Raw genomic sequence first — 57,671 nt, 5'->3', positions numbered from 1 at the left:
CACGTGGAACCAGCTAACTGTTTTTTCTCACGCGATCATTTACCGCTAGTATCATCCTGATTGGTGATCTTGATCCGGTTAGAATCAGTTTCCTTATGATTCAGTTCCGGCGCATCTGTGCGGTAGAGGCCTTGAGTCGACTTGTCACCGTCTCTAGAGAAGATACTGGTTGACTTGAGGCCCAGTGATTTTTCGAGCTTCTCGGCCTTGGTGAGGCCGTTAGCGTAGTTGTAATCGGACGGGTCCACAGCTTTGAAGCCCTTGGGATCGTAGAACCGTAAGAGATTCTTTTGATTCAAAGAGTCGGAATCAGACAGACCTTGGTTAACCCGATCCTGTATTTTTTCCAATTTTTTCTGGAGTTTTCCGGTTGGATGAATCTCCTGTTGGGTCTTGTTGCTGTAGATTGTACCGTCAATCGATGTGTAATCTGGGCTGACCCAGTCACGATTACGGAAGGCGACGACCTGGTTGTGTTGCTTCGAGAAAAGGTCGGTCCCAAACTGCAGGTATTTCTTTGAATTCATTCCCATCAAGTGAAGCAGGGTGGGCAAGACATCGACTTCACCGCCATAGGTGTGTTCCACCTTTCCGTGCTTATAGCCCGGCATGTTAAACATGAGTGGCACGCGTTGGAGCTGGGCATTGTCGTAGTCGTCCCAGTCGTCTGGATTAACGTCTAGGACCTTGGCCAAACTTTTATTCGACGAGTTAGAAATTCCGTAATGGTCTCCGTAAATCATTACCAGAGAGTTCTTGGCTAAGCCCGACTTGTTCAAGTAGGCGTAGAATTCCTTGATGGATTGGTCGAGATAGTTGGCGGTCTTGAAGTAGTTATCCACCGTCTTATCCCCAGTGTCCGGCGTCTTGAAGGATGAATCTTCACTATCCAAGGTGAAGGGGAAGTGATTGCTGACGGTCAGGTACTTCACGTAGAATGGTTGTTGCAGGTGTTCGAGGTATTTGACCGAGTCGTTGAAGAGAAGCTTATCCTTCAAGCCATAGCCCAGGGACTTATCGCCGGAAGTGTCATAGTAGCTAGCGTCGAAGAAGTATTGATAACCTAAGTTTTTATACGTGTTATTCCGGTTCCAGAAGCTCCCCACATTACCATGGAAGACGGCTGTTGCGTAACCAGCCTGATCGAAGATGGCTGGAGCTGCCTGGAATGTATTGTCGTTCCCCAATTGGGTGAACAGTGACCCTTGTGGCAGGCCGTAGGTTCCAGTTTCTAGCATTGTTTCGGCGTCAGAGGTTTTCCCTTGACCGACTTCGTGGAAGAAGTTGTCAAAGGCATAGGTGGACTTGCTCTTGTAGAGCTTGTTTAAAAATGGCGTGACTTCTTGGCCGTTAACCTTCTTGTTAATTAGGAATTGTTGGAAACTTTCCAAGTGAATGATAATGACGTTTTTCTTCTTGGCTACCCCGTAGAGTTGCTTATTGGGTGCCGCATAATTTTTATGGATGTATTTGAGAATGCCATCAAGTTCGGATTTCTTGGCGTTTGCCCGCATCTCACTGGTATGTCCGGACTTGATACCATCATAAACAGTGAAGGCGTCCAGCCCGAGGTATTTGACGACGTACGTCCGATCGAAGGTTCGCGTCAGAAGTTGTGGTCGATCCATTTCACCCAGTGATAGGTTCACCGTGAAGGCCAGAAAGGCCACTGAAGTGACGGCTAGACCGACACGCTTGTTGACCGGTCGGGGGTCGATGCGAATGCGACGGACGGCAAGAAGAATCAGGACAACGACCAGATCTAACCAGTACAGAACGTCGTGCGGAGAGGTCAGAGCTAGCGAACTGCCGGAGAGGCCTTGGTCAACCTTGGAGTAACCCAGCATGGTACTGACAGTCATGAAGTCCGTGAATTCACGAAAGTAGATGACATTGATGTAGAGTAACAGGGTGTTGAGAATATCGATCAAAAAGAGAAACGGGTAGAAGAAACGGGCCCGTTTAAAATAAAGGGCGAGACCAAACAACAGAATAGTCGTCGCGATAGGATTGAGGAGCACAATTAAAAATTGAAACGGGTCGCTCAAGTTTAACTTAAAGTCAACGAAGTAGGCGATCAGCGTTTTTAACCAAAAAAGGATGACCATCAGGCTGACAAAGCCCATACGGGTCCCCGTTTTGGTCCATAGTTGTTTGAGACGTTCCAAAATATTTCGCTCCTTCGTGTCTAAATAAAGTAGTTCCAGTTTACCATAGATGAGTCGCGGTGCGATTACTAGGGTCCGGTGTTCATCCTAGCAAAGAATTCGATAAAAGTGGGTGGGAACCAGCAACTTTAGGAAAAGTTTAAGGCCGCTTAAAATGCTTATCGCGGGCGACCACATCTTTGGTAGAATAGAGCTAAGAACGGAAGTAACTGATGTGATGAAAGGTGTGAAGGCGTTATGAATAAGGAAGTCACGCTCTACGTGGTTCGCCACGGCCAGACCTATTTTAACATTTATAATAAACTGCAAGGGTGGAGTAATTCACCTTTGACGGACAATGGGATTGCGGATGCCAAGGCCGCAGGGGAGCGGTTAGCCGACGTGCCCTTTGTGGCCGCCTACTGCAGTGACACCACGCGAGCAGAACAGACGGCTGGCATGATCTTAGCAGCTAACCAGTCACAACCGGTGGCTCACCTGACCGCGCTACCTGAATTTCGTGAAGAGTTTTACGGGTATTACGAGGGGACGGACATGGCACAGGCCTGGTACGTTGCTGGTGCGCCACATGGTACGCCAACCTTTAAGGCAATTGAAGAAAAGTATTCGATTGGCAAGGCCAAGGACTTTCTGAAGGCCGCCGATCCCTTTCATCAGGCGGAAGACAATCAGGAATACTGGACTAGAGTAGACCGAGGATTTGAGACGATCTTAGCTAACCCGGCCGTCCATGATGGTGACAAGGTGCTTCTGATTAGCCACGGAAATACATTGTTGAGCCTGATGGAACGTTACGGCGAAGGTCGCTACGACCTGAGTGTTCGGCCGGCTAACGGGAGTCTGACCAAGTTACGTCTGACCGCGGATGGCATCACGGTACTCAGTTACAACGAAAAAGATGAGAAATGAGGGTGGCTTAATGGAATGTAAACATGCTTGGGGAGTGACAACACCCTGCTACGATGATGCGCTAGGAATCCGAGAAGCAGTCTTTATCGATGAACAGGGAATTGACCCCGAACTCGAGTTAGATGGTGCTGACGAAGATAAGATGCACTATGTCGGTTACGTTGAAGGCCAGCCTGTAACGACGGCCAGAATTGATATGCTGGCGGGTAACCGCGTGAAGATTCAGCGGGTCGCAACAGTTAAGACCGCACGGCATCACGGTTACGCAGGAACCTTAATTAAGCAGATCATCGCTGATGCCCAGCGCTCTGAAGTTCGGGGCGTGGAGCTCGATGCCCAGGAAACAGCGATTGCTTTTTACAAAGAACTTGGCTTTGAACCAGTCGGCACAACTTTTCAGGAGGCTGGTATTACGCATCAGACCATGCGCTACGGCGCATAAGGGTAATTTCAATCGGACGTCTCACAAACCGGTAATCGGAAGTGGGGCGCTTTTTTAGTGGATCAGAAAAGCGGCACCGTAAGCCAAATGCTTACCGGTGTCGCTTCATTTTTAACGTTCAGTTATTCATGAGGAAAGTTGAACCTAGTCAGTCGTCACACGAGCATAACCAACAGCGTGCCACCATGGAGCGTGAACAGCTTCGCGAACAACACCACGGTTTTGTGCATCAATCATCTTACCCTTACCAATGTACATGCCGACGTGAGAGATAGATCCCTTACTCCAACCGAAGAAGACTAAGTCACCCTTCTTAATGTTTTTGTAGCTCACGTGCTTGTAGTGGTTATATTGGGCTTGGGCAGTCCGTGGAAGCGTGGTCTGAGCACCCTTCTTGTAGATGTAGCTGGTAAACCCAGAGCAATCAAATGCGGAAGGACCAGTAGCACCGTAAACATAACGGGCACCTAAGTGAGACTTGGCAACTTTGTAAACTTGGTTGTATGACTTGTTTGAAGCAGCAGAAGCGGTAGTGGAGGTGGACACGGTCAGTGCGAAGAAACCAACAACCAGTAAGGCTAATGCGGCAATCGTTTTGACAACTTTCTTCATTCCTATAAACAACTCCTCATGAATTATTACAACTACAAGACTACCAATGTAATGTGACAAACGTGTAACAAGAAAGTTGCAAGCCCGTTAAATGTCTTAAACAATTCATTACTTTTGCTGAAATCTTGTAAAATAACGCGTAATATTGGTAAAATCTAACATGAATGGTAACTAAGTTGACAGGAGAGGTCGAGATCTAGATGGCAGAATTTACGAAACAAGTCCGAGAGACGTTCGATTTTTCTCGGTTGGTCTTCCGAATTGGGGAATTAGGAACGATGACCGGGGTTTCAGCACGACAACTCCGATACTGGGAGAAGAAGGGATTCATTACTTCGCAGGAACGGACTGACGGGCAACAGGCCCGGGTCTACACGTTCAAAACCCTGATCAAGGTGTCAATGATGAAACATTTCTTGGACCTGGGCTTTACGCTGACTGCTGCGGAGAAACAGGCCACGGCGCGTGAACAACGGGTTAAATACATTCACCGGTTTATTTCAACGGGGTTGCAGGGATTGACCGATATCGATGGTCAGATGGCACTGAATCTGGGAGCATTTGACGAGCAACAGACGCTGATGGCAATGGTTCCGGACGATGGCCCCGTGACCTACCGGTTATTACCGAATGCCGAGGCACAACGATTAACGGATGAGACCGTAGAGTAGAAGTGAACGTGGGCGACGTGAAGTCGTCTTTTTTTATGGTAGTTTTATCTTGAATGTATCGGGGCGATACATTATAATGAAAAATCGAAAGTCGAGGTGGCGTCAGCATGTATCAGCTTTTTGTCTTGGGACAACTCATGGATCACGCGATGACGGGGTATCAACTTCGTAAGGCGTTGGCTGCTGTGGTTGGTCCCGAGCAAACCATGAGTTATGGGGTGCTTTATCCGCTACTCGAACGGTTAGCCGCCGCGGGTGATCTGACCCTGACGGCGGTTACTGTTGGTCAACGATCCAAGCGGTTGGCTACGATCACCACGCAGGGACGAGCGCGATTCCACCAGTTAGTGGTAATGCCGGTTGCTCGTAATAAGCAGACGCAACTCTGGTTTCAAATTAAGATGGTCAGTCGACACCTGTTACATTCAGATGAGCAACGCTTAGTGTTGACGGACTTCTTAGGCTTCACCCAGGATCAACTGGCGCACTGGCAGCATGTCCACGACTATTTCACAGGCCGGCCGAACATGGTTCCCGGGGATGTGAGTGATGGTTTACAAATGAATTGGCTTCAACAGCAGCGGACACAAGTCCAAGTGGATTGGATTCAGCGACAGTTGGCCAGTCTAGATAAGGGAGAATGAGTATGGCAATGAAAAACTTTGCGGCAGACCCGAAAATTCAAAAGCACCGGTGGTGGATTCTCATCGCGGTTTGCCTCTTTACATTTATGTCGACATTAGACGGGAGTATCGTGAATATTGCGCTCCCAGTCATGAGCCAAGATTTGAAGATTCCGATGAATCAAGCGGAGTGGGTCGTGTCCGTTTACTTGATCGCAATCTGTGCGTTATTGCTATTATTTGGAAAATTGGGAGATACCCGTGGCAAGATTCGGATTTTTAAAATTGGATCTGTGTTATTTACCATTGGATCATTACTCTGCGGGTTCAGTGTTGGGTTGCCCTTTCTGCTGATTGCCCGCGCCATTCAGGCCATTGGAGCTGCGATGACGATGGCAACAAACAGTGGCATTATCACCGAAGTCTTTCCGTTTAATGAACGGGGACGTGCCTTGGGAATGATCGGGTCTTTTGTGGCGCTGGGCAGTATCGCCGGTCCCGGGGTTGGCGGTATTATTCTGGCACACCTCAGTTGGGGTTATATCTTCTGGATTAACGTCCCTATTGGGATTGTGGCGTTGTTAATCGGACAACGAATCTTGCCACGAGATATTACCGTCAGCAAAGCGGCTATTGACGGTCGAGGAGCAGGATTATTCGCACTGATTATGGTGAGCATCTTTGCGGGGGTCTTTATTGGTCAAGAGATTGGCTTCAATCAGCCGGCCATCTTGGGGCTCTTCGCCATCGGTTTGGTGGCTATTGTGGTGTTTGTCCGTTGGGAACTCAAGACTGACGATCCGATCTTGGCATTAAAACTCTTTAAGAACAAACGTTTTACCATCAGTATTCTCTGTGCGTTCCTAATCTTTGTGGCCAATTTCTTCTTCAACGTGATCGCACCATTCTACCTGGAGAACGCTCGGGGGATGGCGGCCAACTACGCCGGCTATGCCCTGATGACTTTCCCAATTGTGCAGGTCGTGGTAGCACCGATTGCCGGGGCCGTTTCCGACCGTATTGGACCGGAACTGCTGACCTTTGTCGGACTCGTCCTCATCTCGATTAGCCAAGTTGGCTACATGTTTGCTGGACTAGCGACACCGTTGTGGATCTTCATGGGCTTCATTGGCCTAGTTGGTTTCGGTAACGGCATCTTCATGGCACCTAACAATACAATTGTGATGAGTTCAGTGCCGGTCAAGGACCTGGGAGTTGCCGGGGGCATCAACGCGTTGGCCAGAGAGCTGGGAATGATTATCGGAATTTCCGTCGCCACGACCGTTCTTTTCTCCGCTATGGGACATTATGCCGGGCATCGTGTTACAGCTTATCTGCCTAAGCAACCACAAGTCTTCATTGATGGGATGCACGTCGCATTTATGGTTTCACTGGCTATCTGTCTGGTCGCTACCGTAATTACCGGTTGGCGCCTGTTCCATCGTCAAGGGCGGGTTAAGCCTGCCGCTTAACTTAAATGAATGTAAAAGAAATCCCCATAACCAGGCTATCTGGTTATGGGGATTTTTTAAGTCGTCATACGTTTACTTATTATCTTCGTGGTCTTCTGGAACTGGTCGGTCAGCCCGCTTTTTGTGGCGGAACTGAATTGGTTTCTGCCCAGGGATAATGACGGACAGCTTCCCGAAGGAGGAGGCCATCAATGGTAAGGCCAGGTTGAAGATGATGGCCGTGAAGATGGTAATCAGGGCCACGGCGGTTAACGTCTGTGATTCTGCGGCTAAGAGCCCCAGGACACCAGCAATGACGATGAACAGCGAGTGACGCATGGTTTGACCCACTTCATGGATACCTGGGAGCAACCAATCTAACAGAGGCGCATCATTGAGCCGGTAACTCAGTGCGAGTTGCGTAAGCTCAACGACGGCCAATACTGTCAGCGGAACGAAACTCAACAGTGGAACTTGCCAGTTGAATTCATTGTTTCCGGTTAACCACTTCATCAGGAGTTGCGTCAGTTGGTAGCCAGCCGCGGTCGAGGCGATAAACGTCAGGAACCAGTAGCTGGATTGCAGAACGGAACGGCTGAAGAGAATTAAGAGTAACAGGGTGATTCCCGCGATCAGCAGGAGAACACGTGGTAGGTCGTGTTGATATTGGGCTTGAATGGTGCTAGCGACGACCGGTTGACCACTAAAGGTTAACGTGGCTTTAGAGAGTGACGTGCCACGAAGTTGACTCTGAGCGACTTGTTTCAATTGTTTGAGCGTCTTCGTTGTCGTCTTCGCATTTGGTTCTTGCTTCAAGGTGATGGTCAGATACGTACTCTTAACCTTAGCATCGGTGTAGTTGACCAGGGACTGTTGGAAATCGCCACTGGAAATCTGAGCTGGTGATAGGTAGAGGGCCTTCGCTGCTTCGGATGTTTGTAAGCCGCCGAGGTAGAGGTAAATCTGATTCAATGACTTTTGCATTGAAGCGACTTGCTTCTTCGACGTCTTCAAGCTCTTGTTAACAGCCTTGAGGGAAGCAGCATAGTTACTGAGGTTACTGTGAGCTGTCGTGACGTCAGTGTTAGTGGTGCTGACTGCTGAAGACAAGCTATTTAAGGAACTCAGTGCACTGTTTAATTCGGAATTAACCTGGTTTAACTGGTTAATGTATTGGGTGATTCGAGCAGAAGTCTTGCTGCTCCCAGAGGCGTTTGAACGATTCAATGCGGCTTGTAGGGAGGTTTGCAGAGAGCTACTATCACTCATCAACGTTGATGTTTGACCGGATAACGAGTTTAAGCGTTTAACTTCGGCATTCAACGTCTTTTGCTTCAAGTTGGACTGGTCAGATTGCAAGTCATTGCGAACTGTGCCCAATTGCCCAACGATCCCCGTGAGGTTTTCACTCAAGGAAGTCAGTTGGTTAGAGACGTAATATTGGGTGATAGGTTGACCACCAGGTTGAGTTACTGAGGTAACAGAAGCAACACCCGGTTGTGCCTTGAGTTTCTTGGTTAAATTGTCCAATTGGAATAATTGGTTCTGATTGTCTAAGCGCTGGTTCGATTGGATGTAGAGCGTCACCGGAGTGGCTTGTCCTTGACCGAAATGCGCGCTTAAGACCCGAGCACCCTGCACGGCTTGGTTATTGGGAATATCCTGAGTATTGTTGTAGTTGAGTTGTTGGTGACCAACCGTCAACGGCACGATCAAGTAGAGCACGGCAGCAACGGCAATCCAAGGTTGCCAGAGACCGAACTTAGCCAAGTGTCCCCAGAGACGGTGATCCTTGAGTTGTGGCCGCGTCTTCTTAGGCCAGAAGAGACTTCCGCCGAGCATCCCTGTGAAGATAGGCGTCAGGCTCAGACTCGCGATTCCGGTGATGGCAAAGCCAATCCCAAGAATCCCAAGGGCCCGAACGGATGAGAAGTCAAAGAACATGAGGCTGCCAAAGGCAATCGTCAGACTCAGGGTACTAATTAAGACACGGTAGCCTAAGTTATAGATGACGGTTGAGGTGGCTTCTTGACTCTCCATCCCATCATCGACTAACTGGCGTAACTCTCTGTAGAACCAAAAACTGGTCAGCAGGGTGAAGAGACTAATCCCCATTAACAAGAAGATTGGTGTGTATTCGGAGTACGCGAAGTTCCAGTGATAGGCCAAGTTGGTGGCAAGTGAGAGCGTCGTAACATAACTGATTAAAATGGCAAGGAACGTAATAATCGGCGCGATCACTGAGGCAAAGAGAATGCCCATCGCAACTAAGGCGATCAGCAATGTCATCAGAATAACGATGAGGGTAAATGAAGAGATATGTTCATTAGCCGCATCGCTGACGATTTCAGGACTTGTCACGTAGGTCGTAAGGCCAACAGTGGAAATCGCTGACTTCAGCTGACCCGCCATCTGGCGAACCGTACCCTGATTCCGACTCACAATCAGTTGCACAATCTCCGTGGATTTATCCTTGGAAAAAAGTTGTGGCTTACTGGTTGGGGTGTTGGTCATCGTGGTAATCTTCTTGATTCCGTAGTAGCTCGACTTTTGTTGTAGACTAGAAACGGTCTTGTTGACCGAGGCCAGTTGTTTGTTTGTCAGAACACCATCGGGATTGTTGAAGACCGCGTTAACGGTGTAGGTCCCATCTAAGTTGCGTCCCCAATTATTTTTAATCTGGGATGCCTTTACGGGCTGACTCGTATTTGCTAATTGTGGTTGGCCGTCATACTGAATGATGGTCTTGATATTTGGCAGGGTAACAATTGCCGCAAAGACCACGATTAGCCAGAATACGAGTGCAAAAATCCGGTTGTGGTGAAGCTTTCTTATCCGTTCTTGCATATGTAATCTGAGTCCTCTCTATGTAATCAATTTCCCGCCGTGCAAGCAGGGTGCAGTTCAATGTTAATTTTACCATATCGGCAGACGATCGGGCCGATTTCCTGGTTATTTAAGAAAGTTTAAAAAAGATATAAGGATGTCTTTCATTGACTCTAGCCATAAAGCGGGTAAAGTAAAAGATCTGATTCTAATACTTAAGAAGGAAAGTGACCGTTAATGGCTAAACATCGTCGTCCCTATCAAAGTCCCTTTGCACCACTCCTAACCGCCGATCGCTATGCGTTTGCGACACAATTGGCAACGCGTTATGACAAGGACCAGAGTGAGATTCTCTTCGCCTACCTACAGATTACGGCCGCGACTCAGGCCCTTGGTTTAGCCGAAGGACCTCGGCAACGAGAGATTGATCGCCGGTTTCAAGCCTTTTTGGCCGCCGAACAACCGCAATAAGACAATTGATTGAATCAGTTCAAATTTTCACGTAAACTGAATTAACGATCTAAATTAATTATTCGGAGAGGGTGTTCGGTATGTGTACTAGTATTTTACAGTTAACACGCGATGGCCGTCATATTCTGGCGCGAACCATGGATTGGCACCGTTTGGCAGTCCAACCGGTCTTCGTGCCCCGAAATTTTCGATGGCAGAGTGTGTTTGACAATCGCTGGCACACCAGTCGTTACGCCATGATTGGCGGCGGTGGCGCATATCATCATGAGATTGATGTGTCCGACGGGGTCAACGAACGGGGATTGAGTGTCCAGAAACTGACATTCGCCAATGGGTCCCATCTTGTTGATCACCCAACCCCGGGTAAAGTTCACTTGGCACCTTATGAATTTTCCTATTATCTGTTAGCTAACTTTGGATCGGTGGCCGAAATTGAAGCTCATTTGGCCGAAATTGAACTGATGAGTCGTCAATTTGCGGTCAACCCGATCGGAAATGCGGAACTCCATTTTGCTGTGGTCGACCGAACGGGGCGGGCCGTGGTGATTGAGCCCACACATTTTCCGATGAAGATTCGGGAGAATCCCTTAGGTATCGTCACCAATAGTAAGGACTTCGAGGTTCAGTTGTCGCGATTGGGACAGTATGTCACCTACACTGATGATTTTTTGGCAGGCACCGTGCCGCTGAACACGCCTCGAGTGACAACCGGTAAATTTTCTGGTAAACCCGTTCCCAGTGGGTCTTTTACCCCTGGTGGGCGATTTGTGCGTGCCGCTTATTATAAAGAACGTGTGGATTTCCCGGAAGATGAGTCGGCGGGGATTATCAGTGCTTGGCATCTGCTAAATAGCGTGACCGTGCCCCAGAGTCATCAGTATCGTCCGACGTATTCCGTGTATCGGGCTGCGACGAGTTGTGAGTCTCTGATCTACTATTATCAGCCCTATAATCGTTTGGACGTGGTGAAATTACAATTAACGCCAGCGATGATGATGGCAACCAAAGTGAGGTTTTATCCCGTGACTAATGCCTTACAGGTCACGTCACTAAATGAGCAACCAGATCAGGTTAGCCACCAGTAAGACCAGGGCTACCAGCCAGTGGTAGCGCCAGTCACTCACTAGAATCGCCATGAACTCGCGGGCAAAGCCGATGGGAATATAATCCAAAGGCGTTGGTGCGGGCACACTACCGATGCTAAGACACAAGCGACTGGCCAGTCGCCGCGTTCGAAATAAATGATAGCCGTTGGTGATGAGGACAACTCGACCACCGTGGTTGGGCAGATGTTGCCAAATTGCGAGGCTATTGGCGAGGTTGGCTTGTGTATTGGTCGCGGCCGTTTCCAGGTAAATGGCAGTTGCCGGAAAGTGATGACTTTGCAAGTAAGTTGCCATTGCCGCGGCTTCTGTCAGGTCTTCATCGGGGCCTTGACCACCACTAACAATGATGGTGACGGGATGATCCTGTTGACGGGCGACGCGCAGTGCTGTGTCGAGCCTTGCGGCCAGTACGCGGCCAATATGGTGGCCGTCGATGAGTCCGGCTCCCAGGACCACGAGTGTGTCGGAGCGATGGGATTGCCAGATGACGACGCGCAGGTACCCCGCGACACTAGCCGCGAAGAGCAGGCCGAGATAGGCACTCAGTGCGGGGATAAACGTTAACCAGGGCCAGAGGGTACCAGAGAAATGACCAGTACTTAACGCCCAGATCCAGCCAGCCGTCAGTAGCAACCAGATCCAGATGCTCAGACTCATTTCCAAGGTGAGGCGTTCTCTTTTGCGAACGATGCGCTGGGGGCGTGTCGCGATTAGCAAGAGCGTCAGGAGGCCCCATAAGCCAATAAAACCAATGCCAACTGTGCCGATACCGGCAATTAGACTTGAGACCCAAGTGTGAGCACGATAGGCCATTCCTGTGATGAGGCCGCCACCAATGACAGTGAGAGTGGCACTGAATAGTCCCTGTGGCTGCCACCAGGTAGATAGGACAACGATCCCAATAATGAAGATGATTAGGTAACCGAACATAAGCCACCCCTTTCAAAGCTTAAGTTTTTTTGAGAGTTCGTAAATTTTAACGTTTTAACAGGAAAGATCGTTATAATTGAGACCATTATAACTGAGATTGGAGGGACGAGGGTGCCTAAACAACGAAGAAGACGACGAAAGAAGACGGCGAGTCCGGCAACGGCCACTTGGATCTTTGTCATGGTCCTCTTGGTTCTAGGTGGCGGATTACTAGTTCGCGGCAAGATCAAGACGGACATGCAGAATCAAGCGACGACCCAAACTGAGACGGGGGCAAGTTCCAATGAGTCGGCGAGCCAACAAAAATTTATTAAGGAAATGGCGAAGCCAGCGGTGCACGTTTATCGTCAAAACGGACAAGTCTTGCCCAGTATCGTGATTGCTCAGGCGATTCTTGAATCTAGTTGGGGCACCTCGGCCCTCTTTCTGCAGGCGAATAATCCGTTCGGGGTGAAGGGAAGCTACGAAGGGCGGACCAAGAGTTTTCCCACCACGGAATACGTGAATAACAAAAAAATTTCGATCAACGCGAATTTTCGAGACTACCCGACCTTGACGGCGGCCATCTTAGACCACGATGCGTTACTCAAGCGCGACTACTTCAAGCAAACGGTGACGGATTATCCGACGGCGGCAAAGCTACTCCAGCGAAATGGTTATGCAACGGATCCCAAGTATGCTAAGAAGCTAACGAATTTGATTGCGACTTATAATTTAAATGACTATGATACGTAATTTAAAGCGAGTGGATAAAGGCGGTTAGTCAACACCGCCTTTTTTTCATGGTTTGGTAACATAGGTTTGGAGACAAAAAACGGCTGGGACTTTTTGTCCCAGCCGTTTTTGTCATTTCAGACTAGTTTTCGTTGTAGTAACGCGCCACATCGTAGAGATTTTGCGCCAAATCGTCAATTGAGCGAGTTGGTCGTTGGTTGGCAAAGAGGACGACGCCTTGACGGTTGCCTTCTGTTGCATAGAGGATCGCTTCGTAGCCACTGCCGCTCAGCACGCCTCGCACTCGCTTAATGCTCCCGGTCAGGTGGTAAAGGCCCCCAGCATAGGAATACTGGTAGTCGTTCATCAAGTCGTAATACTGGTTCTTGGTTAGAATTTTCCCGTTACGAATTCCCTTTTGGATGGCATAGTAGTCTTCTGGGGTGGTGTAGTAGTTCCCAGCACCCAACAAGGATGACATCATCTTCGTGGAAACGGCGCCCGGTTGGTTGGCCTTTCCATTATTATACTGGTAACCAATGGTAACTTGGCCATTACTTGGGAGTTGGTTCCAGGCATAAGTGTGTTTCAAACCCAGTGGTTTCACGATGCGTTGGGAAACCAGGGTGTTGTAGTCTTTACCGGTAACCTTGGAGGCAATACCAGCCAATAAGACATAGTTGGCATTGGTGTAGTTATAATTATTGTTCCCAGCAACCTTCATTTGGTCGAGGGTGTAGTTAATTTCGGAATTTTGTGACGTCAGCACCTTATTAGGGGTCGTTTCATCCATATCGATTCCAGAACGGTGATTCAAGAGTTGCCGAATTGTAATGTTTTTACTGTTATTAACTGACGGATAGTAGGCATTCAACTTGGTGTTCATGGAGAGTTTGCCACTGGCAGCCAGTTGCTCGATGATGGCCCCGGTCATGACCTTTTGTAGGGACGCCGTGGGGTAGAGTGAATTCGTCGAGTTGAGTATTTTCTTGTTGGCATTGGCGTAGCCGACGCTGACATGGCTAGCCCCTTTTGTGAAGTTGTTGAAAACCATGGCACTCCCTTGAAAGTTAGCGTGATTCAAGAAAGTTTGGATTTTCTGGGACCGACTGTATTTTTGGAGGGCCTTGACATCCACCCAACCAATTGTTTTACCATACCAAGAGAACTTGGCAAATTGTGCGCCGTTTGACAAAGTCACGGTCTGGCTAACCCGGACGAAGCGATGTTGCCAGTTTTTACCACTGGCATCCCGAGTTTTGGCGGAATGCTGTGTGTAATAGGGACCATAGTAGTAAATCCCATCATTACGTGCCTTTTGATTAACGAAACGTGCATTATAATCGGTATTCTTTGTCTTGGTAATGGTCAAATAGCTTTTGGCATGAGCGACTTCAACAGGTGCCACCGCACCAACCAGTAGAGACAGTCCAGCGACAATCCACAAATACTTTTTCAAATTTATCATCCATTTCCCTTAAATTACCTCCCATACTAACGCGTTTTCATTGCTATTGTGTAACAGGCTCGTCGCAATTTGGTAAAGTTTTAAACGTTTTAAGTTATGAATAAATTATTTTTGCTTATTAAATCGCTTATTAATGGCGGGCCCTAAGCAATGAATCTCGTGCAAGTCATGGGGGTGTATGTTACACTAGCCAAAAATAAATATGTTAATTAAGGAGCTGAACCAAGCGTTGTTACATTTTCTTGGTCAATTATATGGGCCATTCTTTTCTGTTCACAATTGGGAAACCGTGATCACCTCTGGGGATGACTGGTTAATCATTTTTTCACTAGTTTTAATTGAATGTTTGTTATCAGTAGATAACGCAGTGGTTCTAGCCGCCCAGACGCAGTCGTTACCGACGCAAAAGCAACGGGAAGAATCCTTATTCTATGGAATCTGGGGAGCTTACATTTTCCGATTCATCATCATTGGATTAGGAACCTATTTGATTAATTTTTGGGAAATTAAGGTGGTTGGGGCGTTGTACCTCGCCTTTCTGGTCTTCCAATTTTTCAGCAAGACGCGAGTCACCCATACGCGAAAACTGGTGAGTGAGAAGAAACGGCGAATTTTACCGTTGTTCTGGTCCGTTGTGATGCAGATTGAAATGATGGATATTATTTTTTCCATCGATTCTGTCCTAGCTTCGCTGGCTATCTCCAGTAACCCCGTGATTGTGTTGATCGGGGGGCTGATCGGAATTCTGGCTATGCGAGGGGTGGCCGAGGTTATCATGAAGCTTATGCAACGGATTCCGGAGCTGGAACCCATGGCTTACATCCTAATTGGCCTGATTGCGGTGAAGCTCTTCATTTCGATTCCTGCAATTGACATCGAAATCCCAGCGGCTTTGTTTGGCATGATCGTCGTCGGAGCCATTGTGCTAACTTTGCTGATTCATGTTGTGCGTAAGCATCGCCATGCTAAAGATGACAAGTCCGTAACTGAAAATGAAAAGTAACACGCTTAGTTTCACACAATAAAATTAAAAACAAATCAAGGGATCCGTGAACGAATGACGGCGCCCTTTTTTACTGGGCGTCCACCGCTTACTGCCTGCCGCTCGTGGTATGATAGACCTAAGTTATGAAGGAGGCACCGCTTATGCAAATTGGATTTATCGGAACCGGTGTAATGGGCACCGGAATTGTGATGAACTTGTTAAAGGCTGGTCAATCGGTGGTTGTTTACAACCGAACGAAGGCCCATGCGCAGACTGTGTTGGATGCTGGGGCTACCTGGGCAGATTCACCACAGGTGGTGGCGGAACAGACCAAACTGATTATGTCGATGGTTGGCTATCCTCGCGATGTCGAGGAGGTTTATACCGGACAGCATGGGGTCTTTGCCGGGATTCAAGCCGGGAGTACAGTGGTGGACATGACAACCAGTACCCCAGCATTAGCCGTCAAGCTGGCCCAGATCGCTCATGAACATGATGTCTTGGCCTTGGATGCGCCGGTCTCTGGTGGCGATGTAGGTGCCAAGAATGCGACGTTGACAGTGATGGTTGGCGGTGACAGGGCTGCCTATGATCAAGTGTTACCAGTGTTCAATCAGGTGGGTCAACGTGTGGCGTACTTTGGTGAGGCTGGTAAGGGTCAGCATACTAAGATGGCCAATCAGATTATGATTGCCGGAACAATGACCGGCATGACGGAAATGTTAGTTTACGCGAAGGCTGCCGGCTTGGATCTGCCGGCTGTCTTGGAAACATTAGCAAGTGGTAGTGCTGATAACTGGAGCATGGATAACTATGCACCACGAATTCTAAAGGGTGATTATACGCCAGGGTTCTTTGCCAAGCATTTTCTGAAGGATCTCCGGATCGCCTTACAAGAAGCCGATCGCATGAATTTAGATCTGCCAGCGACCAAGCAGGCAAAATTGCTGTACGAGGCCATGGTCGATGATGATAATCTTGGCAATGATGGCACGCAGGGGTTAATCAAGACCTATAAAAAATAGAATTTAAAAATGATTAGTCAATAAGTAGGACCAATATTATGCTGGCCCTGGTTTGCGGTTAAGTAGAGGTGGGAATAATTAAGATGACAAGAGTCTATTTAAAAGGATTTATTCCATTTGTTTTGGTCTTGGCCATTAGTACGTTTAATTTGAGGGCCGGGCAGTTTGAGTTCAAGCTATCGTGGTGGCTGGTCTATCTGATTCTGAGTTATCTGATCATTTTTCCCTGGACCTATCGCCGTCTATCGCACAATTTCAAGCAGACGCCTGATTTTGCCAACCGATTAACCCGTTCACAAGAAGATTCGGAACAGAAGGCCTTGCGGATGGGATCAAATTATGCCAACACGGGACAGATGGGTGTTGGCCGAATTGGGGACGCTTCAGGCCATGAGAGTTGGCTGACCCGATGGGGAACGGATGTTGTATTACGGCTATTCCTGATTCTTGCTGGTGTGTTTCCAGCTGTCTATTGGTGGGTTAAAGATCGTCAAACGAAATAAAAAGGAACCCACTGGGTTCCTTTTTAGATCGATTAAAAAGTCTTGTGAAGCACTACAACGGGGGCACCATCTTCATCGTATGGCCCGTCACTAACGGTGTAACCACAGTGTTCATAGAATTTTTGTGCCGTGACCTCGCCGTGAATCAAGCCCTTGCGGTAACCGTGTTGGCGTGACCAATCTTCGGCAGCCGTCATGAGTTGGCGACCCAAGCCATGACCGCGTAAGTCTTGACGGGTGCAGACCCGACCAAAACGCATTTCACTTGGCGTTTGCGGTTCCAAACGTAGTGTGGCAACTGGATGACTTGCATCCTGGTAGAGCACGACGTAAAGGCGTTCAGGTGTGTCGCGATCATCGAATTCAATCTCACGAGGAATACCGCGTTCGGTGACGAAAACCGATTGACGTAGTGAGAGCGCCGCGGCACGGTTAAAGGGGGCATTTGAGATGACGATTTCCATAAGTCAGCATCTCCTATTCGATATCAGCAAAGAAGCTGTAGAGTTTTTCGGTGGTTAAGGCCGCCTTGTCCTCGCCGGAGACGTCAAAGGTAACTTGACCATGATGAAGGACAATCAGACGATTACCATAAGTTAAGGCATCTTCGAGGTGATGCGTGATCATCAGGCAGGTTAGTTTTTCTTCTTGAACGCGCTGGTTGGTGAGGTGCATGAGATCCTGGCTGGTTTGGGGATCAAGGGCCGCAGTGTGTTCATCGAGCAGTAGGATCTCCGGACGCTTGAGGGTGGCCATCAGAAAGCTCAGGGCCTGACGTTGACCACCAGAGAGATTGCCGGTTGCCGTCGTGAGACGTTGGTCCAGACCGTTATGCATGGTGGCCGTGATCTTTTCGTAGCGCTCGAGTTGTTTATTGAGCCGCCGAGGTGCTAAGCGGCGGCGCTGACCACGTCGTTCGGCTAGCAATAGATTTTCAGCGACGTTCATACGTGGAGCGGTTCCCAACTTTGGATCTTGAAAGACCCGAGCGAGAAAACGGGTGCGCTTTTCCACAGATTCATGGGAGATGTCCTTGCCCTTTAAGAGAATCTGACCGGAGTCGATAGTCAGGTCGCCCCCGATGGCATTGAATAACGTCGACTTTCCGGCACCGTTGGATCCAAGTAGGGTAATGAAGTCACCATCGTTAACGGTTAGGTTGAGATGATTTAGGATTGTAATTTCTTCAGGCGTGTGGCGATTGACTTTGAGCACGACGTCCTTTAGTTCGAGTAATGGTTTAGTCATTGGTATCTAACCCCCGTTTCACTATGTGCTTAAAGTTCAAGACATTCTTGAAGACAGGAAGCATCATGCAAATGGCCAAGATGATCGCTGAGATAAGGTTAAGGTCGTTGGCCTGGAAGCCTAGTTTAAGGACAATTAGCAAGACAAAACGATAGAGAATACTGCCAAGAGTCACCGCTATCAGTCGTTGATTTAACGTTAAGTCACCGAAGGCCACCTCACCGATAATGATAGAGGCCAAGGCAATCACGATGATTCCAATCCCCATGTTGACATCGGCAAACCCATTGTTCTGGGCTACCAGAGCGCCCCCAAAGGCGATCAGACCATTGGAAACCATGAGACCCATGATCTTCATGTTGTCGGTATTAATCCCGAGAGATCGGGCCATGGTTTGGTTGTCACCGGTCGCGATGAAGCCTTGACCCAATTCCGTTTGTAGAAAGTAGATGACAACAGTTGTGATGATGACCATGACTGTCGTCCCCAGGACAACACTATCGAAGTATTGGGGGAGACTGGCCAGAAAATGGTTTTTAAACAAGGTGTTTTTCCCAAGCAAGGAGACGTTGGCTCTGCCCATGATCCGCAAATTAACGGAGTAGCAGGCTGTCATTACAAGAATCCCAGCTAACAGGATGGGAATGTGTCCTTTGGTGTAGAGCAACCCAGTGATGAGTCCGGCTAAGGCGCCCACGGCAAAGGCCAGTAGAGTAGCCAGCAAAGGATCCATGCCATGGCTAATTGCCATGACCGCAGTGGCCGCGCCGAGAGGGAAGGTACCCTCAACGGTCATGTCGGCAAAGTCTAAGATTCTAAAGGTCAGAAAGAGTCCGACCCCGAGGACGGCCCAGAGCAGGCCTTGTCCAATAGAAGAGACGATTAAACTCATTTGAAAACCTCCCCGTGTTTTTGGGCTTCTTGAATAACAGAATCAGGTAACGTGATGCCGAGTTTCTTGGCTTGGGTTAAGTTAATGGTCATTTCACCCTGCCGTTCGAAATGAATAGGCGTGTTGGCCGGGTCCTTACCCTTAAGAATGGCGGCAGTCATCTTGCCCGTCTCAACGCCCAACTTGTATTGGTTGATGCTGAGGGTGGCAAGTCCACCAGCCTTGACCATGGTGTCGACGGCTGGAAAGACGGGAACCCTCTTAGCGTTGGCCGTTGAAACCAATGTCTGCATGGCACTGGCGACGGTGTTGTCGGTTGGAACATAGATTGCATCGACCTGACTGACCATCTGTTGAGCGACCTGGTTGAGGTCATTGGTGCTGGCAATCGTGTAGGCTTTGAGCCTAACGTGTTCCTGCTTGCAAAGTGCCGCAAACTGATGGTACTGAGCGGTCGCCGAGTCATCGGAGGACGTGTAAATGATCCCTAATGTCTGCATTTTTGGCATAATCTTTTGAATCAGCTTCAGTTGGGATTTGAGGGGCGCCTGGTCGGAAACCCCTGTAACGTTGTTTCCAGGATGGTTGTTGCTCTGAACCAGGTCAGCTCCCTTGGGATCCGTGATGGCCCCAAGAACAACGGGGATGTTGGAACTAGCATTGGCCAGCGCCTGTGCAGACGGCGTCGCGATGCCGATCATGGCATCAGCCTTCTCGTCAACGAACCGGGCACTCATGGTTTTCAGATTACTCTGATCGTTCTGAGCATTCTGGAAGTCAATTTTAACGTTCTTGTTGACGTGATAGCCTTCCTCAGCCAAGCCGTGAATAATCCCTTTATGAATGGCATCCAGGGCGGGGTGGGATAATAGTTGAAGAATTCCTACCGTGGGGACGGGTTTCTTAGTGGCGGAGTCTGGTCGACTCTCCTGAACGAAGGCAAATCCCAGGAAGACCACTAGAATTGCGATTAAACCGTATAGACGTTTCATATTTTTACCTCACTTTAATTCAATGGTTGATGATGTTAGCCGTATAGAAAAAGAGCACCCAGACCGGCTGGGTGCCCAATAAAAAGGCCCGCAAAACCGGAGAAGAAGACATCCGTGCGGGCTATTGCATCAGAAAGTTAGCCGGCGCAGATGCGAAAATCGCTCTGGGAGCTCAAGTCGCATCTACTCGATGACGACTTGATTACCGGCTTTGCCAACGTCCATTTAACTGAATACCAGACAGTTGCATAAACTTTCCTTCTTTCCGAATTTGATTAAGACTAGTTTACGGCATCGCTGAAAAACCGTCAACCATCTTTTCACCTTTTTTGTTATACTAGAAGCCAATAGCAACGATGAGAAGGGTGGTACTAATCATGAAAATTGCAGTGATGACGGACACGTCGTCGGGAATTTCGTTCGACGAAGCAGCACAACGCCACATAACACTCTTACCAGCACCCATCATGTTCGGTAACCGGCAGTACCACGAGTACTTGGACTTATCCACGGCAGATTATTACCGTTTAATGCGACTTGCGAAGACAAAGAAGGTTGTTCCAACGGCCCCACAATTGTCGATGAAGACGATTCAGGCTACCTGTCAGAAGCTAGCCGGTGAGGGCTACACCGATGTCATTGTGATTGGGCCATCATTAGGAATCTCGGGATTCGTGAATACCTTGGCCGCTTATGTGGAAAACGTGACGGTCCTGCACGTCCGACCATGGGATTCTCGTGGAGTGTTGACCGTCATGGGTGATCAAGTACGATTGGCAGCTGCGATGGTCCAACAGGGCGCAACGATCACCGAGATCTTTGCACAGTTGACGGCCCTACGCCAGACAATTCACAGTGCGTTTGTTGTAGCTTCCATGAAGCCGCTACTGCGAACGGGTGAGGTTAATCCTAGTCATGCACCAGGTAGCAACCCCCTTTATGCTGGGAAGCCGATGTTGACATTTGAACCCTCGGGGAAGATGCGTTATGCCGGGAGTGTCCTACGTTCTAAGGGCGCGCTCAGCGACTTCTTGGATAGTTTGGCGGTGGATCTGTCAGGGAAACAACCGGTTAAGGCCACCATTCTTAACGCTGACCAACCGGAGGCCACACAACAGTGGGTGGCGATTGCACGCGATCGGTTCCCCATGGCGACCTTTGATGTCGCGCCGATTGGTCCCAGCTTTGGGGTCCACGTCGGTGATGGGGCCATGGGGTTGGCTTGGTCGCAAGACTATCACAGCCTGATTCCAAATGATGAGAAATAAATGAGGATTTGGGGTTGACAGTCTCATTTTTTAATGGTTAACTGGTATTTGTAAATTGAAAAATGAAAGGAACTTCACTCATGAAGCCAAATAACCTCACTCATTTAAATAACCAATTTGCCTTTAGCTTTTTCTTTAGATAGCGTTTGTATTCATACGTTGGATACGAACGCGCCGCTCAATTGCGTTTGTATCTATCGATTAGCTAAAGTTTTTCAACATGACTTAAGCGCCAGATAGATACGGGTATAATCTATCTGGAGAAAATATATCGGGGCCCGATAACACCAGGTAGATTCTACTCAGAATCTATCTGGTGTTTTTTTGTTTTTAGCGTGTGAGCCAAGGCAGTTAGGGTTAAGCGAAACTCTCCGCCTTGAGGAACGCCGCTCAGAAGTAGCCAGGCTGGCACCATGGACGCATCGTGTTAGCTGCACTTCTACTTAAACAAAGCCAAGTCAGTTGAAAGGCCGGTGAGCCAAATGGCACCAGATTTATCAGTCAATAAAAACAACGAAACGGGCCGATACTATTGGTCACAGCAAATTCTGGAGGGAAATAATGATGAAAAAGGGATTATTAACAAGTATTGCGTTATTAGGATTGGGATTGACGTTAGCCGGGTGCTCAAACAAAACGGACGCCAGTAGCAAGAACACCTTGCATGTTGGCATTCTACAAGTCGTCCAACACGGATCACTCGATGAAGCCAGACAAGGGTTCAAGGCTGGCTTGAAACAGGAATTAAAGGATCATCACAAGTCCGTTAAGGTAACCTACCATTACCTCAACGCGCAGGGCGACCAGGCCAATCTAAACACGATGAGTCAACAACTGAGTCAACAAAAGAATGACTTATTGTTGGGAATTGCCACACCAGCTGCGCAGGCTTTGGCCAAGAAGACCAAGACGACGCCAACGCTGGTAACCGCAGTGACTGATTTGAAGGCAGCTGGGTTGGTGAAGACCAACAATAAGCCACAAACCAACGTCAGTGGGACCAGCGATTTGACGCCGGTTGGCTTGCAATTAAAGCTTTTAGCTAGCATGACCAAGGGCAACAAACCCTTAGGCATCATGTACAACTCCTCCGAAGAGAACTCGGTCTTACAGGTGAAGTTAGCCAAGGCATATGCCAAGAAGCATGACTTGAAACTCAAGGTGGTCAGTGCAACCAGCACTAACGATGTTGCTAGCGTGCTTGCAGGCTTACAAGGTAAAATTTCTGGATTGTACCTGCCAACTGATAACCTGATGGCCAGTGCCATGAAGACCATTGGTCAGAAGGCTAAGGCTGCCAAGTTACCCGTTGTGACGGGGTCGATCGAAATGGCCCAAGATGGTGGAACCGCAACTTACGGGATTGACTACTATGACCTCGGTAAGCAAACCGGGAAGATGGCTTACAGCGTGCTAGAGAACGGCAAAAAGTCTCAGAATATGGCGGTTGAAACCTCTAAGCATCTACACCTTTACATCAACAAGGCCAACACCAAGGCCATTGGCATGCAACCCAAGCAGATTAAGCAACCCTAAGTTTAGAAAGGATGATCAGTAATGTTAATCACGAGTATCGGTCAAGGCCTTCTGTGGGCACCCCTGGTCATTGGGGTTTTCCTGACATTTCGTATTTTAGATATTCCTGACTTGACCACCGAAGGGAGCTTCCCACTAGGAGCCGCGGTGACCGTCAGCGCCATGATTCACGGACAATCAGCTATTGTGGCTAGCCTATTAGGGTTCTTAGCCGGCTGCCTGGCTGGTTGGGTGACGGGAATGTTGGACACTAAACTAAAAATGCCTTCCTTATTGGCGGGGATTCTCACGATGACGGGACTGTACTCCGTTAACATGCACGTGATGGGGAAGTCTAACGTGCCGCTTCTCGATCAACAGGTTTTGACCAGTTATCTACCGGCAACCTGGTCGCTGGATTTTCAGACCATTGTCGTGGGTCTAGGCGTGACAGCCCTGGTCATGGCGAGTCTCATCTGGTTGTTCCGGACCCGACTCGGACTTTCGCTAATGGCTACTGGGAATAATGCCGCTATGAGTGCCGCTAACGGGATTTATACCGACCGGATGGTGATTCTGGGATATATGGTTTCTAACGGTTGTATCGCCCTTTCTGGGGCTCTGATTGCCCAGAGTAATGGGTTCGCCGACATTGGCATGGGGATTGGGACGATCGTGATTGGCCTGGCCTCCGTTCTGGTTGGCGAGATCTTCTTACGAGGACGCCAGATTTGGTTACGTTTGACCGCAATGGTCTTGGGAGCCGTGATTTATCGTTACCTCCTGACCGTTGCCATGGGTCTGGGTTTCCCAGTCGACGACCTCAAGATTCTCTCAGCAGGGATCCTAGTGATCGTGATTTGCTTGCCATTATTACGCAATAAGTTACAGACGAAGCAACAGTTGAAACGTTATCTCAAACAGATTGGAGTCGATCAGCATGCCACAACCAGCAGTCTTAAGCGTCAAGCACCTACAGAAGGTCTTCTTTCCCGGAACGGTAAATGAGCGTCATGTCTTAAAGGATGTTAGTCTCACTATTGCCCCTGGGGACTTTGTGGCCGTTATTGGAAACAATGGTGCTGGGAAATCAACACTTCTCAATACGATTGCGGGAACGTTGCCGGTCGACGCCGGTGAGTTGCGGCTCGCTGACCATGATGTGACGCACAAACCCGTGGCATACCGGTCACGTTGGTTGTCCCGGGTTTTCCAAGATCCTAAGATGGGCACGGCTGGGGAACTGAGTGTCGCCGAGAATCTCACGTTGGCGGAGCAACACACCGGCAGCATGAGTCTCCGCGGATTTCGGCACAAGGGGCAGACCACAGCCTATCGAGCTCTCCTGCAGCCCCTGAACATGGGGTTAGAAGATCGACTGACCACACAGGTGAAATACTTGTCCGGTGGTCAACGCCAGGCATTATCGCTACTGATGGCAACCTTGAGCCATCCAGAATTACTTTTATTGGATGAACATACGGCGGCCTTGGATCCTCAGACTAGTCGCCAAGTGATGGCACTGACCCAAAAGATTGTGGCCGAGAATCATTTAACCACACTGATGATTACCCATAAGATGAGTGACGCATTAACTTACGGCAATCGGTTGGTTATGGTTCAAGATGGTCAGATTAAGTTGGATGTGCGTGGCGAGGAGAAGCAGCGCATTCGACAGGAAGATTTATTGGGCCTATTTGCCGATTAAGACAGAGGGAAAGTCACCACGGACTAATCAGCCCACGATTCAGCGCTTTCGGACAAATCTAGCCAATAGTCGTTAATACTGTACGCCACTATCGTGAATGTGTGGAGATTTGCTTTATCTTCCGATAAATCAGCCGTATACTAAGGCCGTATTTAAGATTACGGGTTTTTCTGAGGTATTCGGGGGAAGCCGTAAACAAAGTTGTGGAAGCTTCTGGTTGAAGACCTAAACGGACTAACCGTAATGAGAAGGTCACTATCCCAGTGATAGCGGCACTAAAAGGTCACCACCATCAGCGACGGGCTAGCGTCCTGTGGTGCAAGAAAGGTCCGCCGAGTAATTCTCGGCGGACCTTTTTGTTTACCATTAGATTAGTGACATCAAATTATTTAGGAAATGTAAGATGATGTTATAGCGAATATCTTTGAAGTGCAGGTAAGCCGCCCCGAGTACCCACCCAAGTCCAGAATACATAAGTAGGGTTGGTGATAGGCCGGAGACGTGCATACTGCCGAAGATAATTCCAGAGATGAAGACCCCGAGAAAATTCATGAGTCGGGTATTCTTTCTAAAGAAGTAGTTCAGGAAGATCCCACGGAAGATGAATTCTTCATAAATCGGCGCCAGCAAGATTGGATAAGCCGTATTCCAGAAAGGTAATTTGACCACTTGCTGATTGATGATCTGCTGATTAGTCGGACTCGGCAGGATGTGGAAGTGGATCAGTAGTCCCCAGGCGTATTGGATGGCCATCATGAGAATAAAGAAGCCCACTAGTTGGATGATTGTTTTCCACGAAAAGGCGGTTCGACCGATCTGTCGGGGATTATTTCTCTGGAGTTGCTTTTGATAGCGCCAGGTGATGAGTGCCAACAAAAGACCGGAGTAAATCAGCATCGTCCCAATCAGTTGGTTGGTGGCGCCACCACGGCTCGCCTGATCAGTAGCCAGCAAGAGGATCATGCTATCAATCAGATAGAGAACAAGAAACCCAACCCACTGAAGGTCGCGTTTGAACCAATCCAGGAGCCAGCGGGTACTAGAACCAAACATATTCATTCAAGCTGACCTCCCATTAGTTGTCGTATTTACCAATTTCAATAAGGTTTTCATCCGGATCTCGGACGTAAATGGAGGTCATTGGACCCTGGGCGCCTTGCTTAGGGATAGGGCCATCTACGATCTCAACCGCATAGTTGGTGAGGTGAGCCAGAATGTTAGCCAGGGGATCGGTTGCAATGATGGCAAAATCCGCGGCGCCAATCGTTGGGTGTTTAGCAACGGGCAGATGGGGGTTATCAGTTACTTGGAAATTCAGTTTCTGTTTGCCAAGTTTAACGCCCTTACGGCCATCGTCGAAGGTGATGACAGGGAGGTCTAAGACCTCGTGATACCAGCGAAGTGCGCGGTCCAAGTCGCTAACGGTGAGCGTAAGATGATCGATGTTTCGAATATTCATGACAGTCAGTCCTTAACTAGTAAATTTCAACCATTATAGCATAGATAACCCTCGGGACCCTAGGCGGTGAAGTTGACTAACGCGGGCGTTTCGTGGTAAGTTACTACTTATATATTGTTTAGATAAAGGCCTTGACGCTGTCGAGGCTTTTATTGCGTTAAGAGAGAGGAAGGATTTTTGTGCCACTATTAGAAGTTGACAACCTGAGCATGAGTTTCGCTGATAAGAAACTGTACGAAGGTGCCAGTTTTCAACTCAACAAGGGAGAACACATGGGCGTCGTTGGGCAAAACGGTGTCGGCAAGTCAACCTTGATTAAAATTATTACAGGACAAGAACTGCCACTGACTGGAAGCATCAAGTGGCAGAAGAAAACCCATATCGGGTACTTGGACCAATACGCGGATATTCCTGCGGGGATGCAGTTGATTGATTTTCTCCACACGGCCTACGCGGACTTATATGAGATGAATGACCGAATGACGGCTTTGTATTCGGAATATGCTGAAAGCATGGACGACAAGCTCTTAGAGCGTGCCGGCCGTATCCAAGAAGAACTCGACGCTCGGAACTTTTACGGCGTGGAAACTGAAATCGAACGGGTGATTTCAGGTCTGGGTCTCGATGACATCGGCCGTGACCATGAGGTCGCCAAAATGTCCGGTGGACAACGATCCAAGATTATCTTGGCCAAGCTGCTCTTGGAAAATCCAGATGTAATCCTGTTGGACGAACCGACCAACTATTTGGATACTGCGCATATTGCGTGGTTGGAGGACTACTTGAATAACTTTGAGGGTGCCGCCCTCATCATCTCTCATGACTATGATTTCTTACAAAATGTGACGAACTGTATCATTAATTTGGCCTTTGGGCAAATTACCAAATACCGGGGAAACTTCAAACAGGCCATGCGTCAACGGGCTGAGAAGGAAAAGGTTCAGCAACGTGAATTCGATAAGCAACAGGTCGTGATTGAAAAGGCTGAACGCTTTATTCGGAAGAATAAGGCTGGGACGAAGTCAACAATGGCTAAGTCACGAGAAAAGATGCTGAATCGGATGGAACGGGTCGATCCACCCTCGACGAACATCCAAGCTCACTTTGATTTCCCTTATCAGGAAACTGGGTCGCAGAACGCCCTGGTGGTGGATGAATTATCCGTCGGTTACGACCGGCCATTGCTGAAGCCCGTAACGTTCTCCGTGACGACTGACCAAAAGGTCGGCTTGACCGGATTCAATGGGGTTGGGAAGTCAACGCTGATCAAGTCCATCTTGGGGATCATTAAGGCCAAGGGTGGATCGGCAAGCTTTTCACCTTCCGCTCGGATTAGCTATTTTAGTCAAGACTTGGTCTGGGAAAACAACCGGCAAACGCCACTTCAGATCATTCAAGCTAAGTATGAAAAGATGCCACAAAAGGCCATCCGGGGCAAGCTGTCCAAGTGTGGTTTGGACTCCGCCAACGCCATGAAGCCCATTGGGGAACTTTCCGGGGGGGAGCAGACGAAGGTTAAGCTCGCTTTGCTGGAATTCGAACCCGCAAACTTTCTGATTATGGACGAACCTACGAACCATTTGGACGATGAAACGAAACATGCCTTGAAAGAGGCTATCGACAAGTTCCCTGGGAACGCCATCATCGTCAGCCATGAGGAGAGCTTTTATACGGGTTTGGTCGACAAGATCTTGAACGTGGAGAAGCTAAGTCTACGGAATGCGCCGCAAGAGTAAGTTACGGTAAGGTTATAATTCGGTTAAGACCGTTCCCTTTTGACGCAAGATCCGTTACAGTGAAGCTAACATGAATTTTACTGAAAAGGACGGCAGAACATGAGACGTTTTAGACAGTTACTCGTCATTGTCGTATTGGTCATTGTAGCGGGTGTTGGCATCAATCGCGTGATCCAGCGGACTTCCGCTAACCGGACACCGGTCGCACGGACGATCCGCAATAAGGTCGCGGCACCTAAGCGGATTGATTGGCGAGCGCCTTCGGAAGAAAAGGACTACCCTAATCTGAAGACGTTTCCCCATGCCTGGTTAGATGTGAATACTAGCAAACAGCGCGTCTACATCAGAAGTGGCAACAAAGTGCTCTATACGATGTACTGTTCAACGGGGACAGGCAAGGACAATGCTACCCCGCATGGAACCTACTACATTCAAGCCGAGCGGGGGAAGTTCTTCTACAACCAAAACTCAGGCGAAGGCGCGAAGTATTGGGTATCCTGGAAGGACCATGGTATTTACCTCTTCCACAGTGTGCCAACCGATAAAGACGGAAATTATATTGAGAGTGAAGCAAAGCAACTCGGTAAGACGGCTGCGTCACACGGCTGTGTGCGGTTATCTGTCGCCGACGCAAAGTGGGTTTACAACAACGTGCCTTATGGGATGAAAGTTGTGATTCACTAGTTTTAGGGCAAAAACGGTGAGTGTGCTGGTGAATGAATCTGTTGATTTGCACGCAGCTGAAGTGAACATGAAGGGCGTTAAGACATTGTCTTAGCGCCCTTTCTTTAGCCTCAAATAGTCTTTCGCGTGACGCTTATATTGATTAAGTTATGATATAAGGCTATATTTAAAATGAATAAGAAAACAGTTCAGGGGGGAAACATGATGACACATGAATGTGGACTGAAGAAAATAGGTATTAGCGTTGCAACCATGGTCGCTTTGGCCGCTTTAATGCCAGTGACGGCATCGGCTAAGGCCCGGGTAGTGCCCAAAGAGGTTCAAGGCACCTGGATTCATTGGAACGGGGACCCTAATTCAGGCTGGTTTCCCAGGGAGCCTAGATATTCTCAGCTACACTTGATGAAGCAGACCATGTGGTTTAGCGATGGTGGCGTCTATCTTAATGGTAAATGGACGCGTTGTGGGGCGCATACCTTAAAGTTGAGCAATAAAGTTAAGAAAAATAAGACCTTTACGCTCAGCAAACGCGATAAAGCGGGTTATCGTACAGTGAAGTTTAATGATACGGCCAGCACGATCAACCAGCTCAAAGTTAAAAGAGTTAGGGTGAATAAAAAGAGTCGTCTGCGCATGAAATTTTATGAAAATGGACAGGTTGACTCCAAAAAAACAGCGAACGCATTCAGACCATCAAAGACCTGGCTTCTGAACAATGGTTTGGTTAACGACTGATTATCTCAGGCGATAAAGGTAAACGAAAGGGGGGACTTCAGAATTTTCAATTTCTGAGGTCCCTTTTTCGAGTAAGGTTCAGTATTTTGGGTTATGTGTTGAAATGGTTGTTTCCATGTCGTGGATAATCCTTGCCCAACATAGGCTGGGGGGACAGAACTGCCTTTAGACGTTGATTGAATGGAGAAAACCATCATGATAAGATAAGAAGGTAATCTGTTTACGACATAATTTATTTGGAGGCAATACATATGACGAAACATCAGAAGTTAAATCGATTAGCAGTGGCGTTTATTGCGGTGATTGGTATGGGAGCCGTGATGCCAGGCACAACAGCATCTGCGAAGGCCCGGACGACACCCAAAGAGCTTAGGGGGGTCTGGATTCGGTCTATTGGTGATTCTGGGTTTATGCAATATCATATTGGAAAGAACACCTTTTGGGTGAATTATGGCATGTATAATTCTGGAAAATGGGATCGTAATGGTGGTCGGACAGTAAAGCTGGGGTCTAAGGTAAAAAAGAACAAAACGTTTACACTTAGCAAGAAGAATAAGAAAGGCTACAGAACCTTGAAGTACTTGCTGAGTAACGATGATTCTGGCAAGATGAAGCTTAAGAAGGTAAAAGTAAACAAGAAGGTCCGTTTAAAGATTACGGATGTATATGGTGAAACGCATAACTATTTTAAAGTCACGAAACACTGGGAAGTCAAGAATGATATGCATTTCTAGTTTCGAAAACTAAGCCTTAAAAATAGGCGTAAAAAAGCCTGTGAAGTCATCAGTGATTTCACAGGCTTTTTTGTCGTAAATTAAGCGTTAAAGTTGTCAGATTCCACGTCGCGGATAAACGTTGCCAAATGGTCATAGTAGACCGGGGCATTGTCGATCATGTGGTGGTGACCACCCTCAGGCGTCGTCACAAAGCGAGAGTGAGGGATCAATTCTGCCATCTTTTTACCAGTGGCAAGTGGCATGGTTTCGTGTTCACCGAAGGTCAAGAGCGTTGGCACTTGGATTTCCTTCAGATGTTCGCGGAAGTTCCATTCCTTGAGCTTACCCTTGATGACAAATTCGTTGTCCCCTTGGAAGGCACCGTAAACATCAGTTGCCATCGTGCTGATCAGGTGAGAGATAGCAGCGGGTTTCTTACGGTCCACGTAGCCGTCATTTAAGATGTCCACGTAACTTTGGTACTTAGGGTCGTCGTAGTTACCATTGGCTTCAACCTGTTTCATGTAGGCCACTTGGTCAGCGGAAAGAACCGTTTCACGGATGTGGTTAATGCTTTCAACGTATTCGTCGATGTTGTCAACCATAGATGAAATGATGGCACCCTTTAAGTGTTGACCATACTTAGCAGCGTACATTTGAACTAATGCACCACCCCATGATTGGCCAATCAAATAAAATTTGTCGATGCCCAACTTTTGGCGAACTTCTTCGACTTCATCCAGGAAGTAGTCGTAAGTCAGGTACTTTTTAGCGATCGCAGGGTCGCTATAGTCGGGTTGATCTGAATACCAGGACCCGAGTTGGTCGTACATGTGAACCTGGACATTGAGCCCTTGGTTGGCTAATTGTTTCGCGGTGTCTTCCCAATACTCGTGGTTGCCACCAGGGCCACCGTGTAAGGCGAGCAGGTGAATGTCACCCGTACCTTGGGTATTGGTCCAGAGGTGGTAGCCGTTGTCTAGTGTGATGATCGTGGTTCCTTGTTTCATGGGAAAGCCCCCCGTTTCTAATAAAGTTATTATTATTTTATCACTGTTATCTTAGTTAAGAAACCGTGACCTGTAAATTCAAGTTAGTCTGTGACGGTTGGAATGGTCAAATTAGCCTGTGCCAACTGGATGGAGTATTGCAAATCCTGATTGCCACGAACCGTCATCCCAAAGTCAGTGGCATAGATGACCAGACCAAGTTGATGACCAGCAACTAACTTGTAGTGAGTGGGTTGCAGGGTAACCGTGAGATCATAGAATTGGTTCGGTTTGAGTTCGTCAACTTGGTAAGCATTGGTACGGTTCTGTAAGTTGCGATGACCTTTCGTCATCATCTTCCAAGGAGTCGGTGCGGCGAGCTGGAATTCACGCAGGTCATCTTCACGCCAACGGTAACCTTCATCGAGAGACTTGCGGGCGAGAATGGTTGGGCTGACACCTAAGCGGGCCGCCTCGCCATAGTCGACGACTTGGAAACTCAGCATACCCATGGGTTGGTTAACCGCCACTTGTAAGGTCACGGTTGGTTTTCCATCTAGAATCAAATCATCAGTCAGGACCGCTGACTTGAAGATGAGGCGGTGGCCAAAGAGGTCGTTATGCTTGTCGCCAAGAAGATCATTTTCCCAGGCAGCGACATCCTTGGTATAGCGTTGGTATTGCGCGACTGGAAGCTGATCGTTGAAGCTCGTGGCGTAGGGCTGTGGGTCCTGAGTGCCGGCATCGACCAATTCGTCGTGTTGAAGATTGAAGACCCGCTCGTTGTTGGCGGGGTTATCCCAATCTGCGGCAGCGTGCCAGGTTTCGGGTTTGACGTTGTCTTGAATGATGACATTCGGCAGGAGCGTGTCCGCTTGGTTGTCGACGCCCAAAAGTTCGTGAGTCAACCAGAGATTGACGATATCGGTGTAGTCGATTGAACGAAAGGCATTGATGTAAATGTGTTGTCCTTGATGCAAGATGAGTTTCTTGGTGACAGGGAGGTCGCGGACCGCATTCCACAAATTGTTAACGTTGCGCGGCTTGACGTTCCAGTCGTTAAGGCCATGAACCAGGAGCAGATCAGCCTTGATGTTTTGCGCGTGTTTGAGGTAGTTGCGTGCATCCCAGAAGCTGTTATAGTTCCCGGTAGTGCGATCTTGATCATGGGTGATACCGGCTAGATCAGCCTGCCATTTAGCTTGAATACGGTGATAGTCACCGGGTAAGAGTTCACGACTAAAGGTTTCTTCGGCTAGGACATCGGCGTCTTCACCGGGGAAACCACCGGGGGCGATGACCAATCCACCATCACGGTAGTAGTCATACCAGTTGGAAATGGCGGCTTCACTGATGATTGTCTTAAGCCCCGTTACCCCGCTAGTTGCGGCGGCAGTTGCTAAGGTTCCCAGGTAGGAACGACCGGTCATGGCGACTTGGTGATTGCTCCACCAAGCAGGGATGGCTTCAGTAGCGGCACGGGTCGTGAAGGCTGTCCGGTTACCGGCTAACCATTCGATGATAGCGATGGTCGAGGTTGTTTCCTCTGGGTCACCAGTGGTGCGGACCCCATCGGAATCCTTGGTCCCAATCCCAGCGGCGTAGACTACGGCAAATCCTCGTGCTAAGAAGTAGTCGTTTAAGGTGTACGACTGTTCCCGTGCAAAGGTTTCAGCAGCTTCATGGGTGCTGGTAGTTACTGGACGAGGATCTGGAATGGACGCAGTAGCTGGCGTAGCCAAGTCGGCCAAAGTGACTTGCTGTGGTTGCTTGGGTTGTAGTGGTACGTTGACATTGTGGGTCAACGCTTCACCAGATTCATCATTGGTGCCTTGATTATAAGGACTGGCCGTGTAGAGCACAGGCACCTTGAGCCCCGTCGCCGTTTCCACGGGACGAATGATCTCAGCCTTCAGTAGGTCGCGGTGACCGTCGTGGTCGGTATCTTGGGGACTTTCGACGTAGACGACCTCACGGATGAGATGCGTGGTATCGAAGACGGCCTGCGCCTTCCCGTTAAAGATTAAAGGTTTATCGACGGTGGGATCGGTCACGAAGGGGGCAAAATAGCCGTGCGTTGTGAGCTGATCCAGGAAGCTTTGACCATTCTTGGTATGGGTGATTAGTAGTAGATACCAAGCTTGCTTTAATTCGGCCACGGTAAAATCATTGGTAGCATGGTCGCTGACGGGCAGCTGAATTTTTGCCATGGCGGCTAAAGGATCGGTCAGCAGAAAATCTAATTCAGGACTGAATCCTAAGCGTTGAAGAGCCAAGTTATAGAAGACCGTGACGGGTAACGTGTCATGGGTGGTCAGGTACGTCCAACCATCTTCGTCCGGGGTAGCCATCAGATTGGCTAACTGGGCGGTGACACTGGCTGGGGCCTGGTATTCAGGCCAACTTAAGTCATAGAAGTTTAAGAGCAGGGCGGTAGGACTGGTTAAATCCTGATTGTCCGTCGTTAAAAAGTGAATCTCCTCGAGCTCGCGCAGGGCGTCTGCCGGCTGCGTCGGTCGAATAGCAAACTGTTGATTGCGCAAAACGATCGCCTACCTTTTCTAAAATCTGACTAACTATTTTTAATCCTGATTATTTAAACGGCTGTGATGTAACCCATAGCTGAAGTAAATCACCAGGCCAAGCGCAAACCAAATGGATGATGCAATCCAGGTTTCGGCGGGTAATTGAAGCATCATGCCGAAACACAGAAGTCCCGAGATAATAGGTAAGACAGGGTAGAGAGGCACCTTGAATCCAGAGTTTTGAGGCAGTCCTTTAAGACGGCGGAGCCGCAGAATCCCAAAGGAAACGAAGAGAAAAGCGACCAGCGTGCCAATGTTAACCAGGTTGGTCAGTTGGGCCAGGGGAACGAACCCGCCGAGCAAGGCAATGACCACGGTGATTACGGCGAGACTGTTACGGGGTGTTCCCGTTTCATCGTCAATCTTTCCTAAGAACTTTGGTAACAGGCCATCACGACCGATCGAATAGATCAGACGCGATGAACTGTAAATCATGGTGACCATCATGGTAAACATCCCCGCGAGGGCGCCCAGTGAGATAATCCCAGACGTCCAGTCCTGATGAACCAGGGTCAAGGCAAAGGCGACGGGATCAGCCACATTGAGCCGCGTGTAATGTACCATTCCCGTGAGAACCACGGCGACCAACATGTAGAGCACGGAGGCCACGATGAGCGTCCCAATGATCCCGATTGGCATGTTCTTTTTAGGATTCTTAACCTCGGCAGCCGAGGCCGAAACGACGTCGAAACCGAGATAGGCAAAGAACACAGTCGAGGCACCTCGGAGAATTCCCTTAGTCCCAAATGGCGCGAAGGGATGCCAGTTAGCCGGTTTGACATAGAAGATCCCGACCAGGACGAAAAGAATAATAATAGCGATTTTCACGATGACGATGGCATTGTTGATGCGCATCGATTCTCGCATGCCCCGGCTGAGTAACCAACTGATCAGGATGACCACGAGAATGGCAATGATATTGCCATAGGTACCGTGAGCGGGGTCGTATGGTCCAGTAACGGCAGTGGGCAGTGCCAAATGGAACCCTTTCAGAAGAGAATTGAAATACGCTCCGAAGGAATTGGCAACCGCCGCCACGGCGAGCACATACTCCAGAATGAGGGCCCACCCGAGGACCCAGCCGATGATCTCGCCGAAGACCAGGTTACCGTAAGAATAGGCAGACCCGGCGACCGGTAAGACGGAGGCAAATTCGGCGTAACACATCGCCGCAGTGGAACAGACGATAGCAGCGAGAAGAAAAGATAACACGATTCCCGGTCCGCTGTATTGGGCCGCGATGGTTCCCGGGAGGATGAAGATCCCAGTTCCAATCACCGCTCCAATACCCAGTGACATCAAGTCCTTTGCCGACATGGTCTTGGCAAAGTGTTGGTCACTTTCTAAGTAATTATCTAAGCGTTCGCGGCGGAAAATTCGCGAAATAGCCATAAGAAACCTCCTTAATTAATGGTGATATCTCGGATAGTGTACCCTAGACTTAAATTAAAAGTCAATGAGAGTTGGCCGTTGTTTTCAAAAATGCAGTGGAAAACCTTTCCGTTGGGGGGGCTTTCGGGCTAAAATAGAACAGAACTAATAACGAGGAGGAACGCTAGTCATGATTACTGAACGCGCAAGTGGCGCTGTGGTTTATCAGCGCCGTGCTGGTGTGCCCTATTATTTATTATTAAAGAGTGCCACCAGTGACTTCTGGGGGTTCCCTAAGGGTCACGTTGAAGGCCAGGAAACCGATGTGGCCACGGCCCAACGGGAGATTCGTGAGGAGACGGCATTAAAAGTGGCGGTTGCCACTGATTTTCATGCTGACCTCGATTACGATATGGCCAATGGTCACCACAAACATGTGGTTCTTTTTACTGCTGAAGTGCCAACGGATGTGACAATTGACCGACAAAAAGTTGAAATCAGTGATACAGCTTGGTTGCCTTACAATGCCGCTCGTGAACGGCTGACATTTGACAATCTCAAGGGACTATTGGATCAGGCTAATGATTACCTCGTGGGGGCGACCCATGGCAAATAAGGTTTTGGTCATTACAGGCGCAACAGGGACCGGGAAGACAACGGTCCAGGACTACCTCGTTGAGCACTATCCAGTCACCAAAGTTATCACGCATACGACGCGGCCCCCTCGTCCCGGAGAGATTGACGGGCAGGATTACTATTTCGAAACCGCCGAAAGTTTTGGACGGAACCATTATTTGGAATCGGTTCGTTACGCTGGCTATCAGTATGGATCGTCTCGCGAGGGTCTCGCTGCTGGCTTTAATCGAAGTCCTTTCGTTGCTATTGTGCTCGATTCCAAGGGGGCAGTCACTTATCAAGAAGAGCTGGGTGATCAGGCCGTTGTGCTATTTCTGACGGTGAGCGATCCCGAATCGCTGATGCACCGGGTGACACGCCGCGGGGATGACCAGCTGATGGTCAAGCAGCGCTTCGCCAGTGCAGAGTATCGACGTGATCTGACCATGCCACTAGCTTTACAGGGGCGGGCCATTCAGATCAACAATGACAATTGGTCACAGACCAAGGTCAAGTTGGCCAACCTGATGCGTACCCTCCAGGAGGACTAAGCGCTTCGGTTGAGTTTATCCCTAAGATATGCGACACTAGCAAGGAATTCGGACTAAATTTGAGAAGGAGGCCGCCCATCATGGCTGAGTCATTAAACGCCGCTGTGGCTGTTTTAAGAAAGAATAAGTTGAAGTTAACCAAACAACGGCACGCGCTGTTAGAGTTTTTGCTGACTAACCAGAGCCATTATACGGATGTGGTGACCGTCGATGCGTACATGCGCACCGAGTTCCCGGGGATGAGCCACAATACCGTCTACCGCAATCTGAAGGAGTTTGAGGAAGTCGGTATCGTTGAGCAGAACACGGAACAGGAACGCGCACGTGTTAAGTACCAGTGTGATGCTCAGCATTCACATCACCATCACTTTATTTGTCAAAACTGTGGGAAGGTGACAGAGCTTCAGATGTGCCCGATGGCGTTCTTTACGGATCAACTGCCAGGGTGTGAAGTGACCGGACATAGCTTTGAACTTTACGGCCTCTGTGCTGATTGTAAGACGGCAGGTGTGACCACCGAGAGTTTAGCTAAAAATTAAGAGAAACTTGAGAGATTTTTGAGTTCCACGTGGGATAATGGATGCAATGAGTAATTGTGAAGGGAGGATGACGACATGGCATACCGCACACCACCATTTATCACGCCATTTGCCTTGGTCTCAATGGCCTTGGCGTTAGGTGCGACAAACGTGGTTACCAACTCGGTCACCAAGACTAATGAAGGCGCGACGCGGACTTCGCAGACCTCTTCAGTTGTGTCGAACTCGTCGACCAGTTCTAAGAAAAAGGAAAGTGACGACAGTTCTAAGAAGAGTTCAGACTCCTCAAGTAGCAGTGAGTCGTCTGACGAAAGCAGTAGTAGCAGTAGTTCATCAACGACGACGCAAAGTTCTTCGGCAGACAATACGTCCGAAACGGGGACGTCTCACGGCACAACGACTGGTAATACTGGCACAACGTCTTCATCAACGACTTCGTCAAGCAACAATGACACGACTGATGACACGACGGGAACTTCCAGCGACAACACAAATGATACGACCACCCAAAGTTCACACACTTATAGTGGAACAACTGATACGGGTGAATAAGACAGAAAGGGGGACCGATGATGCTTAGTTTTCTGGATATGATTAACCATTATTTAGGCTATATCAACGTGAGTGTTAAGCTGAAGAACCGAATTTACACGGTTCTCGGGGCCCTAGGAAATCTTTACCTGTTTTACATTGGGTTCCGCTATCTTCAAAATGGCCATCCTTTCTGGGGACTGCTGATTTTGGCCATTGCCGTTGTGATGCTTTATTTTGTATATCTCAATGCGATGTACTACTTTACCAAGAAGAAAGCACCTTTTGATATCTCACCGAAGATTGAAAAATGGTTACACATGAAGCCCAAGGACGCCGACCTGGAAACAGGAAAGCCAGTTATTGGGGGGCGCAACATTCCAGCCAACGGGTATTTTGATGAGAAAAAGATATTACCCGGGAAATTGTCATCATCTACAATCGAATTGCAAAATATTCAGAATTTGGCCACGCGGTTGCAACAGAATCAACTGATGCAGCTGGATTACTCCGGTCTTGGTGACCGCGAGATTACCGACCAAGTTCGTAAACTCGGAAAGCCAGTTTATGCTTCGGGACCAGGGGTCTTGATTCCATACTTTGAGATGCAGACCGAGGGCAATCAACTCGTGGTTTACGCTGGTATTAATCAGGCGGAGAAGCAACGTGTTGGGGTAGTGGCGACGGTTGGTCTCCAAAAGGTGGCTGACGTTCAAGACCAGATTGAACTATATCTGGCTAACGCCACACTGGTCGGGGGGCCTTTCAAAGTTCTCGGCCGGACGAGCCTGATCGAACAAGATAATGATTTCCAAGTGGCTGTTCAATTGGCGTACAAGCATCAAGGGTCAGCGACGCAGGCTCCTTCACGAGAGACATCGCCGGTTGCGCCGACTCGTGAGTCAGAACCAATGACACGGACCTCGCGGTACCATCACTAAAATCAGAATTGAAAGTTTAATTTCATAATGAATCTTCCAAGGACCTTGGGCCAGATAGTGTTGGCTTGAGGTCCTTTTTTGTGATGAAAGGCGAATTAAATCGAATTTCGATCTAACGTCGCGTCAAGATATTTATTTTTTCAGAGGACATCGGTATGAAGGGAATCCTTGGTACATCTAATATTAAGTGACCTAAACTTTTTTCAGGGGTTTCCATAGTGGAAGTCTTTGCTTTGACCGGGTTATTTTTTTGGTTTAAACTTTGAATTAGACCTTAATCAATTCAGACCGCGACGTGTCGATGCCCGATCTGTGTGAGAGTTGATGAGACGCCGTTGAATTCATTCGGCGGCTAACTGGGCGGGTAAGCGGTTTGCATAAGTATTCATGCTAACCGAGAAAAGTTTTTAAAAATGCGATTAATCAAGCAGGAGGAAAAGCTTATGTCAATGATTGAATTTCACAACGTGGAAAAGTATTACGGTGATTTCCACGCGCTGCACAATATTAATTTGACGATTGAGGCCGGTGAAACGGTCGTGCTGATTGGTCCTTCCGGTTCAGGAAAGTCGACACTGATCCGAACCGTCAATGGATTGGAATCCATTCGTCACGGGCAATTGATCGTTAACGGTCAAGACCTCGCGAACCCCAAGACGGATATGAACCGAATTCGAAAGAATGTGGGGATGGTGTTCCAACACTTTAATCTTTATGCGAATAAGACCATTCTTGAAAATATCATGCTGGCACCACGAATTGTGTTACACCGCGAGGAAGCCGAGAACAAGAAGGTTGCGATGGAGATGCTTGACCGTGTGGGCTTGGCAGATCAAGCACCGAAGATGCCTTCTCAACTTTCTGGGGGACAACAACAACGAATTGCCATCGCGCGATCACTGGCGATGAAGCCCAAGTGCCTCCTGTTCGATGAACCAACCAGTGCCTTGGATCCGGAAATGATTGATGATGTGTTAAATGTTATGAAGTCCATCGCTCGTGACTCCAGCATGACGTCTCTCGTCGTGACTCACGAAATGGGGTTCGCTCGTGAAGTGGCCAACCGAGTTATCTTCATGGCGGATGGCCGCGTTCTGGAAGACGACACTAAGGAACAGTTCTTCGATGGCCAGCCAACCAATGAACGGGCTCGTCAATTCTTAAGTAAGATTTTGACTCATTAGTTGGGGGGATATCGAGATGAAAAGATTAATTCGTCGTCTGGGCCTGCTGGTTGTCCTGACTGCCCTCACCGTGACTTTAACGGCTTGTGGGAGTAAGCCACTGTCGTCACGAAATGTGTGGCATACGGATCAGCAGTCCAAGACTATTACATGGGGTGTGAAGGCTGATACTCGGTTATTCGGTCTTCTCGACACCAAGGATGGGAAGATCAAAGGGTTTGAAGTTGATCTGGCCAAAGCCTTGACCAAACAGATGTTGGGGAAGGATGCTAAAGCCAAGTTCATTCAAGTGACGAGTTCAACCCGGATGCCGATGCTAAAGAATGGGAATATCGATGCCATTATGGCGACGATGACCAATACACCCGAACGTCGTAAACAGGTTGATTTTTCAAATACTTACTTTTTTGCCGGACAATCGCTCCTGGTGAAGAAGGGCAGTTCAATCAAGAGCGTGAAGGATTTAAACCGTGAAAAAGGGACCGTTCTCGGGGTCGTTGGTTCCGATTCGGTTGAGAATGTCGCTAAGGTTGCGCCGAATGCTAAAGTACTCCAACTGACCGATTACGCGCAAGCCATGACGGCCTTAAAGTCCGGTCAAGGACAGGCATTAACCACCGATAACGGGATTTTATATGGGATGTCCGTTCAGAATCCGGGCTACGTGGTCACGGGTGGCACGTTCGTCTCGGAACCTTATGGTATTGCGGTTGACAAGAACCAACAAGATTTCGTTAAGGCTACCAACAAGGCTTTAACAGAGATCCGGGCCAACGGCGAATATAACCGGTTGCTTCACAAGTGGTTCCACAATGTGAAGGGCTTCGACTACGAGGAGGCGGCTAAAGAATGATTAGTATCTTTCAGAATTACGGGGGAACACTCCTGTATGGATTAGGCCAGACGCTGTTGTGTAGTCTGATTGCCCTGGTCCTCAGCCTTATTATCGGGACGTTCTTCGCCCTGCTTGAAGAGTCTCCCAGTAAGATTGCTCGAGGTATTGCTCGGGTCTACATCGAAATCTTTCGGAACATTCCCTTACTGGTAATCACGATGTTTTTCTTCGTGGTTTTCCCATTGTACGTGGTCAAGATGAATGGATTTACCGCCGGAACCATTGGGTTGACATTGTATACGTCCTCCTTTATCGCCGAAACTGTTCGAGCGGGGATTAAGTCTGTGGACCCCGGCCAAATGGAAGGAGCCAGGGCCAATGGATTAAGCTTCTGGCAAAGCATGCGTTACATTGTGCTACCACAAGCTTTCCGATACGTTATTCCGCCATTAGGAAATCAATTTGTCAACCTGGTTAAGAACTCCTCAACGCTAGCCTTCGTGGGTGGCTTCGACCTGATGTACCAGGGGAACGTGATTGCGTCTAGTTCGCTACAAACCATTGCGGCCTACTCCGCGATTGGGGTGCTCTACTTAATTATCACGTTACCAATCAGTTACTACATGCGTTACCTAGAAAAACGGTTAGCTTAGGGGAGGAGAATAGATATGCTACAAAACTTTATTAATGCCTACTCCCCTGACAACCTCCGCTATCTTTTTGGCGGACTGGGGATTACGCTGTTAGTCTCGGTGATTTCAATCATTGGGAGCTTTATTATCGGAGCTATTCTAGGGATTATTCGTTACGTCAAGATTAAATACGTCTCCGCAATTGTTGGGGTCGTCATTGATGTGATTCGGAACTTGCCGCTGATTTTAATTCTGTTCTTCACTTACTTCGGGTTGCCTAACCTGGGGGTTAAGCCAGAAATTATTCCGGCGGCAATTCTTGCCATGACGATCTTCGAATCGACAATGTTGGCCGAAATTGTACGCTCGGGGATTCAAGCTGTGGATTCTGGACAGATGGAAGGGGCCCGAGCCAACGGGCTAACCTACTGGCAAGGACTCTGGTATATCGTGTTGCCACAGGCCTTGGTAAAGATGATTCCAGCGATTGTGAGTCAGTTCATTTCGCTGGTTAAGGACACGTCGTTGGCTACGATTATCCTGTTGCCAGAAATGCTGTTCCGGTCCCAGATTATCTATGGTCAGAACACCAATTACATTATTCCAATGTTCGTGGCGATTGCCGCGATGTACTTCGTGGTTTGTTACCTGTTGTCATTGCTGGCACGTCACTTGGAAAAGCGTCAGGCTTAAGCGTTAACTTTAAAACGCCACACCGATTGTGTTTTCGGTGTGGCGTTTTTATTATGCGAGGTTGCCTGCCGTGGGACACATCAGCCTGAAAAAAGGGCTTCTCGCTCGACTTGAAGTTCCACCAAGGCACGGGTCTTCAAAGGTTTACACCATGCCGACTTCTAGAACTAGAACCATCCCTAAATGGAATTGAGAACAAAAAATGAACCCACCTAGCAAGTGCCAGGAGGATTCACCAAACAAGTTTAACTGTGTTCTTCGGTAACGACGAACTTTTTGAAGCGCTCAAAGTCAGCTTGTTGGAGCTCAACCTTGATGGCTGTTCCGTCGGCGACATAGTCCGTGTTTAAGACATGAGCATGTTCGTTGAGGTAAGAGACCACTTCACCCTCAGAGAATGGGATGAGAAAGTTAGCCGTCACGTAGTTGTGGAAGACCTTCTCCTTGATAGCCTGAACGAGCAGGTCCAAAGAAGCCTCATCCAGAGCCGAGAGAACCAATTGGTCACCGGCCCGAGTTGGATAAGTGGCTTCAGTCAGGTCGGCTTTGTTGAAGACGGTAATCATAGGCACGTCGGTCACACCGATGTCCATTAAGGTCTTCTCAGTTGTCGCCATCATCGATTCCTTGTTAGCATCAGCGTAGTCGACAACCTGAATCAAGAGGTCGGCATTAGCAGCTTCGGCCAGCGTTGAGCGGAAGGCCTTAACCAGTTGCGTTGGTAATTGGCTAACGAATCCAACGGTATCACTCAACAATAGTTTCTTTTGGTCGGGGAAGACCAATTGCCGCACACTGGTATCCAACGTGGCGAACAACATGTCCTTCACGAAGACCTGTTTGTCTTCATTTTTCCCAAATTTGCGAACCAGGGCATTCATCAACGTTGATTTACCAGCGTTGGTGTAACCCACCAGTGCAACAGAAGGCAATTGATTCCGTTCCCGCTGTTGGCGTTGCGTGGCAGCAGCCTGGTTAATTTCCTTGAGTTCGTGGTTGACGTGGTTGATAGACCGTTGAATGGTCCGTCGGCTCATTTCAGTCTGAGATTCACCGGCACCACGGTTGGTGAAGCCACCGCCACCACCGCTACCGGTCTGTTGATCCAGTCGCTGTGAGGCGCTGGTGTGCAGGCGAGGTAACTGGTATTGGAGCATGGCCAGTTGCACCTGAAGCTTGGCTTCACGGGATTGTGCCCGGTTAGCGAAGATTTCGAGAATAAGGCCGGTCCGGTCAATGATACGGGCCTTGGTGCCATTCTCCAGGTTACGAATCTGACTTGGCGTCAGTTCGTCATTGACAATGATGATATTAACGTTGTCATCCGCCACAATTTCAGCCAATTCTTCAACTTTCCCAGTTCCAAAATAGGTTCCAGGATTGGGTTTGGCGAGTGCCTGTTGAATCTCCTCAACCACCGTCATGTTGTTGGCTTCGGCCAAGTTTTTAAGTTCCGTCATCGAGTAGTTAAACGTGGCCTGACCAGCGTTTAGTCCAATCGTAATAACGGGTGTTCGTGGGGTTTCTTCCATGAGATGACCTCCTCTTAAAGTCCTTGTGTTGAGTATAACATGCAGGACAAAATCCGGTTGATTTTTTGCCAGTAAATTAAATTAATTAGAAAAACATGTTGATTCTCATCGTTTTATAATCTACAATGAATCCTGACGTTTACGTCGAGAGAAAATGATAGATTGAGAAGGGCGGAATTAGGATGAAGGCTAGGTCATTAATTACATTAGGAGCCGTTGCCACACTCGCTGCAGTTTCATTAGCAGGTTGTGGGAACTCCTCGAGCAGTGCCAGTCAGGCCAAGGATCAAACCTTAACTTGGATGGAAAGTTCTACTTTACCCACCATGGATAACTCACTAGCAACCGATGTGGTATCCGGTGAAACACTTAACAACACTGGTGAGGGTCTACTGAAGTTTGGAAAAAACAGTAGCACGCATCCTGGTGTCGCTAAGAGTTATAGCAAGTCCAAGGATGGCAAGACGTATACGTTCAATCTCCGGAAGTCTAATTGGAGTAACGGGGACAAGGTTACCGCCAAAGATTTCGTGTATGGGTGGCAACGCACCGTAAACCCTAAGACGGGGTCACAATACGCCTACTTATATGCGGATGTCGCGAATGCCAACGCCATTATGAAGGGCAAGAAGGCGGTCTCTACCTTAGGAATTAAGGCTGAAGGGGATTACAAGGTCAAGGTTACCTTAACGCATCCCGTGAGCTACTTTCCAACGTTGGTTGCTCAGACCGCGTTCTTCCCGCAAAACCAAAGCGTCGTTGAAAAGTACGGTAAGAAGTACGCCACGACTGCTGCGGATAACGTCTACAACGGACCATTTACGCTGAGCTACTGGACGGGAACTTCCGATAACTGGACCCTTTCAAAGAACAGCAAGTACTGGAACGCTAAGCATGTGAAGTTACATAAGATTAAGTTCAGCGCGGTTAAGGACCCGCAGACGGCACTGAGCCAATACCAGAGTGGGAAGCTTGATGCCATCTACTTGAGTGGTCAACAACCAAAGAACTACAAGCATGATAAGGAATACCATGCTCGGAACAGTTCGCGAGTTTCTTACATCGAACTGAATCAACGCAAGGATAGCATGATGCAAAACGTCAAGGCACGTCAGGCATTGTCACTTGTCCTCAATCGTAGTCAATTCGTCAACAAGGTCCTAGATGATGGGTCAAAGGTGGCTACTGGTATCGTTACGAGTGGTTTGGCTATCCGCAATGGCAAGGACTTCGCCCAACAAGGCACGATTCCAGCCGCTACGGAACACAACGTTGCCAAGGCCCAGAAGTTGTGGAAGGAAGCTTTGAAGGAAACTGGTCGTAAGAGTTATGACCTGACCTTAACAGCGGATGACACGCCTGTCGGGAAGAGCACGACTGAATATGTTCAGAGTCAATGGTCGAAGCTCTCTGGGCTGAAGGTCACGAATGCCAACATTCCTTACAAGACACGTTTGTCACGTTCCGCTTCTGGGGACTTCCAAGCCGTTGTCACGCTTTGGGGTGCTGACTTCCCAGACCCAATCACTGACCTGTCTCTGTTCACATCCAACAACACTTACAACGATGGTCGTTGGAAGAACAGTCAATATGACAAGTTGATCAGCGACGCTACCACAACCAATGCGAACAAGCCTGCCGCTCGTTGGCAGAACTTGGTTGATGCCCAGAAGATTCTTTTGAAGGATCAAGGGATCATTCCAGTCGCTCAAAGTGGCAAGCCACAATTGGTCAAGTCTAACGTCAAGGGTGTTATCTACTTCCCAGTAAGTTCTAACTGGGACTTCAGTAGAGCCTACATTAGCAAGTAAAAATTAAACAAGGAAAGGTGGGAATCAGCCGCAATGCTGGTTCTCACCTTTTTAGTTCTCAGGATAATCAAGTGGAAGGAGCGAAACAGCCGACACCAGGTCGACCGATTGGATTAAATACTTAATCTACAATAGGAAGAAACTGATGAAAGCGTTACCGAAAAGTTATCCAAATATGAGAGAAATATGTAATTTAATTTTAATTTGCCATTTCAAGTCCCCATTAAACCAGCGTTTTCAAGTAATTAGTTAAATTAAATTAATATTCGGCATTGATTTTAATCGTATTCTAATATACAATTGGAAACATCAAATTTGAGGCTATCAATTTATCTCACAACTACACATAAAGGGGTTGGATTTATGAAAGTCAAATCAGCAGTCAAACTGGGGACGGTGGCTACTTTCGCCGCAGTAATCCTTGCGGCCTGTGGGTCATCGTCGAACAGTTCAAGTGAAGCAAGTAAACAAACGTTAAACTGGATGGAAGCATCTGCTTTACCATCTATGGATTCCGCCACCGCCACCGACGTCGTTTCGGGCGAGACACTTAACAACACTGGTGAGGGTCTGCTACGGTTCGGCAAGAACAGTAGCGTTCATCCTGGGGTTGCCAAGAGTTACAAGGTTTCTAAAGACGGCAAAACCTACACCTTCAATTTACGTAAGTCTAACTGGAGCAACGGGGACAAAGTTACCGCAAAAGATTTCGTTTATGCCTGGCAACGCACTGTGAACCCGAAGACAGCTTCGCAATATGCCTACATGTATGCCCCTGTTAAAAACGCTAATGAAATCATGACCAGCAAGAAACCTGTTTCTAGCTTAGGCGTTAAAGCTGTTGGTGATTACAAAGTGGTTGTGACCTTGACGCAAGCAACGGATTACTTCCCATCCTTAGCTGCCAGTCCAATGTTCTTCCCACAAAACAAGACCGTCGTTCAGAAGTACGGGAAAAAGTACGCCACGAATGCTCAGAACAACGTCTACAATGGGCCGTTCAAGTTAACCTACTGGACTGGAACGTCAGATAACTGGACGTTAAGTAAAAACAGTAAGTACTGGAATGCAAAGAATGTTAAACTAAAGAAGATTAACTTCAAGACGATGAAGGATCCACAAACCTCTTTGAGTCAATACCAAAGTGGAAAACTGGATGCCACTTACTTGAGTGGTCAACAACCGAAGAACTACAAGAACGACAAGCAATACGTTGAACGGAAGGGGGCTTCAACGTTCTACATTGAATTGAACCAACGGAAAGACACCATGATGAAGAACAAGAAGGCCCGTCAAGCCTTATCGTTGGCTATCAACCGGAAACAATTTGTGGACAAGGTTTTAGCTGATGGATCTTCACAAGCTAAAGGGTTGGTCTCAACTGGATTGATGTCTTACAAGGGTAAGGACTTCAACACCGCTTCAGCCGTTCCAGAAGCCACTTCCCAAGACTTGACTAAAGCCAAAAAGCTTTGGAAAGAGGCTTTGAAGGAAACCGGTCGTTCAAGTTATGACTTAACCTTAACGGCTGACGATACGCCAGCTGCTAAGAACACCTTGGAATTCGTTCAAAGCCAGTGGTCGAAGTTGGACAACATCAAGGTTACCAACCAAAGTCTGCCATTCAAGACACGGTTGAGCCGTTCTGAAAACGGTCAGTTCCAAGCCGTTGTTTCTGGCTGGGGTGCCGATTATCCTGATGCTATTTCCTTCCTGGAAATGTTCACCAAGACCAACTCCTACAATCGTGGGAAATGGGTCAACGCTTCATACGACAAGGATATTGCCGCTGCTGATGGCAAAGATGCCAACAATGAAGCTGCACGTTGGACCGATTTGGTTGACGCTCAGAAGACGTTATTGAAGGACCAAGGGGTTATCCCGTTGTACCAACAAGGGAGATCACAACTGGTTAAGTCTAACGTCAAGGGTGTTATCTACTTCCCAACCGGCGCTAACTGGGACTTCAGTAAAGCCTACATTGCCAAATAATTTCATTTAAATTAGTCATTACGTTATAGAACCAATCGTGATAGTTTCATCGGGGAGTAAGGATTAACGAGACTGTTAGTCCTTACTTTTCGATATTTAGCAATTATTTATCGTCTTGTTGTTTTCAACTAATTCTTGTTAAGCTTAACAACTTAACGGTAACGAATAAGTCTACTGATTGAGAGGTAAACAAATGGCAAAGTACCTAGCAAAGCGGATCTTTTATCTGATCCTGACCTTATTCATCGTTATTACCGTCACATTCTTCCTGATGAAGTTGTTACCAGGGACCCCCCTGACCAACCAAGCCAAGCTCTCACAGAGCCAAATTGCCTTAATCTACAAGCAATACGGTTTGGATAAGCCAGAATGGCAGCAATACCTGCTTTACTTAGCAGGGGCTGTCAAAGGAGACTTTGGAACGTCCTTCCAATTCAGCGATCAACCCGTATCCTACCTACTTTCTAGTCGGATCGGACCATCCTTACAGATTGGGCTGCAGGCTATGGTTGTTGGGGTTGTTCTAGGAATCTTGGTCGGGGCCATCGGAGCTATGCGGCAAAACACTTGGGTTGATACGACCACTACGGTTGTATCAATTCTGGGAATTTCAATTCCTTCCTTCGTCCTTGCAGTCTTACTCCAATACTACTTGGGGTTAAAGGCTCAGCTCTTCCCAATCGCCGAATGGGGTGGCTTCATCTACACGGTGCTCCCAACACTGGCGTTAGGCGCGACACCGTTGGCCGAATCGGCGCGGTTCGTTCGAACGGAAATGGTTGACGTTCTCAGCTCCGATTACATTGAGCTGGCAAAAGCCAAAGGGCTCAGCCGGATGGGGGTTATCTACCACCATGCCTTACGAAACAGTCTGATTCCGCTAATTACCATTGTGGGGCCTTTAGCGGTTAACATCATGACCGGGTCCATGGTTGTGGAAAATATCTTCTCTATCCCGGGGATTGGGGAACAATTCGTCAAGTCAGTCTTGACCAATGACTACCCAACCATCATGGGCTTAACCATTATCTATTCATTCATGCTGTGTGTCGTTCTGTTGTTCACCGATATCCTTTATGGCATCGTTGATCCACGGATTCGACTCACGGGGAAAGCTAACTAGGAGGTAAATAAATGGCAGATACAGCAAAACTTCCAGCAGATAGCTTCAAGCCAATGTCGGCCGACGATCGGGCTGCGTTAGATAGCGAAAAGATTGCAGCACCTTCGTTGACATTTATGCAAGATGCTTGGCGTCGACTCAAGAAGAACAAGGGTGCGTGGGTATCCTTGATTCTCTTGGCGCTGATCTTCATTTTGGCTTTTGGCTCAGCCATCGCCTCACCACACGATCCTAACCAAGTTCATCCAGAGTATGCCAACTTGCCATCCAAGATTCCTGGCATCGGCATTAATGGTTTTAATGGAACGCTGGTTCAAGCCGGTCAACGGATCGACGCATACAAGCAGGCCGGAGCAACTGGTGCTCACTACTTGATGGGGACCGACTACTTGGGTCGTGACTTGCTCTCCCGGGTACTCTATGGGACACGGATTTCTCTGATTATTGCCTTAGTGGCAACGTTGTTTGACCTGACCATCGGGGTGACCTACGGGATCTTCTCCGGTTGGAAAGGTGGCCGTGTGGATACCTTCATGCAACGGGTCATTGAAATTATCCTGTCCATTCCTAACCTGGTGGTTATCGTCTTGTTAATCCTGATTTTAAAGCCAGGGATGCTGTCGATTATCATCGCGATTGCGTTGACATCGTGGACCAACATGGCCCGACTCGTTCGAGCGCAAACGTTAGAGATTAAGGAACAAGAATATATTTTGGCGGCACGGACCTTGGGGGAAAGCTCCTTAAAGATTGCCTTCAAGCATCTGTTGCCAAATCTCTCGAGTGTCATTATCATCAACACGATGTTCACTATTCCAAGTGCCATCTTCTTCGAAGCAACCTTGTCCTACATTGGGATCGGGATTTCTTCGCCACAGGCCTCCCTCGGGACCCTGTTGAACGATGGGCAGAAGAACTTCCAGTTCTTGCCTTACCAGATGTGGTGGCCAGCCTTGGTCCTATGTATCATCATGTTAGCCTTTAACCTTCTGGGTGACGGGTTACGAGATGCATTCGACCCACGGACGAAAGAGTAGGTGAAATAACGTCATGGATAACGAAAACAACATTTTAGAGGTTCGTAACTTACAAGTGAACTTTAAGACCTATGCCGGTGACGTTAAGGCTATTCGTAACGTGAGCTTTGATTTACGGAAAGGGGAAACTCTCGCTATCGTGGGGGAATCCGGTTCCGGTAAGTCCGTTACAACGCGGACGATCATGGGCTTGAATGCCAGCAACGCCGACATTGTCAGTGGTAGCATCATGTATAAGGGCCAAGACTTACTCAAAAAAAGTGAGCAGGAAATGGAAGGTATTCGAGGACAAGATATTGCCGAAATCTTCCAAGACCCGATGACCTCACTTGACCCAACCATGAAGATTGGTCGGCAGATCGCCGAACCCCTCATGGTTCACAAGGGCATGAAAAAGGATAAAGCCTGGGCACAAGCCCTGGAAATGATGAAGCTGGTTGGGATTACGGATGCCGAAAGCCGAATCAATGACTATCCTCATCAATTCTCTGGTGGGATGCGGCAACGGATCGTGATTGCCATTGCCTTAATCAATTACCCGGAGGTTCTGATTGCCGACGAACCCACGACTGCTTTGGACGTGACGATTCAGGCTCAGATTCTGAACTTGATGAAGGAATTGCAAGACAAAATTTCGACGTCAATCATCTTCATCACCCATGACCTTGGGGTTGTGGCGGGGATGGCTGATCGCGTGGCTGTCATGTACGCGGGTAAAATTGTGGAGTATGGGACCGTGGATGAAATCTTCTACAATCCCAAGCACCCCTATACGTGGGGCTTGCTGAGCTCCATGCCAACATTGGATTCCAGTGGTGATGAGCTGCCTTCTATTCCAGGAACGCCACCTGACTTATTGGATCCACCAACTGGGGATGCCTTTGCGGCTCGTAATGCGTATGCATTAAAGATCGACACGGAGCAGGAACCACCATTCTTCAAGGTTTCTGACACCCACTATGCTGCAACCTGGTTGCTCCATCCGGATGCACCTCAAGTCACGCCACCCGCTCAGATTGTGGAACGGCAAAAGAAGTACGCGAAGATGCAACAAGCCTTGGCCCAAGCACAGCAGACGACCGGGCCAGTTGAAGAAGAGGAGGAACAGCAATAATGGACTATGAAAATGCCGAAAAAATCCTCGAGGTCAAGCACCTCAAGCAGTACTTCAACGTCGGTAAGTCCGATGAAGTTCATGCGGTCGATGACATTTCTTTCGATATCTACAAAGGGGAAACCTTTGGACTTGTTGGGGAATCCGGTTCCGGTAAGACCACGACCGGTCGCGCCATCATCCACTTGTACGAACCCACTTCCGGTGAAATTTTATTTGATGGTAAGAACGTTGACTCCTTTACCAGTAAGCAAGAACGTCGTGACTTCCGTCAAGAGATGCAGATGATCTTCCAAGATCCCTATGCGTCTCTGAATCCGCGGATGAAAGTTAAGGATATCGTCGCCGAGGGGATTGATATTAACAATCTTGCCAAGGACGATGATGACCGGACAAAGCAGGTCGAGGACCTGTTGGAAACGGTCGGGTTGAACAAGGACCATTCTAGTCGTTACCCTCATGAATTCTCTGGTGGGCAACGGCAACGGATCGGGATCGCCCGGGCCTTAGCTGTGAAACCAAAGTTCGTCATTGCCGATGAACCGATCTCCGCTTTGGATGTGTCGATTCAGGCGCAAGTGGTTAACTTGATGAAGAAACTCCAACGTGAACAAGGCTTAACATACCTGTTTATCGCCCATGACTTATCCATGGTGAAGTACATTTCCGATCGAATTGGTGTGATGCACTATGGCCGAATGTTAGAGATCGCCGATTCCGACGAAATCTACGCTCACCCATTGCATGACTACACCAAGAGTCTCTTGTCAGCGGTTCCCGTACCGGACCCTGAGTTCGAGCGGGCCCGCCAAGAGATTGCTTACGATGGGGACCAAGAAAATGATGGCAAAGAACGTCACTTGGTTGAAATCGCACCACGTCACTGGGTCCGTGCGGCCGATGATGAGATTGATATGTATACCCAACGGGCACATGAGGCGTCGTTGATTCATGATTAAAAAATAGCGTGTCCTAACAATGCAAGAACACCAAGGGTTGCGACGCTTGTCGCAGTCCCTTGGTGTTTTTGTGTGAACCGAATGTTTTTACTGACGTACTGACTCCGGTACAATGAAGGCAGTAGAAAAATGAGGAGGACTTTCCATGACAGACTATTCGGAAAAATTGCGTTTGCGATCGGGCGTGACGTTACAGAATCGACTGATGATGTCGCCGATGACGACTCGTCAGAGTTTTTTTGATGGCCAGATTACACGTGATGAAATCGCCTATTACCAGGAACGGTCACAAGGACTGGGGGCGGTGATTACTGGGGCTGCCAACGTTCAAGCAGGTGGCAAAGGCTGGCCTGGTGAATTGAGCGTGGCTAGTGATGACATGATTCCGCGGCTCCATGAGTTGGCCAAGGCTATCCAGGGTCAAGGTGCCAAAGCTATCCTACAGATCTTTCATGCCGGTCGAATGACATCTCGGGCAACTTTATCTGGGGAACAACCCGTCTCGGCCAGTGCGGTTGCTGCCGAACGGCCAGGGGCGGAGACACCGCGAGAGCTGACGGATGTTGAAATCAAAGGCATTATTCGTGACTTTGGTGAGGCGACGAAGCGAGCCATCGTGGCTGGTTTTGATGGGGTTGAGCTTCATGGTGCCAATACCTACCTGCTCCAGCAGTTCTTCTCACCGCATTCCAACCGACGGACCGACGATTGGGGTGGCGATCGTACACACCGGGCGACCTTTATTCGCCGCGTGATTGAGAGTACCTTTGCGGCAGTCAAAGAGACGGCGGAACGGCCTTTCATCGTCGGTTATCGTCTCTCTCCAGAAGAATTCGAAACGCCAGGGATTCGGTTCGATGATACCCTGTATCTTCTGACACAGCTTCAGCAGTTTCCATTGGACTATATTCACGTTTCTCTTGGCAATTATGATCGGGTTGCCAGAGGAACCGACTATCAGGACAAATCGATGATGGCCTACATGTATGAGGCTCTAGATGGTCAAATCCCATTGGTTGGTGTCGGCGGGGTTCGCACGCGACAGGATGTCTCTAATGTGCTCCAAGAGGCCGATCTAGTTGCGGTGGGACAACAGCTCCTGTTTGACCCGAAGTGGGCGGTTAAGCTCGCCCTACACCAAGACAAGCAGATGATAACGGCTGACTTCGGCAGTCTGGTCATGACCGGGCAGTTTACGTTGCCATTGCGGGATTTTTTGGAACGTCGATATAACAAATAAGAATACACGATATTATGTTAATTATTTAGAGTGGTTTGCCACGTCATAAAAATAGCCTCATTCCATTTGATTGGAATGAGGCTATTTCAGTTATTCTGAATAACACGATTAAAGTCAGTGATTCTGGCCGTAGGCGGTCAGGATCAAGTCAGTTTAGAACTAAGCGATGGGTCCTTCAGTATTGTTGTAGTTATCGACGCGGTATTTGCCATCGGTAACAGTCAGCTTGGTAATGCTGCCATTCTCCACGGGAACGGAGACATCGACGTCGGAGAACTTGGAAACAATGCTCCGGATGGTCGTACTGTGGGTGGCGATCAGGACGCGGTCACCGTCACTCGCATTGGCTACGACGTGATCCAGACCGGGTTGCACCCGGGCCCAGAATTCTTGGTTATCTTCGGCATCGCCGTATGGATCGTTGGCTTTGAAGAGGTCTTTGGTCTTTTCGATGGTGAGGGTGGCAATCATTTTGTTAAAGTCATCGAGGCCTGAAGGACTGCCCAACGTGTGCCAGGTGAAGCTGGTGTCGAGGCCTTCGAAGAAACCAAAGTTTTCTTCCCGAAAGGCTGGCATGATGGTTGGCTGATCGAGGGCGCTGACATTACGCGTCAGGATCTCCTTGGCCGTGTTGCTAGCACGGGTGGTATCACTAGCGTAGGCCGCCGTGAAAGGCACCTTAGCTAGTCGTTTGCCGGCGGTCTGGGCATCCGCGATACCCTTTTTTGTGAGTGGGGAGTCGGACCATCCTTGGATGCGGTTGTACTTGTTCAGATAGGTTTGGCCGTGACGGACCAAATAGATTTCAACTGTCGCCATGTCATCTCTCCTTTAAGCTTAATATCTTTTATTTTAGCAGTTCTAGTTGAGAATGCCTAGTTCGCGCCGAATTTCACGAGCCGTCTCGGGATTACTGGTGAAGATGATTCGGTCGTTAAATTTCAAGGTTGTTGCTCCGGTTGGCCGAACAAAATGACCATTTCTGAAAATCTGACTGATGGTGATGTTCCCGACGAATGGCAAACTGCGGATAGCCTGGTTGGTGTACCGACGGTTGCGTAAGGCCACTTCGTAAACGGCCGAAGTGGAAGACGTCAACAGACGTAGCGTCGTTGGGGTTTCGATCAGGCTTCGTAGCATCGCAATGTTGACGTTTGGCGTGTTGTAGACTTCGATACCCAGGTCTTTGAGTTCGTCTTCTCGTTCATCGAGGACGTTGCGATCCTCGAAACGGACGATGACGCGGTTGACCCCATAGGTTTTAGCGGATTTGGCCAGCTCATAATTTTTGGTGGCATTGAGGTGGCCTAGGACCACGATATCGGCATCGAAGACGCCTTGATCCTCAACGTACTGGGTCTCAAGCGAATCCAATAGGTGAACGTTGACCTCGGAGTTGTAGGTCTTGAAGTTTGTTTCCTTGTTGGTATACATGGTGATGTCGTAGCGATCTTGAGTTAACTGCTGAGCCACGGGAACAGTAAGCAGGTTGGTTCCGATGAAGTGAACCGTAGACTTCTTCAGGTCTTCAGCTTCGGCGGTGTAGCCAGTGTTAAACAACAGCGGTCCCAAGACACAGGTCAGGATAGCAGCCAATAGAAAGGCTCCCGACTGTTGGGTGGTGACAACCTTCATGGTTTTTGCCACCTGTAAGACGGCCAGGACCATTGTGATGGTGGCACTGTTGATCGCCATTCCAGCAAAGGCATTGCCCCGCTTGAAGCGCAATCGCAGGCAGAAGTAGACGCCTGCTTTGGCCAAGAGGTAGGCCGCAAAGAAGGCAGGAATCAACAGGAGCGTAGCTGGTGAAGCCAGTAACGTCCGTAGGTTCAGGCCAACACCACTCATCATGAAGAAGATCGGAATGAAGAAGCCATAGCCGATCCCGTCCAAACGGGTCCGAGTGTCTTCTTGTGGCTGTAGGAGTTTCATCACAATCCCAGCCACGAAGGCCCCGAGAATTCCCTCGGCCCCCACGGATTCGGCAATGACAACCATACTGAAGATCAGGAAGAAGGCCAGACGAATATCCAATTGGGTGGTGGACTTGTTAATGCTCTCAAAGAAGCTAAAGAATGGCTTGAATCGCCGGAAAAGAACGCCAGCAGCCAGGAAGACCAATAAGAGCAGCCACAGAGATTTTCCACTCTTGCCAAAGATTGAGGCATAGATGGTCAGGGCAAACAAAGGGATGATTTCCCCTAAGGCCGCAATCAACAGGACGGTTTGACCAAAGGGCTTGCTGAGGAGTTCCTTTTCCTTGAGTGTTGCGATAACGATACCGAGAGAAATCGTCATGAAGATAATAGCCGCAAGCCAAGGATCCTTGAACAGCCCGGTCCAACGACAAATGAAGCCAAGCAATAGGGCACTGACGGCGATTGCCGCGTAGCTACTGATGGCAATGAAGACCGGTGAGTACTTAGGCGCGCTACCGGCTACCTTGGCTGCCAGTGGGGTTTGCGGGCGCTTCCGTCGGTTGAAGAGACTGAAATCAATCTCCATCCCACTCAGAAACATCAGGAAGATGACCCCGGTGTTCGATAGTAAGTTTAGGGTTGAATTCGCATGGACGACATTTAGAATGCTGGGCCCCAGTAAGATACCGACGAGAATTTCAACGACGGCCGTTGGCAGGACAGTGAGTTTGAACTTCGCCATCACTAACGGGGTAACTAACGCAGCAGTTAAAATAATTAATAGAGAAACTTGATCCATTGTTTCACCTCCGAAAATATCCCCTCAAGTATACCAAAGATAGGGGAAACTAACTGACTTAAAGCAATCACATTCCTTTCTTTATAAGGGGAAGACGTGTAGAATGGTAAGTCGAATTATTAAGCGTTTCACATACAGTTTGTCCGGTTAATTCGAGGAGGGATTGGCTTGCCAGATTCAATTAAGGCCCAAGAGCAGAAGCATTTAGACGCAGTCATTGCGAAGATTAAGGTCGCAGAGACTGCCGCCAAGAAACGGATTGATTCCGCGGAGGGTGATGAAGCCGGTATCCGGAAAAACTTCGTCAATGACTTGCGAATCAAGACCGACAGTTATGAAGGATTATTGGAAACGGCGCTGTCCGTGCGGCAACAACAACAGTTACTAGCGGAACGTCAGAATAGTTGGCAACATGCGACGACGGAACTTAGTACTCTGAAACGGTTGGAACAGAAATCTTACTTCGCCCGAATCGATTTCCAAGAAGGCCCGACCGCTAAACCCGAAACCATTTATATTGGACTGGGGTCATTCTCAGATACCCCAGATCACTTCCTGATATACGACTGGCGGGCACCGATCTCCAGTATTTACTATGATGGGGAACTGGGAAACGTTAGCTATCAGACACCTGATGGTGAACAGACCGTGGACGTCCAGTTAAAACGACAATTTCAGATTGAGGATGGCACGATCGTCACGCTCTATGATACGGACCAAACCGTGACCGACCAGATGTTGTTGTCGGCCTTGAGTGAGCACTCCGATACCAAGATGAAGAGTATCGTGACGACGATTCAAAAGGAACAAAACCGGATTATCCGGGATACGCATTCTGACCTCCTGTTTGTTCAGGGGGCCGCGGGTTCCGGAAAGACGGCGGCGATCCTTCAACGGGTGGCTTACCTGTTATACCGGTACCGGGGACACTTGAATGCCGGACAGGTGATGCTCTTTTCACCCAACCAACTTTTTAATGACTATATTGACCAGGTGTTACCTGAACTCGGGGAACATAACATGGTCCAAATGACCTACTACCAGTACGCTGGTCGGCGGTTGCCTAAGATTGAAGTTGAGACCTTGGCACAGCGCTTTGGTGAGGTCAACACGCTAGCACAGAAACGCATCAGTCGCTTGAAGGGAAGCTTGACCTTCTTTGACGCCGTGACCAACTATGCCGATCACTTGGAGGGCCGTGATATGGTCTTCCGGAACATCAAGTTCAAAGACAAGGTGTTCATTGACAAGGAGAAGATTGAAGAGATTTACTATGGCTTTAACCGTAACTATCACCTGGCCAATCGACTACAGGCGACCAAGGAAGCTCTCATCCGGATTCTGAATCGCCGGATTTCCAGTGAGATGCGGACTAAGTGGGTGGAAGAAACGATTGAGGATCTCGACCGTGAACAGCTGAACGCACTCTATGGGGATGACCCACGGGAGTTCGAATCTGCCGATAAAGAATTCCAATTCTTAGCACGTAAAGTGGTCATGAAGGCTTTTGATCCGATTCGTAAGGCTATCGTGCGGGCTCGGTTCCTGAGTATCAATAATCAATATGTGCACATGCTACGCGATATGCCGAACCGCATCGACCTCAATGAATTTAACATCACGGCCGCCGACTGGCAGTCCAGTGTGGATGAGACCATTGCGAAGTTGAAGGAACGGCATATGCAGCTGGTCGATACCACGCCTTACTTGTATCTCTACGATAAGATGACGGGTAAGGAAGGCGAGCGAAACATGCGTTATGTTTTCTTGGATGAAATTCAAGACTACAACGCCTTCCAATTAGCTTTCCTGAAGTTCAGTTTTCCACGAGCGCGCTTCACAATGTTGGGAGACCTGAACCAGGCGATCTTCACCAAGGAAAATAGTCGGACGCTCTTACAGGAACTGAGCACCATGTTTGACCCAGATAAGACCAAGGTTGTGCAATTAACACAGTCGTATCGGTCAACACAACAGGTGACGGACTTTACCAAGCATATCCTGAAAAACGGAGAAGCTGTGACAGCTTTTGACCGTGAAGGTGAGTTGCCAACGGTAACCGTAGCGAGTGACGAGGCTGACGGAATTGCCAAGGTGATTGCTCAGGTCCAACGCAATAATGCCGAGGATGAGACCACGGCCATTATTGGGAAGGATCTCGAAGATTGTCGCCGATTAAGTGAGGAACTCAAGGCTCAAGACGTGGCGGTGACGCTGATTCAATCCGAAAATCAACGATTGGCACCGGGCGTTATTGTGGTCCCATCGTTCCTGGCTAAGGGACTCGAATTCGATGCGGTTATCGTTTGGCAGGCATCGGCAAGTCGTTATGCGGCCGAGGATGAACGGCAATTACTCTACACGATCTGTTCACGAGCGATGCACCGGCTCAGCCTGATTGCAGTGGTAGAACCATCGCCATTGTTGGCTGGAATTCCAGAAGATGAATACGAAACGATTTAAAGACCCAGAGAGTGGGACATAAGGCGGTTAGCTCACGTTAAGCGCAACAAACTGCCTTGTGGCGCACGTTTCGACACTATAATAGCAAAAAATAAAATCAGTTTTCTCAGAAGAAAATCCTTCTGAAAAAACTGATTTTTGAGTTAATAGGTTAAATACAACCACAAGTTTTACTTGTGGGGGTGAAAATGGCTTTAGCCCAGAACACCCTTTCGATATACTATTTAGCGGCTACCAACCAAAAAAATAGTTTCGAAAGGGTGTTTTGCATGTCTAAGAAGTGGTCAAGTCCAAAATGTTGGTGTAAATTAAATTCCGCGAATTTATCATTTCACAAGCTTAAGCATACCGGCTTCTTC

The 57,671-nt window shown here is 48.5% G+C and carries 53 protein-coding genes; 36 read left to right on the top strand and 17 right to left on the bottom strand.

Annotated features, from left to right (window positions below):
• Positions 1 to 35 precede the first annotated feature (35 nt).
• Positions 36 to 2,126, bottom strand: a complete 2,091-nt coding sequence (locus tag EKM71_RS07025; RefSeq protein ID WP_125573964.1) for an LTA synthase family protein — start codon at positions 2,124 to 2,126, stop codon at positions 36 to 38.
• Positions 2,127 to 2,405: 279 nt separating this feature from the next.
• Between EKM71_RS07025 and EKM71_RS07020 the strand changes: the two genes are divergently transcribed.
• Together EKM71_RS07020 and EKM71_RS07015 are read left to right on the top strand one after the other, a co-directional pair.
• The gene (locus EKM71_RS07020; RefSeq protein WP_125573906.1) at positions 2,406 to 3,077 is read left to right on the top strand and encodes a histidine phosphatase family protein; all 672 of its coding nucleotides are present in this window, start codon (positions 2,406 to 2,408) and stop codon (positions 3,075 to 3,077) included.
• Positions 3,078 to 3,087: 10 nt separating this feature from the next.
• Positions 3,088 to 3,519 (top strand): GNAT family N-acetyltransferase, encoded by a 432-nt coding sequence (locus tag EKM71_RS07015; protein WP_125573905.1) that lies wholly within the window; start codon positions 3,088 to 3,090, stop codon positions 3,517 to 3,519.
• A gap of 144 nt (positions 3,520 to 3,663) precedes the next feature.
• Here EKM71_RS07015 and EKM71_RS07010 read toward each other — a convergent pair whose 3' ends face one another.
• The gene (locus EKM71_RS07010; protein ID WP_125573904.1) at positions 3,664 to 4,131 is read right to left on the bottom strand and encodes a C40 family peptidase; all 468 of its coding nucleotides are present in this window, start codon (positions 4,129 to 4,131) and stop codon (positions 3,664 to 3,666) included.
• Between the two features lie 200 nt (positions 4,132 to 4,331).
• Here EKM71_RS07010 and EKM71_RS07005 point away from each other — a divergent pair, with 200 nt between their 5' ends.
• The 3 genes from EKM71_RS07005 (at position 4,332) to EKM71_RS06995 (ending at position 6,897) form a co-directional block, all read left to right on the top strand.
• Positions 4,332 to 4,802: a MerR family transcriptional regulator gene (locus EKM71_RS07005; RefSeq protein ID WP_125573903.1), complete on the top strand. Its 471-nt coding sequence runs from the start codon at positions 4,332 to 4,334 to the stop codon at positions 4,800 to 4,802.
• A gap of 107 nt (positions 4,803 to 4,909) precedes the next feature.
• On the top strand, positions 4,910 to 5,446 hold the full coding sequence (locus tag EKM71_RS07000) for a PadR family transcriptional regulator (protein WP_125573902.1): 537 nt from the start codon (positions 4,910 to 4,912) through the stop codon (positions 5,444 to 5,446).
• Between the two features lie 8 nt (positions 5,447 to 5,454).
• Entirely contained in the window at positions 5,455 to 6,897 is a 1,443-nt protein-coding gene (locus tag EKM71_RS06995) for an MFS transporter (RefSeq protein ID WP_191986199.1), read from the top strand.
• 72 nt (positions 6,898 to 6,969) lie between these two features.
• Here the strand turns inward: EKM71_RS06995 and EKM71_RS06990 are convergent, their stop codons facing one another.
• Positions 6,970 to 9,723, bottom strand: a complete 2,754-nt coding sequence (locus EKM71_RS06990; protein ID WP_125573900.1) for an MMPL family transporter — start codon at positions 9,721 to 9,723, stop codon at positions 6,970 to 6,972.
• Between the two features lie 216 nt (positions 9,724 to 9,939).
• On the opposite strand from EKM71_RS06990, the gene EKM71_RS06985 reads away from it, so the two are divergent.
• Both EKM71_RS06985 and EKM71_RS06980 read left to right on the top strand, forming a co-directional pair.
• Positions 9,940 to 10,173 carry a hypothetical protein gene (locus EKM71_RS06985; protein WP_125573899.1) on the top strand — a complete coding sequence of 78 codons (234 nt, stop codon included), beginning with the start codon at positions 9,940 to 9,942 and terminating at the stop codon, positions 10,171 to 10,173.
• A gap of 80 nt (positions 10,174 to 10,253) precedes the next feature.
• Positions 10,254 to 11,258 (top strand): linear amide C-N hydrolase, encoded by a 1,005-nt coding sequence (locus tag EKM71_RS06980; RefSeq protein ID WP_125573898.1) that lies wholly within the window; start codon positions 10,254 to 10,256, stop codon positions 11,256 to 11,258.
• On the opposite strand, the gene EKM71_RS06975 is transcribed toward EKM71_RS06980, so the two are convergent.
• Positions 11,223 to 12,209 (bottom strand): YdcF family protein, encoded by a 987-nt coding sequence (locus EKM71_RS06975; protein WP_125573897.1) that lies wholly within the window; start codon positions 12,207 to 12,209, stop codon positions 11,223 to 11,225. The genes EKM71_RS06980 and EKM71_RS06975 overlap by 36 nt on opposite strands.
• A 111-nt stretch (positions 12,210 to 12,320) precedes the next feature.
• On the opposite strand from EKM71_RS06975, the gene EKM71_RS06970 reads away from it, so the two are divergent.
• Positions 12,321 to 12,944, top strand: coding sequence for a glycoside hydrolase family 73 protein (locus EKM71_RS06970; protein WP_125573896.1), 624 nt, complete (start codon positions 12,321 to 12,323; stop codon positions 12,942 to 12,944).
• Between the two features lie 121 nt (positions 12,945 to 13,065).
• Here the strand turns inward: EKM71_RS06970 and EKM71_RS06965 are convergent, their stop codons facing one another.
• On the bottom strand, positions 13,066 to 14,382 hold the full coding sequence (locus EKM71_RS06965; RefSeq protein WP_225418007.1) for a class A beta-lactamase-related serine hydrolase: 1,317 nt from the start codon (positions 14,380 to 14,382) through the stop codon (positions 13,066 to 13,068).
• A 238-nt stretch (positions 14,383 to 14,620) separates the two neighbouring features.
• Between EKM71_RS06965 and EKM71_RS06960 the strand changes: the two genes are divergently transcribed.
• From EKM71_RS06960 to EKM71_RS06950, 3 genes are all read left to right on the top strand, one after another.
• Positions 14,621 to 15,394: a TerC family protein gene (locus tag EKM71_RS06960; protein WP_125573963.1), complete on the top strand. Its 774-nt coding sequence runs from the start codon at positions 14,621 to 14,623 to the stop codon at positions 15,392 to 15,394.
• A 143-nt stretch (positions 15,395 to 15,537) separates the two neighbouring features.
• Complete coding sequence (locus tag EKM71_RS06955) at positions 15,538 to 16,401, top strand: NAD(P)-dependent oxidoreductase (protein WP_125573894.1); 864 nt, start codon at positions 15,538 to 15,540, stop codon at positions 16,399 to 16,401.
• An 83-nt stretch (positions 16,402 to 16,484) separates the two neighbouring features.
• A complete protein-coding gene (locus EKM71_RS06950; RefSeq protein ID WP_225418006.1) occupies positions 16,485 to 16,904 on the top strand; it encodes a hypothetical protein in 420 nt (139 codons plus the stop codon).
• 32 nt (positions 16,905 to 16,936) lie between these two features.
• On the opposite strand, the gene EKM71_RS06945 is transcribed toward EKM71_RS06950, so the two are convergent.
• The 4 genes from EKM71_RS06945 to trpX are packed head-to-tail and all read right to left on the bottom strand — an operon-like array spanning position 16,937 to position 20,036.
• The gene (locus tag EKM71_RS06945) at positions 16,937 to 17,368 is read right to left on the bottom strand and encodes a GNAT family N-acetyltransferase (RefSeq protein ID WP_125573893.1); all 432 of its coding nucleotides are present in this window, start codon (positions 17,366 to 17,368) and stop codon (positions 16,937 to 16,939) included.
• Positions 17,369 to 17,381: 13 nt separating this feature from the next.
• Positions 17,382 to 18,152, bottom strand: coding sequence for an ABC transporter ATP-binding protein (locus EKM71_RS06940; RefSeq protein WP_125573892.1), 771 nt, complete (start codon positions 18,150 to 18,152; stop codon positions 17,382 to 17,384).
• Positions 18,145 to 19,044, bottom strand: a complete 900-nt coding sequence (locus tag EKM71_RS06935; RefSeq protein ID WP_125573891.1) for an ABC transporter permease — start codon at positions 19,042 to 19,044, stop codon at positions 18,145 to 18,147. The genes EKM71_RS06940 and EKM71_RS06935 overlap by 8 nt, the downstream gene beginning before the upstream one ends.
• Positions 19,041 to 20,036 carry a tryptophan ABC transporter substrate-binding protein gene (gene trpX / locus EKM71_RS06930; RefSeq protein WP_125573890.1) on the bottom strand — a complete coding sequence of 332 codons (996 nt, stop codon included), beginning with the start codon at positions 20,034 to 20,036 and terminating at the stop codon, positions 19,041 to 19,043. Before trpX ends, EKM71_RS06935 begins: the two co-directional genes overlap by 4 nt.
• Before the next feature lie 377 nt (positions 20,037 to 20,413).
• Between trpX and EKM71_RS06925 the strand changes: the two genes are divergently transcribed.
• The 4 genes from EKM71_RS06925 (at position 20,414) to EKM71_RS06910 (ending at position 24,527) form a co-directional block, all read left to right on the top strand.
• A complete protein-coding gene (locus EKM71_RS06925; RefSeq protein ID WP_125573889.1) occupies positions 20,414 to 21,304 on the top strand; it encodes a DegV family protein in 891 nt (296 codons plus the stop codon).
• Between the two features lie 564 nt (positions 21,305 to 21,868).
• Positions 21,869 to 22,840 (top strand): ABC transporter substrate-binding protein, encoded by a 972-nt coding sequence (locus tag EKM71_RS06920; RefSeq protein WP_125573888.1) that lies wholly within the window; start codon positions 21,869 to 21,871, stop codon positions 22,838 to 22,840.
• 21 nt (positions 22,841 to 22,861) lie between these two features.
• Positions 22,862 to 23,827 carry an ABC transporter permease gene (locus tag EKM71_RS06915; RefSeq protein ID WP_125573887.1) on the top strand — a complete coding sequence of 322 codons (966 nt, stop codon included), beginning with the start codon at positions 22,862 to 22,864 and terminating at the stop codon, positions 23,825 to 23,827.
• A complete protein-coding gene (locus EKM71_RS06910) occupies positions 23,760 to 24,527 on the top strand; it encodes an ABC transporter ATP-binding protein (RefSeq protein ID WP_125573886.1) in 768 nt (255 codons plus the stop codon). Before EKM71_RS06915 ends, EKM71_RS06910 begins: the two co-directional genes overlap by 68 nt.
• A gap of 366 nt (positions 24,528 to 24,893) precedes the next feature.
• On the opposite strand, the gene EKM71_RS06905 is transcribed toward EKM71_RS06910, so the two are convergent.
• Positions 24,894 to 25,586 carry a CPBP family intramembrane glutamic endopeptidase gene (locus tag EKM71_RS06905; protein WP_125573885.1) on the bottom strand — a complete coding sequence of 231 codons (693 nt, stop codon included), beginning with the start codon at positions 25,584 to 25,586 and terminating at the stop codon, positions 24,894 to 24,896.
• A gap of 16 nt (positions 25,587 to 25,602) precedes the next feature.
• Positions 25,603 to 25,986, bottom strand: a complete 384-nt coding sequence (locus EKM71_RS06900) for a VOC family protein (protein WP_125573884.1) — start codon at positions 25,984 to 25,986, stop codon at positions 25,603 to 25,605.
• A gap of 179 nt (positions 25,987 to 26,165) precedes the next feature.
• On the opposite strand from EKM71_RS06900, the gene EKM71_RS06895 reads away from it, so the two are divergent.
• The 4 genes from EKM71_RS06895 to EKM71_RS06880 all read left to right on the top strand — a co-directional run bounded on the left by EKM71_RS06895 (position 26,166) and on the right by EKM71_RS06880 (position 29,875).
• Entirely contained in the window at positions 26,166 to 27,722 is a 1,557-nt protein-coding gene (locus EKM71_RS06895) for an ABC-F family ATP-binding cassette domain-containing protein (RefSeq protein ID WP_125573883.1), read from the top strand.
• Between the two features lie 99 nt (positions 27,723 to 27,821).
• A complete protein-coding gene (locus EKM71_RS06890; protein ID WP_125573882.1) occupies positions 27,822 to 28,406 on the top strand; it encodes a L,D-transpeptidase in 585 nt (194 codons plus the stop codon).
• Between the two features lie 201 nt (positions 28,407 to 28,607).
• Positions 28,608 to 29,141, top strand: a complete 534-nt coding sequence (locus tag EKM71_RS06885) for a hypothetical protein (RefSeq protein ID WP_125573881.1) — start codon at positions 28,608 to 28,610, stop codon at positions 29,139 to 29,141.
• A 251-nt stretch (positions 29,142 to 29,392) separates the two neighbouring features.
• Positions 29,393 to 29,875 (top strand): hypothetical protein, encoded by a 483-nt coding sequence (locus EKM71_RS06880; protein ID WP_125573880.1) that lies wholly within the window; start codon positions 29,393 to 29,395, stop codon positions 29,873 to 29,875.
• Between the two features lie 80 nt (positions 29,876 to 29,955).
• Here EKM71_RS06880 and EKM71_RS06875 read toward each other — a convergent pair whose 3' ends face one another.
• From EKM71_RS06875 to EKM71_RS06865, 3 genes are all read right to left on the bottom strand, one after another.
• Complete coding sequence (locus EKM71_RS06875) at positions 29,956 to 30,867, bottom strand: proline-specific peptidase family protein (protein ID WP_125573879.1); 912 nt, start codon at positions 30,865 to 30,867, stop codon at positions 29,956 to 29,958.
• 83 nt (positions 30,868 to 30,950) lie between these two features.
• Positions 30,951 to 33,389 carry a Xaa-Pro dipeptidyl-peptidase gene (locus tag EKM71_RS06870; RefSeq protein ID WP_125573878.1) on the bottom strand — a complete coding sequence of 813 codons (2,439 nt, stop codon included), beginning with the start codon at positions 33,387 to 33,389 and terminating at the stop codon, positions 30,951 to 30,953.
• Between the two features lie 39 nt (positions 33,390 to 33,428).
• Positions 33,429 to 34,823 (bottom strand): APC family permease, encoded by a 1,395-nt coding sequence (locus EKM71_RS06865; protein WP_125573877.1) that lies wholly within the window; start codon positions 34,821 to 34,823, stop codon positions 33,429 to 33,431.
• Positions 34,824 to 34,992: 169 nt separating this feature from the next.
• On the opposite strand from EKM71_RS06865, the gene EKM71_RS06860 reads away from it, so the two are divergent.
• The 9 genes from EKM71_RS06860 (at position 34,993) to EKM71_RS06820 (ending at position 41,323) form a co-directional block, all read left to right on the top strand.
• Positions 34,993 to 35,418: a bis(5'-nucleosyl)-tetraphosphatase gene (locus tag EKM71_RS06860; RefSeq protein WP_125573876.1), complete on the top strand. Its 426-nt coding sequence runs from the start codon at positions 34,993 to 34,995 to the stop codon at positions 35,416 to 35,418.
• On the top strand, positions 35,408 to 35,968 hold the full coding sequence (locus EKM71_RS06855) for a nucleoside/nucleotide kinase family protein (RefSeq protein WP_125573875.1): 561 nt from the start codon (positions 35,408 to 35,410) through the stop codon (positions 35,966 to 35,968). The genes EKM71_RS06860 and EKM71_RS06855 overlap by 11 nt, the downstream gene beginning before the upstream one ends.
• Before the next feature lie 80 nt (positions 35,969 to 36,048).
• On the top strand, positions 36,049 to 36,507 hold the full coding sequence (locus EKM71_RS06850) for a Fur family transcriptional regulator (RefSeq protein WP_125573874.1): 459 nt from the start codon (positions 36,049 to 36,051) through the stop codon (positions 36,505 to 36,507).
• 75 nt (positions 36,508 to 36,582) lie between these two features.
• Positions 36,583 to 37,059, top strand: a complete 477-nt coding sequence (locus EKM71_RS06845; RefSeq protein WP_125573873.1) for a hypothetical protein — start codon at positions 36,583 to 36,585, stop codon at positions 37,057 to 37,059.
• A gap of 20 nt (positions 37,060 to 37,079) precedes the next feature.
• Positions 37,080 to 37,979 carry a DUF6681 family protein gene (locus tag EKM71_RS06840; RefSeq protein WP_225418005.1) on the top strand — a complete coding sequence of 300 codons (900 nt, stop codon included), beginning with the start codon at positions 37,080 to 37,082 and terminating at the stop codon, positions 37,977 to 37,979.
• A gap of 443 nt (positions 37,980 to 38,422) precedes the next feature.
• Positions 38,423 to 39,163 (top strand): amino acid ABC transporter ATP-binding protein, encoded by a 741-nt coding sequence (locus EKM71_RS06835; RefSeq protein ID WP_125573872.1) that lies wholly within the window; start codon positions 38,423 to 38,425, stop codon positions 39,161 to 39,163.
• A gap of 16 nt (positions 39,164 to 39,179) precedes the next feature.
• Entirely contained in the window at positions 39,180 to 40,016 is an 837-nt protein-coding gene (locus EKM71_RS06830; RefSeq protein ID WP_125573871.1) for a transporter substrate-binding domain-containing protein, read from the top strand.
• On the top strand, positions 40,013 to 40,651 hold the full coding sequence (locus tag EKM71_RS06825) for an amino acid ABC transporter permease (protein ID WP_125573870.1): 639 nt from the start codon (positions 40,013 to 40,015) through the stop codon (positions 40,649 to 40,651). Before EKM71_RS06830 ends, EKM71_RS06825 begins: the two co-directional genes overlap by 4 nt.
• Before the next feature lie 15 nt (positions 40,652 to 40,666).
• Positions 40,667 to 41,323, top strand: a complete 657-nt coding sequence (locus tag EKM71_RS06820; RefSeq protein ID WP_125573869.1) for an amino acid ABC transporter permease — start codon at positions 40,667 to 40,669, stop codon at positions 41,321 to 41,323.
• A 245-nt stretch (positions 41,324 to 41,568) separates the two neighbouring features.
• Here the strand turns inward: EKM71_RS06820 and hflX are convergent, their stop codons facing one another.
• Positions 41,569 to 42,855: a GTPase HflX gene (hflX, locus tag EKM71_RS06815; protein WP_125573868.1), complete on the bottom strand. Its 1,287-nt coding sequence runs from the start codon at positions 42,853 to 42,855 to the stop codon at positions 41,569 to 41,571.
• A 182-nt stretch (positions 42,856 to 43,037) separates the two neighbouring features.
• On the opposite strand from hflX, the gene EKM71_RS06810 reads away from it, so the two are divergent.
• The 7 genes from EKM71_RS06810 to EKM71_RS06780 all read left to right on the top strand — a co-directional run bounded on the left by EKM71_RS06810 (position 43,038) and on the right by EKM71_RS06780 (position 52,131).
• The gene (locus EKM71_RS06810) at positions 43,038 to 44,666 is read left to right on the top strand and encodes a peptide ABC transporter substrate-binding protein (RefSeq protein WP_125573867.1); all 1,629 of its coding nucleotides are present in this window, start codon (positions 43,038 to 43,040) and stop codon (positions 44,664 to 44,666) included.
• Positions 44,667 to 45,029: 363 nt separating this feature from the next.
• Complete coding sequence (locus EKM71_RS06805) at positions 45,030 to 46,658, top strand: peptide ABC transporter substrate-binding protein (RefSeq protein WP_125573866.1); 1,629 nt, start codon at positions 45,030 to 45,032, stop codon at positions 46,656 to 46,658.
• Between the two features lie 193 nt (positions 46,659 to 46,851).
• Positions 46,852 to 47,781 (top strand): oligopeptide ABC transporter permease, encoded by a 930-nt coding sequence (gene opp3b / locus EKM71_RS06800; RefSeq protein WP_125546968.1) that lies wholly within the window; start codon positions 46,852 to 46,854, stop codon positions 47,779 to 47,781.
• 11 nt (positions 47,782 to 47,792) lie between these two features.
• A complete protein-coding gene (locus EKM71_RS06795; protein WP_125573865.1) occupies positions 47,793 to 48,818 on the top strand; it encodes an ABC transporter permease in 1,026 nt (341 codons plus the stop codon).
• 13 nt (positions 48,819 to 48,831) lie between these two features.
• Entirely contained in the window at positions 48,832 to 49,932 is a 1,101-nt protein-coding gene (locus EKM71_RS06790) for an ABC transporter ATP-binding protein (protein ID WP_125573864.1), read from the top strand.
• Positions 49,932 to 50,891, top strand: coding sequence for an ABC transporter ATP-binding protein (locus EKM71_RS06785; protein ID WP_125573863.1), 960 nt, complete (start codon positions 49,932 to 49,934; stop codon positions 50,889 to 50,891). Before EKM71_RS06790 ends, EKM71_RS06785 begins: the two co-directional genes overlap by 1 nt.
• A gap of 145 nt (positions 50,892 to 51,036) precedes the next feature.
• The gene (locus EKM71_RS06780; RefSeq protein ID WP_125573862.1) at positions 51,037 to 52,131 is read left to right on the top strand and encodes an NADH-dependent flavin oxidoreductase; all 1,095 of its coding nucleotides are present in this window, start codon (positions 51,037 to 51,039) and stop codon (positions 52,129 to 52,131) included.
• Positions 52,132 to 52,290: 159 nt separating this feature from the next.
• Here EKM71_RS06780 and EKM71_RS06775 read toward each other — a convergent pair whose 3' ends face one another.
• Together EKM71_RS06775 and EKM71_RS06770 are read right to left on the bottom strand one after the other, a co-directional pair.
• Positions 52,291 to 52,950 carry a histidine phosphatase family protein gene (locus tag EKM71_RS06775; protein WP_125573861.1) on the bottom strand — a complete coding sequence of 220 codons (660 nt, stop codon included), beginning with the start codon at positions 52,948 to 52,950 and terminating at the stop codon, positions 52,291 to 52,293.
• A gap of 42 nt (positions 52,951 to 52,992) precedes the next feature.
• Complete coding sequence (locus EKM71_RS06770; RefSeq protein ID WP_125573860.1) at positions 52,993 to 54,849, bottom strand: cation:proton antiporter family protein; 1,857 nt, start codon at positions 54,847 to 54,849, stop codon at positions 52,993 to 52,995.
• Positions 54,850 to 55,017: 168 nt separating this feature from the next.
• On the opposite strand from EKM71_RS06770, the gene helD reads away from it, so the two are divergent.
• Positions 55,018 to 57,312 carry an RNA polymerase recycling motor HelD gene (gene helD, locus EKM71_RS06765; RefSeq protein ID WP_125573859.1) on the top strand — a complete coding sequence of 765 codons (2,295 nt, stop codon included), beginning with the start codon at positions 55,018 to 55,020 and terminating at the stop codon, positions 57,310 to 57,312.
• Positions 57,313 to 57,671: the final 359 nt, after the last annotated feature.

It is taken from the genome of Levilactobacillus huananensis (assembly GCF_003946145.1).
Taxonomy (GTDB): Bacteria; Bacillota; Bacilli; order Lactobacillales; family Lactobacillaceae; genus Levilactobacillus; species Levilactobacillus huananensis.
Note: the sequence above shows the minus strand (reverse complement) of the source record. Positions and strands in the feature narration are given on the sequence as shown.

What these genes read in the sequence shown, in the direction of transcription:
- EKM71_RS07025 (WP_125573964.1), bottom strand. Translation starts at nt 2,126, where the DNA reads ATGGGCTTTGTCAGCCTGATGGTCATCCTTTTTTGGTTAAAAACGCTG.
- EKM71_RS07020 (WP_125573906.1), top strand. Translation starts at nt 2,406, where the DNA reads ATGAATAAGGAAGTCACGCTCTACGTGGTTCGCCACGGCCAGACCTAT.
- EKM71_RS07015 (WP_125573905.1), top strand. Translation starts at nt 3,088, where the DNA reads ATGGAATGTAAACATGCTTGGGGAGTGACAACACCCTGCTACGATGAT.
- EKM71_RS07010 (WP_125573904.1), bottom strand. Translation starts at nt 4,131, where the DNA reads ATGAAGAAAGTTGTCAAAACGATTGCCGCATTAGCCTTACTGGTTGTT.
- EKM71_RS07005 (WP_125573903.1), top strand. Translation starts at nt 4,332, where the DNA reads ATGGCAGAATTTACGAAACAAGTCCGAGAGACGTTCGATTTTTCTCGG.
- EKM71_RS07000 (WP_125573902.1), top strand. Translation starts at nt 4,910, where the DNA reads ATGTATCAGCTTTTTGTCTTGGGACAACTCATGGATCACGCGATGACG.
- EKM71_RS06995 (WP_191986199.1), top strand. Translation starts at nt 5,455, where the DNA reads ATGAAAAACTTTGCGGCAGACCCGAAAATTCAAAAGCACCGGTGGTGG.
- EKM71_RS06990 (WP_125573900.1), bottom strand. Translation starts at nt 9,723, where the DNA reads ATGCAAGAACGGATAAGAAAGCTTCACCACAACCGGATTTTTGCACTC.
- EKM71_RS06985 (WP_125573899.1), top strand. Translation starts at nt 9,940, where the DNA reads ATGGCTAAACATCGTCGTCCCTATCAAAGTCCCTTTGCACCACTCCTA.
- EKM71_RS06980 (WP_125573898.1), top strand. Translation starts at nt 10,254, where the DNA reads ATGTGTACTAGTATTTTACAGTTAACACGCGATGGCCGTCATATTCTG.
- EKM71_RS06975 (WP_125573897.1), bottom strand. Translation starts at nt 12,209, where the DNA reads ATGTTCGGTTACCTAATCATCTTCATTATTGGGATCGTTGTCCTATCT.
- EKM71_RS06955 (WP_125573894.1), top strand. Translation starts at nt 15,538, where the DNA reads ATGCAAATTGGATTTATCGGAACCGGTGTAATGGGCACCGGAATTGTG.
- EKM71_RS06950 (WP_225418006.1), top strand. Translation starts at nt 16,485, where the DNA reads ATGACAAGAGTCTATTTAAAAGGATTTATTCCATTTGTTTTGGTCTTG.
- EKM71_RS06945 (WP_125573893.1), bottom strand. Translation starts at nt 17,368, where the DNA reads ATGGAAATCGTCATCTCAAATGCCCCCTTTAACCGTGCCGCGGCGCTC.
- EKM71_RS06940 (WP_125573892.1), bottom strand. Translation starts at nt 18,152, where the DNA reads ATGACTAAACCATTACTCGAACTAAAGGACGTCGTGCTCAAAGTCAAT.
- EKM71_RS06935 (WP_125573891.1), bottom strand. Translation starts at nt 19,044, where the DNA reads ATGAGTTTAATCGTCTCTTCTATTGGACAAGGCCTGCTCTGGGCCGTC.
- trpX (WP_125573890.1), bottom strand. Translation starts at nt 20,036, where the DNA reads ATGAAACGTCTATACGGTTTAATCGCAATTCTAGTGGTCTTCCTGGGA.
- EKM71_RS06925 (WP_125573889.1), top strand. Translation starts at nt 20,414, where the DNA reads ATGAAAATTGCAGTGATGACGGACACGTCGTCGGGAATTTCGTTCGAC.
- EKM71_RS06920 (WP_125573888.1), top strand. Translation starts at nt 21,869, where the DNA reads ATGAAAAAGGGATTATTAACAAGTATTGCGTTATTAGGATTGGGATTG.
- EKM71_RS06915 (WP_125573887.1), top strand. Translation starts at nt 22,862, where the DNA reads ATGTTAATCACGAGTATCGGTCAAGGCCTTCTGTGGGCACCCCTGGTC.
- EKM71_RS06910 (WP_125573886.1), top strand. Translation starts at nt 23,760, where the DNA reads ATGCCACAACCAGCAGTCTTAAGCGTCAAGCACCTACAGAAGGTCTTC.
- EKM71_RS06905 (WP_125573885.1), bottom strand. Translation starts at nt 25,586, where the DNA reads ATGAATATGTTTGGTTCTAGTACCCGCTGGCTCCTGGATTGGTTCAAA.
- EKM71_RS06900 (WP_125573884.1), bottom strand. Translation starts at nt 25,986, where the DNA reads ATGAATATTCGAAACATCGATCATCTTACGCTCACCGTTAGCGACTTG.
- EKM71_RS06890 (WP_125573882.1), top strand. Translation starts at nt 27,822, where the DNA reads ATGAGACGTTTTAGACAGTTACTCGTCATTGTCGTATTGGTCATTGTA.
- EKM71_RS06885 (WP_125573881.1), top strand. Translation starts at nt 28,608, where the DNA reads ATGATGACACATGAATGTGGACTGAAGAAAATAGGTATTAGCGTTGCA.
- EKM71_RS06880 (WP_125573880.1), top strand. Translation starts at nt 29,393, where the DNA reads ATGACGAAACATCAGAAGTTAAATCGATTAGCAGTGGCGTTTATTGCG.
- EKM71_RS06875 (WP_125573879.1), bottom strand. Translation starts at nt 30,867, where the DNA reads ATGAAACAAGGAACCACGATCATCACACTAGACAACGGCTACCACCTC.
- EKM71_RS06865 (WP_125573877.1), bottom strand. Translation starts at nt 34,823, where the DNA reads ATGGCTATTTCGCGAATTTTCCGCCGCGAACGCTTAGATAATTACTTA.
- EKM71_RS06860 (WP_125573876.1), top strand. Translation starts at nt 34,993, where the DNA reads ATGATTACTGAACGCGCAAGTGGCGCTGTGGTTTATCAGCGCCGTGCT.
- EKM71_RS06855 (WP_125573875.1), top strand. Translation starts at nt 35,408, where the DNA reads ATGGCAAATAAGGTTTTGGTCATTACAGGCGCAACAGGGACCGGGAAG.
- EKM71_RS06850 (WP_125573874.1), top strand. Translation starts at nt 36,049, where the DNA reads ATGGCTGAGTCATTAAACGCCGCTGTGGCTGTTTTAAGAAAGAATAAG.
- EKM71_RS06845 (WP_125573873.1), top strand. Translation starts at nt 36,583, where the DNA reads ATGGCATACCGCACACCACCATTTATCACGCCATTTGCCTTGGTCTCA.
- EKM71_RS06840 (WP_225418005.1), top strand. Translation starts at nt 37,080, where the DNA reads ATGCTTAGTTTTCTGGATATGATTAACCATTATTTAGGCTATATCAAC.
- EKM71_RS06835 (WP_125573872.1), top strand. Translation starts at nt 38,423, where the DNA reads ATGTCAATGATTGAATTTCACAACGTGGAAAAGTATTACGGTGATTTC.
- EKM71_RS06830 (WP_125573871.1), top strand. Translation starts at nt 39,180, where the DNA reads ATGAAAAGATTAATTCGTCGTCTGGGCCTGCTGGTTGTCCTGACTGCC.
- EKM71_RS06825 (WP_125573870.1), top strand. Translation starts at nt 40,013, where the DNA reads ATGATTAGTATCTTTCAGAATTACGGGGGAACACTCCTGTATGGATTA.
- EKM71_RS06820 (WP_125573869.1), top strand. Translation starts at nt 40,667, where the DNA reads ATGCTACAAAACTTTATTAATGCCTACTCCCCTGACAACCTCCGCTAT.
- hflX (WP_125573868.1), bottom strand. Translation starts at nt 42,855, where the DNA reads ATGGAAGAAACCCCACGAACACCCGTTATTACGATTGGACTAAACGCT.
- EKM71_RS06810 (WP_125573867.1), top strand. Translation starts at nt 43,038, where the DNA reads ATGAAGGCTAGGTCATTAATTACATTAGGAGCCGTTGCCACACTCGCT.
- EKM71_RS06805 (WP_125573866.1), top strand. Translation starts at nt 45,030, where the DNA reads ATGAAAGTCAAATCAGCAGTCAAACTGGGGACGGTGGCTACTTTCGCC.
- opp3b (WP_125546968.1), top strand. Translation starts at nt 46,852, where the DNA reads ATGGCAAAGTACCTAGCAAAGCGGATCTTTTATCTGATCCTGACCTTA.
- EKM71_RS06795 (WP_125573865.1), top strand. Translation starts at nt 47,793, where the DNA reads ATGGCAGATACAGCAAAACTTCCAGCAGATAGCTTCAAGCCAATGTCG.
- EKM71_RS06790 (WP_125573864.1), top strand. Translation starts at nt 48,832, where the DNA reads ATGGATAACGAAAACAACATTTTAGAGGTTCGTAACTTACAAGTGAAC.
- EKM71_RS06785 (WP_125573863.1), top strand. Translation starts at nt 49,932, where the DNA reads ATGGACTATGAAAATGCCGAAAAAATCCTCGAGGTCAAGCACCTCAAG.
- EKM71_RS06780 (WP_125573862.1), top strand. Translation starts at nt 51,037, where the DNA reads ATGACAGACTATTCGGAAAAATTGCGTTTGCGATCGGGCGTGACGTTA.
- EKM71_RS06775 (WP_125573861.1), bottom strand. Translation starts at nt 52,950, where the DNA reads ATGGCGACAGTTGAAATCTATTTGGTCCGTCACGGCCAAACCTATCTG.
- EKM71_RS06770 (WP_125573860.1), bottom strand. Translation starts at nt 54,849, where the DNA reads ATGGATCAAGTTTCTCTATTAATTATTTTAACTGCTGCGTTAGTTACC.